Source organism: Rodentibacter trehalosifermentans (assembly GCF_002000545.1).
GTDB classification, from domain to species: domain Bacteria; phylum Pseudomonadota; class Gammaproteobacteria; order Enterobacterales; family Pasteurellaceae; genus Rodentibacter; species Rodentibacter trehalosifermentans.
This window is the reverse complement of record NZ_MLHL01000040.1, coordinates 1-48,779: the sequence shown is the minus strand read 5'-3', so window position 1 is coordinate 48,779 and position 48,779 is coordinate 1. Positions and strand designations below refer to the sequence as shown.

Genomic DNA, 48,779 nt, shown 5'->3' with positions numbered 1-48,779 from the left:
GGTTGGAGTAAAACCTATCTACAATATTTGGCGGGGACAGGCGATGAATAAAATCTACCTTGCCTTTTACAAAGGATGTGCGCAAAACCGCTTTAAACAGCTACAGGATGGGATTATCCGCTTTCTTACTAAAGGGCAATATTCCCATTGTGAAATCGCCATTGAACGTTTGGAACAGTGGGGGCAGTACGATTATCGCCCCACTTATGATTGCTACACTTCAAGCCCCCGCGATGGCGGTGTGCGTTGCAAGCAGATTGATGTGGGCGATAGTACCAAATGGGATTTAATCCTCCTTGATAACGTCACCGAAGAACAAATTAAAGCCTATTTCCACCGCACTTGCGGCAAGGCTTATGACTGGTGGGGAGCGATTGGGATTGTGTTGGGAATCAAACAAAAACACTCTAAATATTTTTGTAGTGAGTGGTGTTTTAATGCCATTAAAAATAGCGATAAAGGATGGAGGTTTAGCCCGAATCAGTTGGCGGTGATGTATCAAGTGGATCGGTGAGATTAGGAAAAGTGCGGTAGTTTTGCCGTGCTTTTTTCATTATTTAAGGGGGAAGAGTGAATTGGTAGTTTGACGAGAGTGTTGGACTGTAGGTTATATGGCTGTGTCAATTTTGTGACAGTAATAAATGATAACTGACTGTAATAGGCTGTTTTAGACTTTACACAAAAATTGAACAAGAGATGTAAGGCTTTGATTTAAATATTGTTTTTTTATTGCTTGCGATAATCACTATCGAACTTGAGCTTTAACTATTTGATTTTATTGACAGTCAATTTCTTAATAGCCAAATCTTGTTCCCATTCCTGTTACCATTTTCAAAAGTCATCTAAAAAAATGTTGTTTTTTGTACTGTAAAATTGCCCTTAAAGCCCCTTTAAAATTTGCTTAAAAAATTGGGTTTGGGTGGTTTTGTTTTTTTGGTGTGTTTTGGTGGTGGTAGTTTTACCGGTAATTTTTTCGGTGCTTTTGAGTTTGCATTAAAAAAACGCGTGTTTTTACGTTTTTTGTGGTGGGCGTATCTTTTTACGGCTTTTTAGTTTTCGTTCGTCTATGGCGTTGTTTTGGGGCTAATTTGGGAAAATATGGCAATGTTTCGGGCGGTGATGTTGTGGTTTGCGGTGGTGGAATAATTGCGGGTAAAAATTTGGGCTTTGTGCCGGCAAATTTGCCAGCCGTTTTTTATTAGTGGTTATTGCCTTGGTTTTATTGTTCCCAAAATGCGAAAAAACAACGGCGGAATTATCAAGCGGAAAATTTAGGCTATCCACCAGCAAAACGCCCCAATTTTTAACCGCACTTTTTGGGGCGGTTTTTTGTCGGTCAAATGAAAAAAACGGGAATTTTTGCCGGAAAGTGCGGGCGGATTTTCTGAATTTTTTTGTATATATAAGCAAAAAGGGCTAGGACACATAGGACAACAAGGACACGGCGAAAATTATTGTTTATTTTCAAAAGGTTAGATTTTGAAAAGTGTCCTATTTTGCCAGAAAAAAATAGGCCATTTGTCCTAAAAAGTAAGGACACAATGCTTAAAAAGACAAAAAACGCCTAAAATTTAGGCGTTTTCCTATTTTTCTATTCCTCTTCTTCGTCCTGTTCGGCGGGTAAAATGATGAAATAGGCGCGCTGTCTTTTCGGGTCGTATTTTTTGGGAATACGGTTTAAATATTTGTACTGCGCTTCTTTTCCTCGTTGTAATATGCCCGCATTGAGTAATATCTCGCAAGCCTGTGTTTTGGGGTGTCCGTTGGTTGCCTCGGTGAAAGCGTGCGGGTACAAATAAAAATGCTCGTCTGTTTTCTCATTGGCTAATATCCGAAAGCCCGCCACCTCTTGAATTGTGCGGTAAGGGTTATCGGGTATTTCAATAAATCGGCTTTCTGAATATTTCAAAATCCAGCCGGTGAATTGTTCGATAACTTGTTCGCTTTCCTTACTTTTCACGCCATACACGGAAAGCCAATCATTGAACGCGCAAATTAACGCCTCGCTATTTTCCCTTTCTTGCCAGCCGGTAAAAAGTTGTGCCAGTTGTAGCGCGCTTTCCATAATAGCGAACCTATCCGCCACGCGGTACACTTGCGGATCCGCTTCTTGCGGTACTCTTTCCGCCCATTTCGCTTTTAAAGTGCGGTAGGTTTTGCGGGCGTTTTCTTGGTGTTCGTTAAGATAGCCAATCCATTCCCGCCCAATCGCGCCATAGTGTAGGCGGGTTGCTTCGTTTAGTCCGTCTGCGTGGGCTTTAGCGTTGCCGTGTTGGTGGAATAAATGCGCCTTTCTGATAGGGATATTCAAAAGGCGGATTAATTGCCCCGCTTTCACATTTATCCCGCCCGCTTGTAAAAAGGTTTCTACGTCCTTTTCGCCGGTGGAAAAAGCCACCGTGCGCCAGCGCATTAAGTCACGGTTTCCACCATCTCTTGCCCCTTGGATTTTGCCCACGCCGTTAAATAGCGCGTAAGCGGTGGTGTTTACCTCTTTAATGCTTGAGCCTTGCCCTATTTCATCCAACGTTAAAAAGCCGTCGTTATGGGCTAGTGCTTCGTTTAAAATGCCGTAGGCGGTTGAATACCACGTTAAACGCGTGTGTTCCGGGTGTCCGTAGATACTGCTGGCTATGTTGGCGGTGGTGGTTTTGCCGGTGCTTGAACCACCAAAAAGGTGCACGCCAAAAGAATCCGCCTCAAGAATGCCAATTAATGGCGCGGAGAGTGCCACCGCGACCGCGGTCATCATTGATGAATTTCCCTTGATATTGTCGGCGATATTTTCCCGCCAGCTTTCCACCGTGCCGGCTTGTTGATAGCCCCGTCCACCAGCGGAACGCCCCACAAATAAAACGGGGGTTTCGGTTTTGCCTAGGGTTTCCCCATTGGGTAATAAATATGCTCCGCCTTGCCAGCCTGTGCGGTTGGTGAGTGTCCAATTCGGGCGCACGCCCCGCATTAAGTGGTCGGCTAAAATGGTGCGTGCTTTTGTTTCACTGGTGACTTTAAGCCCTTTTTGGCGTAACTGTCGCCAGCCCTCCCGCTCGCCCATATTTGCACTTGTAATCGCTTCAATAACCGGCGCACTTTTGTGTTGCGGGGTAAATTGTAAAATTAAATAGCTGTCCGTTTCCGTTGCGCCTTCGCCTATCACTTGCACGGGGTCGGAAAGCCATTTTAATGTTTCTCCGGTGCGCTCGCCCGTTTGTTTGTCTATTTTTGGGATAACGTAAAATAGCCCCTTTTCGCCCTGTTCTGTGCGCTCTTCAATGTAAGGCGTAGTTTTGTTCGCGTTGTCGCGGTTTTGCTCGTCTATGGCGTGTTTAGCGATAATTTCCGCGTTGGTTTCCCCTTTGCGTATGCGTTGAATGTAATTTGATAAATCCTCTTTCAAATTGCCCAGGCTGTCACATAGTCTTACAGTTTCCGCCTGTGTACTTTCGGCGATATTGTGACAAATTGCCGTGATTTGCGCTTCGGTAAGTTCGCCACATTGAAAAATACGAATATAGGCTTGTTCTTTGTGCGCAATTCGCAAGCCGTTCAGTTCTTTTAACTGGCTTTCGCCTAAAATAACGGGTTTTTCATTGGTGGGCGTTTTTAAGGCTTGCGCCAGCAAATGCCATTCTATTCCTTGCCCTTTTCCCCACGATTGCCAGGCGTGCGAACCGGCAAGAATAAATAACTCAACGTAAGGATCTTTGTTATCCCTCAAGTTTGGGGCTTTTTTTCGGTAGTTACTCATTTTCTTCCCCTTGCGGTACGCTTAAGCGGTCAAGTGAGATAGAAGTAAAATCCCTCCCATATTGCGCCAGCGTTAAATCATTAGCGAGGCTGTTTAGGGTTAGTCCTATGCCTATCACGGTTGGTGCATTAATTTTTGATAAATGGCAATCTTCATGAATGCCATAGTTATAAATTAAGTTGGCATACATTGAAATAGCTTCTGCCGTGCTTTCTTCTTGCTCTTTGAATGTTGTGTAAAGCGTGTTTAATTGCTCGCGGTCGTGGATGAATTGGGTTAAATGTTCGCTCAAGGCTTTATGTAGAATATTACGCATAAACCACCTCCGTACGGTTGGAAGTGAATGCAATAGATACAGTTTGGGCGGTGTTTCCGCTTAGGGTTTGAAAGGTTGTCATTTTGAATTGTCTCGTTTGTTTAGTAAGTAAAGAATTATCGCCCTTGAGTGGGTGCGATAAGGGTTCAACTGCTACAAACGAATAGCCCCCCTTATTCGTGCATAAAGCCTTATTTCGGGGTGTCGCCCTTACCGCAAATTCGATATTTTTAGGGCGTAGTAAGCCCTTGAAAGGAATTTGAGATAAAAAAATACCGCATAGATAAGGGTTGCGGTTGCCCTCGTTTGTAGTAGTGCCGCAGATACTACCCATCATCACCGAACTTTGCAAGCTGTGATTTTGTTCAGGGGAAAAAGTGCGGTCATTTTTAAGATTGATTTTGCCGGCAAGGATTAACACGAACTCTCGGGCTAATATGGCTCGGGCTTGTTGTTCGCTGTCGGCATTAATGCGGATTTTTTGGATATGATTGGTTAAATCGGTGCGACGTATAGCCGCAAAAATGAATTGGTACATTTGCGTAACTCCGTTGATGATAGATTTAAGAGTTACCGCTCGGAAGTTTCCAGGCTTTGGGCGGTAACGTGTAACGGGCTGGAAAACTGCGATCAACGGAACACAGCAAAGGGCGGAACCTTTCCCATTACACGCTACCATAGATAGACACTCTTGAAGTTCAAGACTTTCTCGGCGTTCTTTAGGTGTGTGTAAACTACGCATAAAAAAACACGCTTGAGGCGTGCTATGCGCCGTTGATTTATCGTTCGAGTTTCCAGGCTCGGCGGTCGTTTTTTGCGACTGCGTGGGAATAATGCCAAAATTGACCGCAGTTTGCAAATTATTTTGTAAACTATTTCGCACAAGCGTACAAAAAGACGGCGCAAGGCGTAAAAATGCGCTATAATGCGCGCGTTTGTTTGAGTGTTTGGTTTGTAACTTTTTCATAAAATCAACTCTATAAAAATGCCCCATTTTTGGGGCCTTTTTGTTTTCAAAATATAGCGTTTTAAGCACGTGTGCGTTTGGCTAGTGCGGATAAATGCCCTTTTCTTTCGTGATAACTTAAATCAAGATTAATTAGCGCGGTGTTGGTTGCTTGCAAGGTTTTTAAGGTGTTAAGTTGCGCCACATTAAACGACTGGCGCACATTGCCCATAAATCCCCGCGCGCTCTTCCATTGCCGCACATTCACGCCCAAAATTAGGCTATCAAGCATTTCATTTTCACGGCTGTAATAAAACGGCTTGGGCGTTTTGCCGGCGCGGGCTAATTGCGCTTTGATGGCGTCCGTCATTTCGCGGTTACGGTCGATACTTTCCAACCGTGCGCGGGTTTGTGCCAGAGTGTTCTTATAAATCTTTGGCGCAATCCGTTTAAGCTGTTTTTCTGCCTCGATGAAATGCTGGCGAATTGCCCGTCCTATTTCGTTTTTCTCCATTAAGCAAAGATGCTTAGCGGTGTCTAGGGTGATGATGTAATCAATGAGCTTTTGAGGCCGTGCCATTGGTGAAGATTGTTCATTATTTGCGCTCGCCAATTTGGGTGAGCTCAAATTTTTTACAATCTCAAAATCTTGATGTTCAATAAATCCCGCTTGTTTAATTCGTGCCTTAATCCAGTTTGAATAGTCACGCCCTACTTGTAAAAGTCTATGCACTTCGCGGGCGTTGATATAGTGTTCTCCCTCTTCCGCTTGTCCAGGTTGGAGTAGGTTTAAAATTTCGTTTTTCATTCTTCCCCCCAATTTTCGCGCTGTTTTCGCTCATACAAGGCGAACGTGTCGGCAATTCCCCACGCTTTAACGGCAAACTCCACCAGCCCCGCACTTGCCAAAAGGCGCATAGTTACACGCTTATCGCTTTCTATGCGGCGTTTTAATATGGCTTTAAGGTTCTTTTGCGTGATAGGGTTATTCAGTAAATCACTTGCTCGCGCTCGTAGGGTGTTTGCCGGTAATGTATCGGCGCAATCCACCACCGCACGAAAAGCCCGCGTTGCAAATCCCCCATTTCTGATAAATTCTTGTAGAAATTCTTTCCGGTAACTTTCGTATTGCATAAATTCCCCCGCTATCTCGCCATTTTTAAACAGGCTTTAAGGCTACTTTCAGGGTAAAGCGTTGTGCGCCCCATTTTGATTTTTGTCAATTTCCCCGCCTTTGCCATTCGGTCTAATTTACTGCGGGAAATGCCCAAAATATTTTTAATTTCCCGCACGGTGTAATGTTTTTCTATTCCGTCAAATTCTGATGTAACTAAGTCGCTCATTTCGCCTCCTTGGTGTGAATTGTTATTTAATACGCTACAACAAGGCGCAATATAACGCAATGCACCAATTTTTATTTAAGTGATTGATTTTATGCAAAATAAACCACTATTTTTATGCAAAATATTTTTCAACTCGCACGCAAAAAATAATAGTCCCTTATGAATATTTATGCGTTTTTAAAATTAAATATTCAATTTAAAGAAAAATGCGTAAATGTTTTTAAGTTTCGTTTAAAAATTTTAAAAACGCCTGTTTTGTTTAAATTTCGGCGAACGTCGGGGAAAATAAAGGCAAAAAAGAAGAATTTTTTGCATAAAAAATGAATTTTTATATCTTTAAGCGGTATTTCTCATTTTTTTGATTTTACTAAATCAAATTTACAGTGATTTACAGTATTTTAGTTGAAAGAAAAGGGACTATAAAAAACCTTTCGATTGATTAAAGCTTAACCAGTTAAACATAGCAACACGCCCCCGCTTGTGTGAAATCGCTTCAAAATGATGATTATTCCTAGCCTTTGCCCACCCTTAACCTTGCCCCAACTTCCCGTTAGACTGGCAAAAATTCGGCAAAAAAGGGGAAAAGTAAAGGTGTTAAAACTGGAAGATGTGCGGTGTTATTTACCGGAAATTATGCAAGAAATAGCAGAGATTATCGGTATGGAAAATCTAGAATTATTTCTAAAAAATTTTGGTGGGGTTTGCTTTCGTTTTTCAAATGGTAAAGTTTATTTTCCTGAATTAGAAAATGCGCTAGGGGCGGAATTAGCGGAAAAATTGCAACGCCATTTTAGCGGTGAGGATATTTATATTCCCCTTTGCCATATTGCCTTAAAAGTTTTGCGCAATTATCAAATTAAAGCGGAGTTTGACTATTACACGCAAGAAGAAGGACTAAGCGGAAGAAAAACAGTGCGGCTACTTTCCCCAAAATATCAGTTATCCGATAGAACAATTTGGCAAATTATGCGGGATTTACGCTAAAAAATGGCGATATTTGAAAGACGGTTTAGGGGTACTACTCATTTTTACAGTAGCGCAAGATAAATCAAGAAAGGGCGCAAGCCCTTTTTTGTTGTCTGTTCATCATTGCCTGCTTATCATTTTCATGACGGGGGAAAATGGTGTTTTGGGGTTGTTTTTTGTTCTTTATTTGGTAAGAAATGGGCGGTAAATAGGAAAAAAATAGGACATTTACCCCAAAAAATAGGACATTTTGATAAAAAAATAGGACACTTTTATGATTCAGTGTTTAAGTAATATTTAATAACTTATTGAAATAATTATATTTTTATTCTTTATCTTAAAAAAGTGTCCTTGTTGTCCTTAGTGTCCTATTAGTTTTTTGTTATATAGGAAAAATTTTCACAAGATACAAAAAAGGGCGGTCAAAATTGACTGCCCTTTTTCGCCCCATTGCCCGGCTAACTGTTTACTATTTTTAAATGGTTTTGCGGTAAACTGCCCGCACTGCATTGTTCTACAAAATCCGCCCATTGTTGCATAATCACTTTTCTTTGCGCTAAGTAGGAGGCGTGATTGTAGGCTTTAGCCACTGCGCTACCTATCCTATGGGATAAGCACGCTTCACCAATTTCAAAATTAACGCCATTTTCGGCTAACCACGTACGCGCAAGCCCTCGGAATCCGTGCGCGGTTTGTCGCCCACCGTAGCCAAAGCGTTTTATCGCCATATTCACGCTTGAAGGGTTCATTGGTGCGCTATTATCCCCGCGCTTCAAAAACACATAATCAAAACGCCCATTAATGGCGTGCAAGCGTTTTAATAAAACAACGGCTTGGATTGAAAGCGGGACGGCGTGCGGTTCCCGCGCTTTCATTCTTTCCGCCGGTATAATCCAAATCTTATTTTTAAAATCAATTTCCGCCCATTTAGCCCCGCTTGCTTCGCTTGCCCGGGTCATTGTTAAAAGTTGAAATTGAACAAGCCAGCGCGTTTGCGTTTCTATGTTAGCATTTGCCAAATCTTTCATAAATTGCGGTAATTCATCAATTTCAATATGCGGATTATTCCGCTTTTTCGGCTTCTTCAGTGCTTGCCCTATCTTCGCGCAAGGGTTGAAAGGAATAAGCCCGCCATTCACGGCAAAATTTAGAATTTCATTAATATAGCCCGCCAAACGGTTTGCCATATCAATATTATTGCGCTGTTCTACGCGTTGCAAAGGAGAAAGCGCAAGCGTGGGGACAATATCCGCCACCGGATAACGCCCAATAAAAGGAAAAATATGTAAATTCAGACTTCCCCAATATTTGGCTAGTGTCTTTTCGGTTATTTCCCCGCGTTTTTTATCCCGCCACTTTTCCGCCACCGCCTGAAAGGTGTTAGCCTCGGCAAGTTCTTGTTCCCGTTTTACTTTCTCTTTGTGGGTTTGCGGATCTATTCCTTGAGCAATTAAGGCGCGGTATTCTTCCCGCCATTGTCGCGCTTGTGCTATGGATATTTCGGGATAACTTCCGATAGTGATATTTTTGCGCTTCTTAGTTGTGGGGTGGTAATAGTTAAAAAGCCATGTTTTGGCGGTAGTGGGCTTAACGCGTAACATAAGCCCTTGCCCGTCCATTAGGTTGTATTCTTTCTCCCTTGGCTTGGCTTTTTCTACTTCGGTATTTGTCAAAGGCTTAGTAATGATTGCCATAAAATCGCCCTTTTGGTAACAAGATTTTGCGTTAGTCTATCATCTTGTTCCCTTATTTGTTACTAAAATTCTCGGTCATTATGCGCTATTATGCGTTAAATAGCGCGATTAAGTGCGCTAAATTGCTGAATTTTAAGCATAAAAAAAGCAAGGTGATTTACCTTGCTTTATTAATTTGGTGGAGATAATCGGGATCGAACCGACGACCTCTTGAATGCCATTCAAGCGCTCTCCCAACTGAGCTATATCCCCGAAAGATGGCGGTATCTTAAATTTTACCGCCGCAGCTGTCAATATGAAATTATCATGAAAAAATCAGACGATTAAATATTAAGCATTTTGAGACTTAATAAAATCAATCGCACGCTGAATACGGGCAAGTACCCGTTCACGTCCAATTCCTACTAACGTCACATCCATTGACGGAGATTGTCCTGAGCCTGTCACCGCTACACGTAACGGCATACCGACTTTTCCCATACCTACTTGAAGTTCCGCTGCTGTTTGCTCAATGGCTTCGTGGGTTGAGTGGAGATCCCAATTGGAAAGTGCGGTTAATTTTTCTTTTACTTTTTCAAGTGCTTCCAACGCATTGCCTTTAAAATGTTTTTTTACTGCCGCTTCATCAAAGGTTTCAAATTCCTCAAAAAAATAGCGGCTTGAGGTTGCCATTTCTTTTAAGGTTTTACAACGTTCAGCAAGCATTGTCACAATTTCACTTAATGCGGGGCCGTTTGAGGTATCAATCCCCTGATCTTGATAATGCCATTGCAAGTGTTTTGCCACATATTCCGGCGGTAATTCACGGATATAATGATGGTTTAACCATAAAAGTTTATCGGTATTAAATGCACTGGCAGATTTGCTGACGTGATCCAATTCAAAGTACTTGATCATTTCTTCACGGCTGAAAATCTCTTGGTCGCCGTGTCCCCAACCTAAACGCACGAGATAATTGACTAAGGCTTCCGGTAAATACCCTTCGTCACGGTATTGCATAACACTCACTGCGCCGTGGCGTTTGGAGAGTTTTTGCCCATCATCGCCATTGATCATAGAAACGTGGGCATACACCGGAATTGGTGCGCCAAGCGCTTTTAAGATATTAATTTGACGGGGGGTATTATTAATATGGTCTTCCCCACGAACAACATGGGTAATACCCATATCCCAGTCATCTACCACCACACAGAAGTTATAGGTTGGCGAGCCATCTGTTCTGCGAATAATTAAATCATCTAATTCACTATTGCTGATTTCGATACGGCCACGCACCGCATCATCAAAGACTACCGAGCCTTCCGTTGGGTTTTTAAAACGCACTACATGAGGTTCATTGGGTGAATGGCTATGATCATTTAAACAATGTCGATCATAACGTGGTTTTTCTTTATTTTGTTCTTGTTTATGGCGTAATTCTTCCAAGCGTTCTTTCGTGCAGTAACAACGATAAGCCAAACCCTGCTCAAGCATTTCATCAATCACTTGGTTATAACGATCAAAACGTTTGGTTTGATAATAAGGGCCATGTTCCCAAGCCAAATTAAGCCATTCCATTCCCTCTAAAATCGCAGCCGTTGCTTCCGGTGTTGAACGTTCCAAATCCGTATCTTCAATGCGTAGCACAAATTCGCCCTGATTGTGTTTGGCAAATAACCAAGAATAGAGCGCTGTGCGAGCCCCTCCCACATGCAAATAGCCCGTTGGACTCGGCGCAAATCTTGTACGCACTTTGATATTTGGATCAAAAGGAAAAAGCGTTTCAATTTTCATTTTACTGTCACCTACAAATTTGAGATAAAACTTTGCTATTTTAGCGATGCTTCAAGCCGAATAATAGTAAAAACTGAAAATTAAGATGAAAAATTTAACGAATAAGCATAAAACGATAAAATTTGTTTGACGAAAGGTTTCACCATTCTATAATTTACCTCTAATCTAGAGTGGATAAAGATTGTACATTTTAATTAAGGTTTTAGAAAAGGTCATTGTGCTATCTACTCAAGATTTCTCATTAGTTATCCAATTAATTTAAATATTTTAAGCGAATCTATGATTCATAATTATATTCAATTAATATCTATTAACCTTATTGTTAATTTTTTTCTTCTATCTTTTTTATTATTCTATATTTGATGGTGAATAATTTTATTCCAATGGAAATTAGTGGAAATAGTAAATACGCTTCCTCATTTAAACGCCTCTATTTTTTTTGGGGGATTACGTTTTGATCTAAAAATTATTGCTGTTATTCTCTCACCTTTTTTCTATTAGGCTTAATAACGGTTTTTATCAACACTCATTTATTGTTATATAGTTTGTTATCATACATTGCTTTAATGTCTTTATTATTATCCGGTATTTTAATTGGAAATTTCTATTATAAAACCTATAATAACCATTATGATCTTTTCATTTTTGGATTGGTAGAGGATGATACAGAAGCGATTGTTAAAAATAGTTATGATGATTACCCTATTATTTCTTTATTTGTTATTATTTCTAGGTGTTAATTTTGAATAATGGCTATATTTTTGAATGGAATCCTTCTGTCAATTATATAACTTTAATTATTATTTCATTGCTACTATTTTTATTTTCCCGTGGTACTTTGCGTTCAGAACCTTTGGGAAGAAATCATGCACAGGTTAGTGATAATACAATTATTAATAAAATGGTGCCGAATGGAATAATTGCTATGCAATGGGCTTTTTCCGATAAGAAACAACAAATTAGCTTCGAGTATGTAGAAAAAGAGGATGGTGTTAAACTAATAAAATCTGTTTTTAATTCAGAAATGCTAATAAAAAAGACAGATAAAAATGATTATTTAGAAAATAATAAACCTCATGTTGTATTTGCATTAATGGAAAGTTTTGGCTTTAATTTTCTAGAATATGACAACATTAATAATAATGATCTCTTAGGTAAGTTACGCCCTTATTTTCATCAAGGATTTGTATTTAAGCGGTTTCTTGCGGAATATGTCGGCACTGCATCAACGGTATCTAACTTATTCTTTAATAGTCCGATATGAAAATATATCACAATCTATCGCGCAAAAAATATCATTACCTTTCAGCACTTATTTAACCTATAAAAAACAGGGGTACCGGACTATTTTTATTACATCCGGTAATATGATGTGGCGAAATTTTGGAAATTATTTTCTTAGACAGGGCGTTGATGAGGTCTATGATCAAAATAGTATTATTGATGCGTTTCCCGAAGCGAAGGAAACCCTATCCTATTGGGGGATTGCGGATGAATATGCCTTTAAGTTAGCAGAGAAATTATTAATTGAAAGTGATTCCCCGCTTTTTATTAGTATATTATCAATGACAAATTATCCGCCTTACCAAATTCCTCAAACCTATATACCTAAAAATTTGACGCCTTCACTATTAAAGGAAAAATACGGTAATAATGATAAAGAACGCTACAATACTTTGGCTACATATCAATATACCTGTAATGCTCTAGGTGAATTTTTTGATAATCTCACTAAGGGATCTTTACAAGATCGTATTATTCTTGCTGCAACAGGCGATCATCATGTCCGTTCACTAAGGGAAGATATGCCAAAAGAAATCTTTTCATCAAATTCTGTTCCTTTTCTAATCTATTTACCTGAAAGCTTAAAAAAACATCTGCCAATTTGTTTTGAGGAAAATCGAATCGGATCTCATAAAGATATTATGCCGACACTTTTTTCTGCGAGTTTATCCGAAGCGGAATATTGGACTGTCGGTGGAAGAAATATGTTGGCTTTACAAGATGAACCGCAATATGCTTTTGCGGTTACACCTTGGGCATGGGCGGATAATTCGGGTGTGATTGATTTGGCAGGAGAAAATGATATCAAGTATTTGTGGAAAGATGAACGATATGTATCAATGGAAAATATCGTATATGCTACAGCCGAAGAAAAGCAAAAAATTAAAGATTATCAAAAATTATTACATTGGCAGATTAATTATCTTGTTCAATCCGGAAAAAATACTTGATTTTACTTTCGTTTAAGCAATTTTTAATTTGGTTGTTAAATACCCATAATCTTATTGAAAAATTAAGTATCAAGATTAAAAAAACATCAGTTAAATCAAGTTTTGAAAAAAAAGTTTGACGAAAATTCGAAAATCTCTATAATGCCCTCCCACAACAGAGGGCGATTAGCTCAGTTGGGAGAGCACCTCCCTTACAAGGAGGGGGTCACTGGTTCGAGACCGGTATCGCCCACCACTTATTTTTAGGTACTCTGTTGTCACCCCAAAATTCTAAGCGATTCTAAGTGGGCGATTAGCTCAGTTGGGAGAGCACCTCCCTTACAAGGAGGGGGTCACTGGTTCGAGACCGGTATCGCCCACCACTTAGTCACTTAGAATTATCCGATAGCCTTAAGGCTTTTCATCGGGCGATTAGCTCAGTTGGGAGAGCACCTCCCTTACAAGGAGGGGGTCACTGGTTCGAGACCGGTATCGCCCACCACTTTATCTTTCAGTTCTATAAAAATATTTTCTTCTTTAGGATCTAATCTGGCAAATTTCTAAAAAACTTTAAAGAATCAATTGTGCTTTGCTTAGCCGTTTATTGCGGTGCTCTTCTTTACTTATGACAATAAAAAACCGCACATAAAAGTGCGGTTTTTTTTAAGCTGTTTTATTACGCTAATTTTTTGATTTGTGCAGCTAATTTCGATTTGTGATTTGCTGCTTTGTTAGCGTGGATTAAGCCTTTTGAAGCCATACGGTCAACCACTTTTTGCATTTCAACGAATGCGGCTTCAGCTGCTGCTTTCTCACCTGCTGCTACTTGAGCATAAACTTTTTTGATATAAGTACGCATCATAGAGCGTTGGCTTGCGTTGTGTTGGCGGCGTTTTTCAGATTGTACCGCACGTTTTTTTGCTGACTTGATATTAGCCAAGGTCAAACTCCTAAATTTCTGTTAATTAGTGTGACAAAATAAAGGGCGTCAATATGACGATATTTTATACGTTTGTCAATGGAAAATTTGTGTTGATTTCGGTGAGACACAACCGAAAGTAAGCATCGTTATTTTACAACCGCTTTCAATAGGGGCTCACACAAACGATGTGCGGCGAATTTTATCAGTTTTTTTACTTGGAATATAGCGTAAAAACAAAATTTCTATACAATTAAGCAAAAATTTTAGCCAAGAGAAGCACATTTTGAGTAAACGACTTTTAAAATCAGGTGTTATTGTCAGTGGTATGACCTTACTATCGCGCGTGTTAGGTTTGGTGCGTGATGTCGTTATCGCCCATCTGATTGGCGCAGGCGCCGCCGCAGATATCTTTTTATTTGCCAACCGTATTCCTAATTTTCTCCGTCGTTTATTTGCCGAAGGGGCGTTTTCCCAAGCTTTTGTTCCCGTATTGGCAGAATACCGTAAAAATGGTGATTTAAATAAAACCCGTGAATTTATTGGCAAAGTCTCCGGCACATTAGGTGGATTAGTGAGTATCGTCACCTTGTTAGCAATGGTGGGATCACCGGTTGTTGCCGCATTATTTGGGGTAGGCTGGTTTACCGACTGGCTAAACAATGGCCCTGATGCCCATAAATTTGAACAAGCCTCTTTGCTGTTAAAAATTACCTTCCCCTATTTATGGTTTGTCACCTTTGTTGCCCTTTCCGGTGCGGTGTTGAATACGCTGGGCAAATTTGGTGTGATGTCTTTTTCACCGGTATTGTTGAATATTGCGATGATTGCCACCGCACTTTTCTTAGCCCCCCAAATGGACAACCCGGATCTCGCCCTTGCTATTGGGATTTTTCTTGGCGGTTTATTACAATTTTTATTCCAAATTCCTTTTATGAAAAAAGCCGGACTTTTGGTGAAACCCCAATGGGCATGGCACGATGAAGGGGTGGCAAAAATTCGTAAACTGATGATTCCGGCACTCTTTGGTGTATCGGTTAGCCAGATCAATTTATTGCTGGATACCGTTATTGCCAGTTTTTTAATGACCGGCTCTATTAGTTGGCTTTATTATTCCGACCGTCTGTTAGAGTTCCCTCTAGGGTTATTTGGCATCGCCATTTCCACGGTGATTTTACCCACGCTTGCCCGCCATCACGTCAATCGAGAAGAGGATGTTGAACAAAGTGCGCTCAATTTTCGCCACACCATGGATTGGGGAGTACGGATGATTTTACTACTTGGCGTACCGGCGGCGATAGGCATTGCCGTACTGGCACAGCCCATGCTACTCACCCTTTTTATGCGGGGAAATTTTACCTTTAGCGATGTGCACGCTGCCGCCTATTCCTTATGGGCTTTTAATGCCGGCCTGTTAAGTTTTATGCTGATTAAAATTCTCGCAAACGGCTATTACGCACGGCAAGATACCAAAACCCCTGTCAAAATCGGCATTATCGCGATGGTAAGCAATATGGGCTTTAATGTGCTCGCTATACCCTTTAGCTATGTGGGATTGGCCATGGCTTCTGCCATGTCCGCAACCTTGAATGCCTATCTGCTTTATCGTGGCTTGGCAAAATCCGATGTGTACCGTTTTTCACGCCAAAGTGCGGTCTTTTTTGTAAAAGTTTTATTGGCTGCCTGTGTAATGGGGGCTGCGGTGTGGCATTACACACCTGCGATTAATGAATGGGCTATAATGAGTTTTATAAAACGGGTTCATTGGCTGGCTTGGTTAATCACATTTGCGGCGATCGTTTATGGCGGTATGTTGGTTTTGTTAGGGATTCGCCCCCACCATTTGCTGACAAAAAACTAACTAACCGCTATAATGCCGAAATTCTAAAATTTTCGTGGGTAAGGTGATGCAATTAATTCGTGGGCTACATCATGCAAGTCGGGTTTTACAAGGTTGTGCGCTCACAATCGGTAACTTTGACGGTGTACATTTAGGACATCAAGCTGTGTTGCGCCACCTTCGCCAAAAAGCCGACGAATTACATTTACCCGTGGCGGTATTGTTATTCGAACCCCAACCCCGAGAATATTTTATGGGGGCAAATGCGCCGGCCCGTTTAATGCGTTTGCGTGATAAGCTTTATTACTTACAACAAGCCAAGGTGGATATCGTCATTGTGGCGAAATTTGACCGCACTTTAGCAGCGCAATCGGCACAACAATTTATTGAACAAACCTTAGTCAATCAGCTCCACGTTAAATTTTTAAGCATTGGCGATGATTTTCAATTTGGTGCTAACCGCCAAGGCAATTTTGCTATGCTCAAACAATCGGGTGAGCGTTTTGGTTTCACTGTGGAAGACAACCACAGCTTTTGTTTGGATGAACAACGCATTAGCAGTACTACCATTCGGGAAGCCTTAGCAAAAGATGAGTTAGCCCTGGCAGAAAGTTGGTTAGGTAAACCTTATCGTATTTTCGGGCGGGTAATTCATGGCAATAAATTAGGCCGAACATTGGGATTTCCTACCGCCAATATCCGTTTACATCGCCAAGTTAACCCCATTAAAGGGGTCTATGCGGTCAAAGTGCGGTTAAAATCAGGCCAAATTTTTAACGGCGTTGCCAACATGGGAAAACGCCCAACCATTAACGGCGTTATGCAATTGTTGGAAGTACATTTATTTGATTTTGCCAAAACCATTTATGGCGAACTGGTTGAAGTGGAATTTTGCCATAAGATCAGAGAAGAAATGAAATTCCCTTCGTTTGATGATTTAAAAGCACAAATTAAACGAGATGCTGAAACGGCAAAAGCGTTTTTTAGGAGAAAACCATGCCGGTAATTTTACGTTTTAAAGGCTATGTTTTTTTCTTTTATTCAAACGAAGGCAACCCTTTAGAACCGCCACATATTCACGTTCGTCATGCAGAATCAGAGGCGAAGTTTTGGTTGGAGCCGGAAATTTCTCTAGGAAGAAACGATGGATTCAACGCAAAAGAATTGAGAGAAATTTTTATTATTATCGAAAACAATAAAACACAATTTACGGAGGCATGGTATGGCTATTTCAGCTAAAACAATTCGCTTTGATGAAAACACAATGTGGGTTGAATTGGATGATGCGCGTATTTTAGGTGTACCTTTAGCATGGTTCCCCAAATTATTACATGCAAGTAAAAGTGAGTTAGAAAGTTATGAATTAAGCCGTCGAGGAATCCATTGGGATTGTTTAGATGAAGATATTTCGGTGGATGGATTGCTTGCCGGACGTGGTGATGTCACACATCACCCTTTAAAAGTTGCTTAAATTTACTCTAAAAATTGGAAGATAAAATGACAGTCGATTACAAAAACACCCTTAACTTACCGGAAACCGGTTTTCCAATGCGTGGTGATTTAGCCAAACGCGAGCCTGTAATGTTAAAAAACTGGTATGAGAAAAATCTTTACCAAAAAATTCGTGAAGCCTCAAAAGGCAAAAAATCCTTTATTTTGCACGATGGCCCTCCTTATGCAAACGGGAGTATTCATATCGGTCATGCGGTAAATAAAATCTTAAAAGATATAATTATTAAATCCAAAACCGCATTGGGTTTTGACTCACCTTATATTCCGGGCTGGGACTGTCACGGTTTACCGATTGAGCTGAAAGTAGAAGGCTTAGTGGGCAAACCGAACGAAAAAATTTCAGCTGCAGAATTTCGCCAAAAATGTCGTGAATATGCGGCAGAACAAGTGGAAGGACAAAAGAAAGATTTTATCCGTTTAGGGGTGTTAGGTGATTGGGATAATCCGTATCTCACTATGAATTTTGATACAGAAGCCAATATTATCCGAACCCTAGGCAAAGTGATTGAAAACGGTCATCTTTATAAGGGTTCAAAACCGGTACATTGGTGTTTGGACTGTGCCTCTTCCTTAGCGGAAGCCGAAGTGGAATATGAAGACAAAGTGTCACCTTCTATTTATGTGCGTTTTCCGGCAGAAAGTGCGGACGAAATTGAAGCCAAATTTAATGCCAAAGGTAAAGGAAATGGTCCACTTTCTGCCGTGATCTGGACAACAACTCCTTGGACCCTGCCTTCTAACCGTGCCATTGCAGTAAACGCTGAGTTGGAATATCAACTGGTGCAATTAGGCGATGAGCGTGTCATTTTGGCAGCAGATCTTGTGGAATCTGTAGCAAAAGCAGCCGGCATTGAGAAGGTCGAAATTTTAGGTTCGGTGAAAGGTCAGGCCCTTGAATTAGTTCAATTCCGTCACCCTTTTAATGATTACTGCGTACCGGTGATTTTAGGCGATCATGTCACCACCGATGGCGGTACGGGTTTGGTTCATACGGCACCGGATCACGGTTTAGATGACTTTATTGTCGGTCAAAAATATAATTTGCCGATGGCTTGTCTTGTGGCAAATGATGGTAAATTTATTTCCACTACACCATTTTTTGCCGGCAAAGGTGTCTTTGAGGCAAATCCCCTTGTCGTAGAAAAATTGCAAGAAACCGGTAACTTATTAAAAGTAGAAAAAATCACCCACAGCTATCCGCATTGTTGGCGTCATAAAACCCCGATTATTTTCCGTGCGACACCACAATGGTTTATCGGTATGGAAGTGAAAGGACTACGCCCGCAAGCCTTAGGTGAAATTAAATCGGTGCGTTGGATTCCAAGTTGGGGACAAGCACGCATTGAAAAAATGGTGGAAAATAGACCTGATTGGTGTATTTCCCGTCAACGTACTTGGGGCGTGCCGATGACGATGTTCGTCCATAAAGAAACGGAAGAATTACACCCTCGTACCTTGGAATTACTTGAGGAAGTGGCAAAACGTGTGGAAAAAGCCGGTATTCAAGCTTGGTGGGATTTAGACGAAAAAGAATTACTCGGTGCCGATGCAGAGCATTATCGCAAAGTGCCGGATACCTTAGATGTGTGGTTTGATTCCGGCTCGACCTATTCTTCTGTAGTGGCTAATCGCCCGGAATTTGCAGGACACAGTGCGGATATGTATTTGGAAGGTTCAGACCAACACCGTGGTTGGTTTATGTCCTCTTTAATGCTTTCCACTGCAACGGATAATAAAGCGCCTTATAAACAAGTGCTCACTCATGGGTTTACGGTGGACGGTCAAGGACGAAAAATGTCAAAATCCATCGGTAATATAGTCACCCCACAAGAAGTGATGGATAAATTCGGTGGCGATATTTTACGCTTATGGGTCGCATCAACGGATTACACCGGTGAAATAACCGTATCCGATGAAATTTTAAAACGTGCTGCCGACAGTTATCGCCGCATCCGCAACACCGCCCGCTTCTTGTTAGCGAATCTTAACGGATTTGACCCAAAACGTGATTTAGTCAAACCGGAAGAGATGATTAGCTTAGATCGTTGGGCTGTAGCTTGTGCCTTAGAAGCACAAAAAGAAATTATTGAAGCCTATGATAACTATCAATTTCATACGGTGGTACAACGCTTAATGCGTTTCTGTTCGGTGGAAATGGGCTCATTTTATTTAGATATTATCAAAGATCGTCAATACACCACCAAAGCAGATAGTCTTGCCCGTCGTAGCTGTCAAACTGCCTTGTGGCACATTTCTGAAGCCTTAGTGCGTTGGATGGCACCGATTTTATCTTTCACCGCGGATGAAATTTGGCAATATTTACCAAAAACCGAAAATGAGCGTGCGGAATTTGTCTTCACTGAAGAATTTTACACCGGCTTATTCGGATTAGGTGAAAACGAAAAATTAGACGATACCTATTGGCAAAAACTCATCACTGTGCGTTCTGAAGTGAACCGAGTGCTAGAAATCGCCCGTAATGAGAAAGTCATTGGTGGCGGATTAGAAGCGGAAGTGACCCTTTATGCCAATGACGAATACCGTGCCTTACTCGATCAACTCGGGGATGAATTGCGTTTTGTGTTAATCACCTCAAAAGCCATAGTCAAACCACTTGCGGAAAAACCGGCTGAGGTCGCAGAAGGAGAACTTGAGGGCATTGCGGTAAGCGTGGTGCGTTCAAGCGGTGAAAAATGTCCACGTTGCTGGCATTATTCCGACAAAATCGGCATCAACCCTCAACATCCGGCATTATGCCCACGTTGTGTGGAAAATGTAGTAGGAAGTGGTGAAATTCGCCATTTCGCATAATGTGATTTGTCATCTTCAAAGTGCGGTTGATTTTGACCGCACTTTTCATTTATTTAGGAATTTTTATGGCTAAAACAAAATCCGGACTTTCCTTTCTTTGGCTCAGCGTGCTGGCTTTCGCCCTTGATCTATTCACCAAATATCTTGTGGTTCAAAAATTTGCCCTCTACGAGAGCGTGAATATTTTGCCGATATTTAATCTCACTTATGTGCGTAATTACGGTGCGGCATTCAGCTTTTTAGCGGATCACGATGGCTGGCAAAAATACTTTTTTATTGTATTAGCTATCGGTATTTCTTTGATGTTGATGTATTTTTTAAAGAAAAATACCGCTGATCAAAAGCTCCAAAATAGTGCCTATGCCCTCATCATTGGTGGCGCATTAGCCAATATGGTGGATCGCACCTATCACGGTTTTGTGGTGGATTTTTTAGATTTTTACTGGGATATTTATCATTACCCTGTATTTAATATCGCCGATGTGGCAATTTGTATTGGGGCGGGTTTACTAATGATCGATGCCTTTAAAACCGAAAAGAAAAAAATTCAAGATAAACAAGCATAAAAGAGCGGTCAAAAATGAAGATAATTTTAGCCAATCCACGGGGATTTTGTGCCGGTGTTGACCGTGCCATCAGCATTGTAGAACTTGCCCTCGAAATTCACGGTGCGCCGATTTATGTGCGTCATGAAGTGGTGCATAATCGTTTTGTCGTCAATGGCTTGCGTGAACGTGGTGCGATTTTTGTAGAAGAATTGAGCGAAGTGCCGGACGGTGCTATTGTGATTTTCTCTGCACACGGTGTCTCTCAAGCGGTACGTCAGGAAGCCAAAGATCGTCAATTAAAAGTGTTCGATGCCACCTGTCCGTTGGTGACCAAAGTGCATATGCAAGTGGCAAGAGCAAGTCGTAAAGGGACAAAAGCCATTCTTATCGGGCATAAGGGCCACCCGGAAGTGGAAGGCACAATGGGTCAATATAGCAATGAAGAGGGCGGGATTTATCTCATTGAAAGTGTGGAAGACATTGCCCGTTTGCCGGTAAAAGAAAGTGATGAACTAACCTTTATGACACAAACCACCCTTTCTTTGGACGACACCGCGGAAACCATTTCAGCATTAAAAGAAAAATATCCCTCAATCCAAGGCCCACACAAAAATGATATTTGCTATGCCACCACAAACCGTCAAGAAGCCGTGCGTGAATTGGCAAAATTGTCGGATCTGGTTTTAGTGGTGGGGTCAAAAAACTCTTCTAATTCTAACCGTTTAGCGGAATTGGCCTCCCGTATGGGGGTGCTCTCACAACTCCTTGATGACCCGGCGGATATTCAACCCCACTGGTTTGATCAAGTCAAAACTATTGGCATTACCGCAGGGGCCTCTGCACCGGAAGAGTTAGTCCAATCCATTATTGCCCGTTTAAAAGAATTAGGGGCAACGGAATTGGAAGAGCTACAAGGGCTTGAAGAAAATATGTTCTTTGAAGTACCGAAAGAATTGCGGATTAAGGAAGTTAATTAAAGAAAAACGGTATTCTAAATTATGTGTAAAAAGCCGTTTGCAGAAAGTGTCGGATAGCAATAATGGCGGATATAAATAAGACCAATTCTATCCGGCAAAATAATATCTAAACTATTAACGGCGGTAAAATTTCTTTGTTTTTGAGGGTAAAATTTCAATTAATAAGCATTTATTTTATATTGGGAACGGTTTCCTATAAGACTTCAGTAACCTTATATTGCTTATTATTAACTCAACTGCGGTTATTTTTGATAACGAATTAACCCTTCTTGCTGCGTGGTGGCAATCAGTTTTCCCTCTTGTGAAAAAATTTGTCCCCGTGCCAGCCCACGTCCGGCAAAAGCATTATTACTTTCGATAGCATGGAGATGCCATTGATTCAAATCAAATGGGCGGTGAAACCAAATGCTATGGTCAATGGTGGCGACTTTCATTCCTTGCTGCAAAAAGCCTTTTTCATGGGGGTGAAGTGCGGTCAAAATACAGTGAAAATCAGAAAAATAGGCAAGTAAACATTGCTGAATACCCAAATCAAGCGGCGCCTTTCCCTGTGTTTTAAACCAGGCATATTGTTCAGCGGGTAACCTTATGCCACTAAAGGGATTATTAAGATATTTTGTTCGTATCTCAAAAGGGCGCTCTACCACAAATTTTTCTTTTAAAGGCGAAGGCAAATGAAGTGCCATTTTTTGTATCATGGCATTTTCATCAATGAAATTCTCAGGCAGCCCAACATCGGGCATCCCACTTTGGTGATCAAAGCCCGTTTCATCGGTTTGGAAGGAGACGGTGATATGGCAAATCGGCTCGTTATGCTGAATTGCTTTCACACGCAATGCGGAGAAATTTCTGCCTTCACGCAAGGTTTCCACATCGTAAATAATTGGATATTGGCTGTCTCCCGGGGCAAGAAAATAAGCGTGACAGGAATGTAAAAGGCGATCTTGAGGGGCCACTTGCATTGCAGCTGAAAGGGCCTGCGCCACCACTTGCCCACCAAAAACCTGACGAAGCCCCAAATCCTGACTTTCCCCACGAAAGAGTAAATCATCAATTTTTTCGAATTTTAAGAGGTTGAGTAAATGTTCAAGACTGCTTTGCATAATGACGTCCTTTACAAAAAATGGCGCATTGAAAGTGAGCCATTTTAGCATAAGAATAATTTTTTCAATTAAAGATGTTTCACCCGGCGTTTCACTTCTTCTTGTTTCCCAGCGTTAAATGGTCGGGCATCGGGGCTGCCTAGGTAGCCACACACACGTCGGGTAACAGAGACTTTACTACTGTCGTGATTGCCGCATTTCGGGCAGACAAAGCCTTTGCTTGTGCAGTGAAATTCGCCGGTAAAGCCACAGTCGTAACATTCATCAATCGGTGTATTGGTGCCGTAATAAGGCACACGGTCATAGCTGTAATCCCATACATCTTCCAACGCTTTTAAATTGTGTTGGATATTCGGATATTCGCCGTAGCAAATAAACCCACCACTGGCTAAAGGCGGATAGGGCATTTCAAAATCCAATTTATCGTAAGGATTGACTTTCTTTTCTACATCTAGGTGATAGCTGTTGGTGTAGTAGCCTTTGTCGGTCACCCCTTCAATCATGCCAAACTGTTTGGTATCTAAACGGCAGAAGCGGTCGCATAAGTTTTCACTTGGGGTGGAATAAAGGCTGAATGCATAGCCGGTTTCTTGTTGCCATTGTTTCACGGCATTGTTTAAGTGACGAACAATCTCAATGCCTTTTTCACGCAGTTGTTCATCGTCAAAAATATGACCTTTTTTATAAAGGGCATTGACGGTTTCGTGAATACCAATATAGCCGAGTGAAATAGAAGCCCGCCCATTTTTGAAAATTTGTGCCACATTATCGTCGGCATTTAAACGTACCCCACAGGCGCCTTCCATATAAAGAATTGGCGCAACACGGGCCTTGGTGTTTTCAAGGCGGGCAATTCTTGTCATTAAGGCTTTTTTGGCAATAGCGAGACGTGCATCTAAAGTGCGGTAGAATTCTGCCTCGTTTTTGGATTCTAAGGCGATACGCGGTAAATTGAGGCTGACTACGCCTAAATTGTTACGCCCATCGTGAATTTCCTCGCCTTGTTCCTCATACGCCCCCAAGAAACTGCGGCAACCCATCGGTGCTTTGAAAGAGCCGGTGACTTTCACTACTTGATCGTAATTCAAAATATCCGGATACATTCGTTTAGCGGCGCATTCAAGGGCTAACTGTTTAATATCATAATTCGGATCGCCCTTGGCTTGATTCAATCCTTTTTTAATAGTGAAGACGAGTTTAGGGAAAACTGGCGTTTTATGGTTTTTGCCCAAACCACGGATACGGTTTTTCAAAATCGCTTGTTGGATTAAACGGGCTTGCCAACTTGTCCCTAAACCAAACCCAAAGGTGACAAAAGGCGTTTGCCCGTTTGAGGTATGCAAGGTGTTCACTTCATATTCGAGGGATTGAAAGGCATCAAAGCATTCTTTTTCAATCAACGCTTTTGCATAACCTTCTCCATTCGGAATTTGCCATTCTTGTGCATTTTTTAAATGTTTTTCATAACTGAGTTGTACATAAGGTGCCAGCACCTCATCGATACGATTAATCGTCGTACCGCCGTAAATATGGCTGGCAACTTGGGCGATGATCTGTGCGGTTACAGCGGTTGCCGTACCAATGGATTTTGGCGGTTCAATTTCCGCATTGCCCATTTTAAACCCTTGAGAGAGCATGCCTTTTAAATCCACTAACATACAGTTGAACATAGGGAAAAAAGGCGCATAGTCTAAATCGTGATAATGAATTTCCCCTTTTTCATGGGCTTCAACCACATCACGTGGCAGGATGTGGTGTTTGGCATAATGTTTTGCCACAATGCCGGCGAGTAAATCCCGTTGGGTTGGGATGACTTTCGCATCTTTATTGGCATTTTCATTTAACAATTCCACATTGCTTTGTTCAATTAACCCCTCAATCTCTTTTGTCAGTTTACTGCGTTTTTCACGGGCTAAATCACGATCATGGCGATATTCAATGTAGGCTCGTGCAATTTGAGGATAGCGACTTGCCATTAATTTGTCTTCGACAATTTTTTGGATTTGATTAATGTCGATTTCTTGTTGGTGGTGGGTAAAAATCGCATTGCTGATATCATGGCCAATTTGATGGCAATAAAATTCATCGTGAATATTCACCGCACTTGCCGCTTTTTTGATAGCTTGGATAATACGTTGAATTTCAAAATCCACGCGTGAACCATCACGTTTAATGACACTAAAGCCGTTCATTGTATGCTCCAAAATATAGTATTTCTAAAATTTCCGCATACTATATATAGATAAAAAGATATAATCAACACACAATATGTAGTGTTTTTGTTCAATTTTATAGATGGAAAATGGAGTAGAGCCTTGACTTCAAAGGGGAGAATAAAAATCTTATGTATGAGAATTAATCTCAAATAAATATTATTTTCGTGATCTTGATCAAGATTTTATTGATAAGGGGTGAAACAAAAAACGGCCGAAAAATCGACCGCACTTTTATATGATATTTTAAGCATTATGATGCGACCATCACCATTGCCGGGCGAATAACACGACCATTTAACGTATAACCTTTTTGTAAAACGGTGGTGATTTGATTGGCTTCAAAGCCTTCAGCCGGTTGCATTGAAATGGCTTGATGTAAATCTGGGTTGAATATTTCACCCACTGCACCGACTGCTTCCACACCATAGCGACCCACAGTAGAAATCAGCTCTTTTAACGTCAGTTCTACCCCATCAAATAACGCTTTTATACTTTCATCTTCCGTATTGGCAGGACTAGCCAGCGCACGTTCTAAATTATCAATGGTATTTAACAGGTCTTTTGAGAATTTTTCTAAAGCGAATTTATGGGCTTTTTCCACATCTTGTTCGGTACGGCGGCGGATATTATCAATTTCGGCACGGGTACGAAGTAACAAATCCTGTTCTTTTTTCGCGGTTTCTTCAACCTGAGCCTTGAGTTGTTCTTCTAATTCTTGAACACGGGCAATCGCCTCTTCTAAAGGATCTTCGGTTTCAACTGCTTCAACCGCTTCCTGTTGAATTTCTTCAACTTTTTCTTCATCTACATTCGGCTTTTGTGCTTGTTCAGACATTTTGTTCTCCATTCATTCAAAAATTGGTAGTATTTTAGCAAAATTAAAGTGCCATGTAATATAATGACGAAAATTTTGAATTCAAGTGCGGTCAATATTCGCCTAAATTGAGTACAAATGAACGATTTACACAATTCTTTTAAAATTATCGGCTTAGCAGGAAAACCGCGTAATGATGTGAACCTGCAAATGCACAAAAATGTTTACCACTGGCTAACTGAGCGTGGCTATCAGGTGTTGGTGGAAAAAGAGGTGGCAGAAAAACTGTCGCTCCCTGAACAAGCCTTGGCAACGTTAGAACAAATCGGGCAAGCGGCACAGCTTGTGATTGTTATTGGGGGAGACGGCAATATGCTTGGCCGTGCCCGTATTTTGGCAAAATATAATATTCCGCTTATTGGAATTAACCGGGGAAATTTGGGATTTTTAACCGATATCGACCCTAAAAATGCCTATGCTCAATTAGAAGCCTGCTTGGAGCGGGGCGAATTTTTTGTCGAAGAACGTTTCCTTTTAGAAGCGCAAATTGAGCGAAATGGTGAAATTATTGCTAAAGGAAATGCAATTAATGAGGCGGTGATCCACCCTGCAAAAATTGCCCATATGATTGATTTTCATGTCTATATTAATGATAAACTGGCTTTTTCCCAGCGTTCTGACGGATTAATTGTCTCCACCCCGACAGGTTCGACGGCTTATTCACTGTCAGCCGGTGGGCCGATTTTAACGTCGAATCTCAATGCTATTGCACTGGTGCCAATGTTCCCTCACACCCTCTCATCACGCCCACTGGTGATTGATGGCGACAGTAAAATTTCTATCCGTTTTGCAGAACATAACACCTCACAGTTAGAAGTGGGATGTGATAGCCAGATTGCCTTGGGCTTTTCACCGGATGATATTGTTCATATTGCGAAAAGTGAACACAAATTACGTCTGCTCCACCTAAAAAATTATAATTATTACAATGTATTAAGTACAAAATTAGGCTGGTTAAAAAATTTCTAAGTCACATCGTAAAAAAACCTTTACTGTATATTAAATCAGTATTAATATGATAAATATACAGTAACCAAGGATTTTTATTATGCTTACCCAACTTACTATTAATAATTTTGCCATTGTTCGTCAGCTAGATATTGAATTAGCCAAAGGTATGTCTGTGATTACCGGTGAAACCGGGGCGGGGAAATCCATCGCGATTGATGCCTTGGGTTTATGCTTAGGGCAACGTGTCGAAAGTGCTATGGTAAGAGAAGGGCAGGAACGCGCAGAAATTTGTGCAAGCTTTCATCTCCAATCAACCAATCTTGCTTATCATTGGTTACAAGCACAGGAATTGCAAGATGCGGAAAATCCTTCCGAATGTATTTTACGCCGAGTCATCAATGCCGATGGTCGCTCTAAAGCCTTTATCAATAGCACACCGGTTTCTGCGGCTCAACTTAAAGAAATCGGACAATATTTAATTCATATTAACGGTCAGCACGCTTCCCAACTTTTACTCAAAAATGACTACCAACTTCAATTAGTCGATGGTTTTGCACAACATACGGATTTGCTCAGCCAAATGCGTGATGATTATCGGGCATGGAAAAATTTACAAACGCAAGTGAAGCAATTTCAGCAAAAAGTCGCAGAAAATGAAGCCAGAAAACAACTCTTACAGTATCAAGTGGAAGAGTTAGACGAATTTAACCTTCGCCCGAATGAATACCTTGAATTAGAGGAAGAGCAGCGCCGTTTATCAAGCAGTGAGCAGCTCACCCAACTTTCTCAATCCGCTTTACAGCTTTTAAGTGAAAATGAAACGGTGAGTATCGATACCATGCTCTATCGTGCAACACAATATATTGATGAACTTGTTGGGCTTGATCCCCGTTATAGCGATGTACAAAATTTATTAAATGAAGCCCTCATTCAAGTGCAAGAGGCCACTAATGAAGTGCAACATCTATCATCAAACATTGAGCAGGATCCCATGCTATTACAGGAAATTGAACAGCGTATGGGGCAAGCATTGCAGTTGGCAAGAAAGCATCATGTAAAACCTGAAGAATTAGTGGAATGGCATCAAAAATTAAAAGCAGAATTGACCGCACTTTTAGATTTTTCGGAAAGTGAAGAAGCGCTTTTGGCACAAGAAAAAGCGGCCTTTAGACAAATGCAGGCAAGTGCAAGTGCATTAACGGCAAGCCGTCAACAATCCGCCGAGCGTTTAGCAAAACAAGTCACGGATTCTATTAAACAGCTTGCAATGGAAAATGCACAATTTTATATCGAAGTTAAAACCGATAATGAGAAAATCACAGCAGATGGGGCAGATCAGGTTATTTTTACTTTACGCAGTAATCTCGGGCAGCAGCCTCAGCCGCTTTCTAAAGTTGCCTCCGGTGGGGAGCTTTCTCGCATTTCATTGGCGATTCAAGTATTAACCTCTGATCAATCGGCGATTCCTACCCTCATTTTTGATGAAGTCGATGTGGGAATTAGTGGTTCAACTGCCAGTGTGGTAGGAAAATTGTTACGTCAATTAGGACATCAATGCCAAGTGCTGTGTGTAACGCATTTACCCCAAGTTGCCAGCTGTGGGCATCATCAATTTAATGTTGAAAAATTCACCGTAGAGGGAAAAACGGAAACCAAAATGACCGCACTTTCGCAAGATGAACGCATTCCCGCATTAGCCCGTTTGCTCGGCGGAAGCCAAGTTACAGAGCTTGCCTTAGCCAATGCAAAAGAAATGCTGGAGTCTGTGGGCGCGTGAAATGAGGGGAAAATAAAAAACACAGAAAATAAAGAAATTGCTATAATCCGACCGGTTTATTTTCCCGACAGGGTTATTGCAATTTTAGGTAGAGTATGTCATTACAATTGAATATGATAGCGTTGTTGTTGGTTATTTTAATCGTTCTCGGTTTGGTCAGCCATAACAGTGCTATCACCATTTCTGCGGCGGTGCTGTTAATTATGCAGCAAACTTTTTTATCTCAATATATTCCATTTGTTGAAAAATACGGTTTAAAAATCGGCATTGTCATTCTTACTGCGGGGGTATTAAGCCCGCTCGTATCAGGGAAAATCAAACTCCCGAACTGGGCTGATTTCCTCAGTTGGAAAATGGCCCTTTCTGTTGTCGTTGGTGTGTTTGTGGCATGGCTTGCCGGAAAAGGGGTTTCCTTAATGGGAGAACAACCAGTGTTGGTAACCGGGCTATTAATTGGCACGGTGGCAGGTGTCGCCTTTCTTGGTGGGATTCCCGTTGGGCCGCTTATCGCAGCCGGTATGTTGGCATTACTGTTGGGAAAATGATGATGAAAAATAAAGGGATATTGATTGCCGCTTTGAGCGGTTTTTTTAGTGTCGGCTTGGGGGCTTTGGCGGCACATGGTTTAAGCCATATGTTAGATGCTAAAGCACTGGCATGGATTGACACCGGTCTGAAATATCAACTCTTTCACACTTTAGCGATTTTAGCCCTCGGTTTGTCAGGCGGGCGAGATAACAAATTTGCCAATTTAGCGACACTGGCTTGGACATTAGGCATCGTCTTTTTTAGTGGCAGTTTGTATGCTCTTGCTTTTGGTGTGGGCAAATCGGTTGTTTGGATCACACCAATTGGCGGTATATTATTTTTAATCGGTTGGCTAAGCCTTGCTTGCGGTAGTATAAAAAGTAAATCAGAATGAAGAAAAGCACAATAAAATCCGAGTTTACGCCCTTACAACATTCTCTTTTCACCCAACTCGATAACCTGATGCTTGTAGAAAAGCGTCGGTTGTTCTCGCGTATTCAGGGTATTGCTAAAATTAAAAATCCACAGGCTCAACAAGCAGTCGCATCGGAAATCGAACAACAAATTCAACAGGCAAAATGGCGTGTGGAACAGCGCCAAAGTGCGGTTAAAAATCCGATAGTTTTTCCTGAAGATCTCCCCGTTAGCCAACGCAGAACGGAAATTGAAAAATTACTGTCGGCGCATCAAGTGATTGTGGTAGCCGGGGAAACCGGCTCGGGGAAAACCACGCAATTACCGAAAATGTGTTTGGAATTGGGGCTTGGGCGTTTAGGTATGATAGGACATACCCAGCCCCGTCGAATTGCCGCCCGCTCCGTTGCCACCCGAATTGCAGAAGAGTTACAAACCGAATTGGGCGATCTAGTGGGATATAAAGTCCGCTTTAATGACCAAGTCGGCGAGAATACTCAAATTAAACTCATGACCGACGGAATTTTGCTGGCAGAAATTCAAACGGATCGTTTTCTTAATCAATATACTTGTTTGATTATTGACGAAGCCCACGAGCGTAGCTTGAATAATGATTTTATTCTTGGTTATCTAAAGCAGCTTTTACCCCGTCGTCCGGATTTAAAAATTATCATTACTTCCGCCACCATTGATGTAGAACGTTTTTCCAAGCATTTCAACAATGCCCCGATAATTGAAGTCTCCGGCAGAACCTATCCTGTGGAAGTGCGCTATCGTCCTATTGTGGATGAAGAAGAGCAAGATCAACTACAAGGCATTTTAAATGCGGTAGATGAGCTTCAAGCAGAAGGCAAAGGCGATATTTTAATTTTTATGAATGGCGAACGGGAAATTCGTGATACGGCAGAGGCTTTACAAAAACAAAATTTAAAGCATACGGAAATTCTCCCGCTCTTTGCCCGCCTTTCTGCACAGGAACAAAATAAAATTTTTCATCCTAGCGGATTAAATCGTATTGTTTTAGCGACGAATGTGGCGGAAACCTCGCTTACCGTACCGGGCATTAAATATGTGATTGACCCGGGTACGGCTCGAATTTCCCGCTATAGTTATCGAACCAAAGTACAACGCTTACCGATTGAGCCGATTTCACAGGCGTCTGCCAATCAGCGCAAAGGCCGTTGTGGTCGGGTGAGCGAAGGGATCTGTATTCGTCTTTATTCTGAAGAAGATTTCAATTCCCGCCCGGCATTTACCGATCCGGAAATTTTACGCACCAATTTAGCTTCCGTGATTTTACAAATGATGGCATTAGGCTTAGATGATATTGAGGCCTTTCCCTTTGTTGATGCCCCGGATAGACGACATATCCAAGATGGTGTGAAATTGTTGGAAGAGTTGGGGGCGTTGGCGTGGAAGAGGATTAGAAAATCGCCCCCTCCATTTACGAGGGATACTGTCCGTAGCGCTGAGGAGGGAGAGCGTTCCTCAACATCAAAAGAAAAACGTGTTCTTACAAACCTTGGTCGTCAACTGGCCCAACTTCCCGTTGATCCCCGATTGGCAAAAATGTTGCTAAGTGCGGTCAATTTGGGCTGTGTTTATGAAGTGATGGTGATCGTTTCTGCCCTATCTATTCAAGACCCTCGTGAGCGTCCAACGGAAAAACAGCAGGCTGCAGATGAAAAACATCGCCGTTTTGCCGATAAAAAATCCGATTTCTTGGCCTTCTTAAATCTTTGGCATTATCTCCAAGAACAACAAAAAATCTTGAGCAAAAATCAATTTCGCCGCCAGTGTCAAAAAGATTTTTTAAATTATTTACGCCTTCGAGAATGGCAAGATATTTATCATCAGATTCGCCTTTCTGTGCGTGAAATGGGGTTGCCGATTAATTCCGAAAAAGCAGAGTATCCGCAAATTCATAGCGCACTTTTAAGTGGTTTACTATCCCATATCGGGTTAAAAGAAGTGGAAAAACAACAATATCTTGGTGCGCGTAATGCCCATTTTTCGATTTTCCCTAATTCCGCACTTTTCAAAAAACAACCGAAATGGATCATGGCGGCAGAATTGGTGGAAACCTCAAAACTTTGGGGGCGAATGGTGGCAGAGATTGAACCGGAATGGATAGAACCCCTTGCTGAGCATTTGGTGAAAAAATCTTATGCAGAACCTCGTTGGTCAAAATCCCGTGGTGCGGTGATAGCCGATGAAAAAGTAAGTTTATATGGTGTGCCGATTGTGCAGGCAAGAGTGGTCAATTATGGAGCAATTGACCCGGTTGTGAGCCGAGAGATTTTTATTCAATCGGCTTTGGTTGAGGGGAATTGGCATACCAAACACCCCTTCTTCAAACAAAATCAAAAGTTGATTAATGAAATAGAAGAGCTGGAGCACAAAAGCCGTCGTCGGGATATTTTGGTTGATGAGCGAACCCTGTTTGAATTTTACGATCAACGTATCGGTACAGAGGTCGTTTCACAAAAACATTTTGATACTTGGTGGAAGAAAGCCTCAAAACAGCATTCGGAATTACTGAATTTTGAGCGGGCTTTCCTGATTAATGATAAGGCAGAACAAGTCAGTAAACTGGATTTTCCCAACTTTTGGTATCAGGGTAACCTTAAACTCAAACTCACCTATCAATTTGAACCGGGCACAGAGGCGGACGGTGTGACGGTGCATATTCCTTTGCCATTGCTTAATCAGGTAGAAATGACAGGCTTTGATTGGCAAATTCCGGGTTTGCGTGAGGAATTAGTCATTGCATTGATTAAATCGTTACCGAAGGCGTATCGACGTAATTTTGTTCCGGCACCGAATTATGCTCAAGCCTTTTTAGGCCGTGCCATCCCTTTAGAAAAACCATTATTGGACACCCTCATCTACGAATTACGCCGTATGACGGGGGTGACGGTGGAGGCGGAACATTGGAACTGGGCACAAATTCCAAGCCATCTAAAAATGACGTTTCGAGTGGTGGATGAAAAAGGCAAGAAAATTGCCGAATCGATGGATTTGGATGCCCTGAAGTTTGCGTTGAAAGAGCGTGTACAAGAGAGCATTTCTGCGGTAGCGGATGACGGCATTGAACAAACCGGTGTACATGTTTGGAATTTCGCCGATTTACCGCAATTTTATGAGCAGAAAAAGCAAGGGTTTAGTGTGAAAGCCTTTCCGGCAATTGTGGATGAAAAAGATGCCGTCGGGATCAAACTCTTTGAAACGGAATTTGAGCAAAAGGTGGCAATGCAGCAGGGATTACGCCGCTTATTGTTACTGAATGTGCCATCCCCTATTAAGTATCTTCATGAAAAATTGCCGAATAAAGCGAAACTGGGGTTATATTTCACACCATTTGGGCGGGTGTTGGATTTAATTGACGATTGCATTGCTTGTGCGGTAGATAAACTGATTACGGATTTTGGCGGTTTTGTATGGAATGAAGAGGGTTTTGAAAAATTACGGGATTTTGTGCGTGAAAATCTCAATGAAGTTACGGTCGATATCGCCCAAAAAGTGGAACAAATTTTAACCTTTAACCACGCCTTAAACCAACGTTTAAAAGGTAAAATGGATTTTACGATGGCATTTGCCCTTTCGGATATTAAATCGCAACTGAGTGGGTTGGTGTATCAGGGCTTTGTGCAAAAAAGTGGCTACTCTCGATTGCCGGATTTATTGCGTTATTTACAAGCCATTGATAAGCGTATCGACAAGCTGGCTCAAGATGTGAACCGTGATCGTGCGGCAATGTTACGCGTAGATCAAGTCCAACAGGCCTATCAACAACTTTTAGCAAAATTACCCAAATCTAAGCCGATTTCTGATGAGGTGGCTGAAATTCGCTATATGATTGAAGAATTACGGGTGAGCTTGTTCGCCCAGCAATTAGGCACGAAATATCAGGTGTCGGATAAACGGATTTTGAATTTGATTTCAGAGTACTAGGGATAAAAAATGAAATTACAGCTACTTTCGGATACACATGGAACACCGTATTTTGTCGATCAAAATGCAGATTTAATCGTCCATCTTGGTGATTTTGGGAATGGATTGAGCGGTGCGATTGAATTTCATGAAAATTGTAAAAAATTTGGCAAGCCTTATGTTTTTGTGCTGGGTAATCATGATTTTTATCATGAAAATATGACGGAAGTTTATCGCAAGATTCTGGATTTAAAATTGAATTGTTTATTTGAGCATCAAGTCTTTGAGTTTGATGGATGGCGTTTTGTTGGGGGGACATTATTTACTAATTTTAGGCAAAATACGGTAGCTTTTCGAGAACACGAAAAGTTTAAATTGATATCTGAAAGATGTATTGCCGATTTCGGGTATATTTTTGATTATCAAGCAAATGAAAAATCTGAAAGGCGAATTACAGCTAATGATTATGTTCGCTTTTTTAATCACCAATTAAATTGGATTAATCGGTTTCGAGGAAAAGATAAAACTGTTGTTCTTACACATTTTCCGCCTTCTTTAATTTGCCAAGACCCTCAATTTGATAATTCTCCATTAAATCCATATTTTATCAATGATATTAGTTTGGACGGTTTTAACTTTTGGTTTTCTGGGCATACCCACTCTGCGGTAGATACTGTTTTCCAAGGATGTCGTGTAGTGATTAATCCATTGGGCTATCCAAATGAACACGGAAAAAACGGTTTTATTTCGGAGCTATTAATTGAACTGTAGTAAGTAATGAGTAATGAGAAAGCCTGTGATTATAAATCAATCACAGGTTTTATTTTTTGTGAGCCATGTCAAAGTTTCAACAAAAAGTATGAACCTTTTATTTGTTTTATCGTTTTTTGAGCGTATGATTTTCACCGCAGTATTTGGAGAAAAAGATGTCTGAAATTCAACAGTTTAATCAGCGTGATATTGAAATTCTTAATGAGGAAGTCGTGTATGACGGGTTTTTCACGCTCAAGAAAATTCAATTTAAACACAAACTTTTTGCCGATGGTGAAAGTGGCGTGGTCACTCGTGAATTGCTTATCAAAGGGGCGGCTGCCGCAGTAATCGCTTATGATCCGAAAAAAGATTCTGTGGTTTTGGTGGAGCAGGTTCGTATTGGGGCTGCCTATCATCCCGAGCCGAATCGTTCCCCTTGGTTGTTAGAGTTAATTGCAGGGATGGTAGAAAAAGGAGAACAGCCGGAAGAGGTGGCATTGCGTGAAAGCGAAGAAGAAGCCGGTGTGAGTGTGAAGAATCTCACGCATTGTTTAAGTGTGTGGGATAGCCCCGGTGGCGTAGTTGAACGGATTCATTTATTTGTAGGGGAAGTGGATAGCTCAAAGGCGAAAGGGATTCACGGTTTGGCTTGCGAAAATGAAGACATTCGAGTGCACGTTGTGAAACGTGAACAGGCGTATCAATGGATGTGCGAAGGGAAAATTGATAATGGCATTGCAGTGATGGGATTGCAATGGCTTCAATTGAATTATGCTCAGTTGCAACAACGTTGGCAACGAAGTTAGGAATCATCTATGAAAAATACGTTTGTTTATCGGGCAGAAAAACCGATTATAAAATTATTACAAATTACCGATCCCCACTTATTTAAGGATGAAAAAAGCGAGCTGTTGGGGGTGAACACGCAATCAAGCTTTTCGCAGGTTTTAACGGAAATTAAACAGGAAAATAGCGAATTTGATGTGATACTGGCAACCGGCGATTTGGTGCAGGATAGCAGCGATGAGGGGTATCAGCGTTTTGTCGAGATGATAAAACCTTTTGCTTTGCCGGTATTTTGGATTCCGGGGAATCATGATTTTCAACCTAAAATGGTGGAAAACTTAAATCAGCCGCCAATGGAAAAAGCAAAACATATTTTGTTGGGCGATCACTGGCAAATTTTATTGTTGGATAGTCAGGTTTACGGCGTACCTCATGGCGAATTAAGTCGCTATCAACTTGATTTATTAAAAACGACATTAGAAGCCTATCCGCAACGCCACACTTTAATTGTGTTTCACCATCATGTATTACCGACAAATTCTGCTTGGCTTGATCAGCATAATTTGCGAAATTCCCATGAATTACTTGATGTGCTTGCGCCGTTTAAAAATGTAAAAGCTATTTTATACGGTCATATTCATCAGCAAGTGGATAGTCAATGGCAGGGATACCAAGTGATGGCAACCCCTTCAACCTGTATTCAATTTAAAGCGGACAGTCAGCATTTTGCTTTAGATGACGTGCAACCCGGTTGGCGGGAAATTGAATTGCACCCTGATGGTCTGATTGTGACGGAAGTAAAACGGATTAAACAGGCAAAATTTTTACCGAATATGCAGGAAGAAGGGTATTAAATTGAGAACAAAGTGCAACTAAAAAACGTTCTGCATCCCAAAAGTTGGACTAAACTTCAACTGACTAAGATGCAGATTTTTATGGTTAAGTAAAACCAACTTTCACACGGTGAATTATCGAATTTTATTTTCAAAAAATAAAAACTGCTTGCTGTCACACCAATATTTTCAACTTAGAGATACAAGATATTTTTTACGCAATGAAACTTCTCCACCGTTAAAGGTGCGTAGTGTATTTTCACATTGCACTTGCAAATATCCCCGCTCGTCAATACCTTGTTCAATGCCGGAAATCACCTCCTGTTCGGTGAATACATTGACTTCATTATGAGAAAATGCATTATGTGCCCGCCATGCCTGCTGAAATTCCCCATCAATTCCCACATGTTCAAAGTGTGCTAACCGTGTATAAAGATGTTGAATCAACTTAGGTAATAAAATTTGGCGGTCCGCATTCGGCTCAATTTCACACAATTGAGCATAGGGTTGGTTAATACCTGTTTTTTTCGGTAACGACATATTAATTCCCACACCAATAACAAGATTTAAACAATCATTTTTTATATTCGCAATCTCAACTAAAATCCCGCCCAGTTTTCGTCCATCAAATAAAACATCATTCGGCCATTTCACTTGCACGCCAAAGGTTTCTGCAATCGCCAATCCCACCACCAAACTGAGCCCTTCAATGGATTTTCTCGGATCAACCGTCCAATAAAAGCTAAATATCATTTGACCTGCAAAAGGTGACAGCCACTGGCGCCCCCGCCGTCCCCGCCCACCGGTTTGATATTCCGCAATGCAAAGATCGCCTTTTTGAAGATGGGCAATATTCTGCAAAACCCACTCATTTGTGGAAGTGATGACCGGATAATAATGCACATGGTAGGGTGAAAGTTCGGTTGATATTTGGTGAGAATTTAATAAAGGTAATTGCGGTATGAGTTGATAATATGTGGTATTTTCTTCAATATTTAGCCCCAATGCCCGCAATTGCTGTACATCAAAAGCAATATTTTGTGAAAATTCCGCCAATTCTGACCGCACTTTGGGCATACAATCAGACAAACAGCTTAACAATGCCAAATTCATACTTTTTCCTATCACGAAAACGTTTGCCGATCATAGCATAAAACCTAAAAATTTCATTTTCAAAATGGTGCAAAATCTGTATAATCCCGCCGCAATATTTTTTGACATTCACTTTTAAACTACGGAAATATTGCTATGCTTAGAATAAAAAAAGAAGCCCTCACCTTTGATGATGTTCTTCTTGTTCCTGCACATTCTACCGTGCTTCCCAATACTGCAAATCTTTCAACCCAACTCACAAAAAACATTCGCCTAAATATCCCAATGCTCTCTGCGGCGATGGATACCGTAACTGAAACCAAATTAGCGATTTCTCTCGCACAAGAAGGCGGCATTGGTTTTATCCACAAGAATATGTCCATTGAACGCCAAGCGGATCGTGTGCGTAAAGTGAAAAAATTTGAGAGCGGTATTGTTTCCGAACCGGTTACCGTTTCACCAAATCTCACACTTGCAGAACTTGCCGAACTGGTAAAGAAAAATGGCTTTGCGGGTTATCCGGTAGTTGATGGGGAGAAAAATTTAGTCGGTATTATCACAGGACGTGACACCCGTTTTATTTCGGATCTCACCAAAACCGTTGCGGACTTTATGACGCCAAAAGATCGACTTGTAACCGTCAAAGAGGGCGCAACCCGTGATGAAATTTTCCGCTTGATGCACGAAAATCGTGTGGAAAAAGTCTTAGTGGTGAATGATGATTTCAAATTAAAAGGCATGATCACCCTAAAAGACTATCAAAAAGCCGAAAGCAAACCCAATGCCTGTAAAGATGAATTTGGGCGTTTGCGTGTGGGGGCGGCTGTGGGGGCTGGCCCGGGTAACGAAGAACGTATTGATGCCTTAGTCAAAGCTGGCGTGGATGTGTTGTTAATCGACTCTTCACACGGCCATTCCGAAGGGGTGTTACAACGTGTGCGTGAAACCCGTGCCAAATACCCTGATCTACCGATCATTGCGGGAAACATCGCCACGGCTGAAGGTGCAATCGCCTTGGCTGATGCAGGGGCGAGTGCAGTGAAAGTGGGAATTGGGCCGGGATCAATCTGTACCACCCGTATCGTCACCGGTGTCGGTGTTCCACAAATTACCGCCATTGCCGATGCGGCAGAAGCGTTGAAAGATCGTGATATTCCTGTGATCGCAGACGGTGGTATCCGTTTCTCAGGCGACATTGCCAAAGCCCTCGCTGCCGGTGCAAGTTGTGTGATGGTCGGTTCAATGTTCGCCGGCACGGAAGAAGCACCGGGCGAAATTGAGCTTTACCAAGGGCGTGCATTCAAATCCTATCGTGGCATGGGTTCATTGGGGGCGATGGCTAAAGGGTCATCAGATCGCTATTTCCAATCAGACAATGCCGCCGACAAACTTGTACCGGAAGGTATTGAAGGGCGTATTCCATACAAGGGCTACTTAAAAGAAATCATCCACCAACAAATGGGCGGCTTGCGTTCTTGCATGGGATTAACCGGTTGTGCCACCATTGACGAACTTCGCACCAAAGCAGAATTTGTGCGTATCAGCGGTGCGGGCATTAAAGAAAGTCATGTTCACGATGTGACAATTACTAAAGAAGCACCAAATTATCGGATGGGGTAGCGGTTGATAGAAGAGAGGTTAAAAAGTTAGCCACTCTTTTTATGTTATGAATGCATACAAAAAAGGAAATATATGCAAAAAAATAAAATTGCACTACTCATTGATGCGGAAAATGCCAACAGCTCAGCAATCGAACAAATCTTAGCTGAAGTTGGAAAATCTGGCACGATCACAGTAAAACGAATTTATGCTGATTGGACGGAAGAACGGAACAAAAGATGGAAAGAACAATTAAATATATATGCCATTAGCCCTATTCAAAAATTTGCCTATACTAAAGGAAAAAGCTCTAGCGATACTGCATTAATTATTGATGCAATGGATCTCCTTCATTTTAAGACTGTCGATGCATTTTGCATTGTATCAAGTGATAGCGATTATACGAGACTTGCACATAGAATCCGTGAAGAAGGTTTAGATATTATTGGAGTAGGTAAAAGCCATACCCCAGAAGCATTCAAAAAGGCTTGTACTCAGTTTATTAGAGAGGAAAATCTCATTAAAACCGCAAAATCCTTGGATGATCAAAAAAATACAAAATTTATTGATTACTCATTGATAAAAAGTGCTTTTGAAATGGTTGAAGATACAGATAATGGTATGGCTCTGCTATCTAAGTTCTCTGAGGCGCTAAGAAAAATTGATTCCGAATTCGATCATCGCTCTTACGGCTATACAACCTTTAGAACATTTTGCAAAAACTTGGATGGCTATGAACTTTATCTACATCCAGATAAAACAACAATCTCGTTGAAACAACAAGACAGTGAAAAAAAATGATGATATAGAATCTAATATTAATTATGACGAAATAAAAAAAGCATTTGAGAAAGTTGAAAAAAATGGGACTGCTCTATTATCAACATTTGCTGAATCATTAAATAGAATTGGGTTTCAATATAAATCTCATGGCTATAAACGTTTTTTTGACTTCTGTAATGATCTAGAAGGATACGAGATTATTTCTCATGACGATGACCAAACATTTTCTATTAAACCCCAAAATTAACGGATTTGATATGCTCCAAGCAATTATCTTCGATATGGACGGTGTGATTGTCGATACGGAATTTTTAGAATACGATTTGCAAGCACAATTTATCGAATCTATCAAAGAACACGACCATACTTTAACGCCCCTTGAGCGTTCTGAAGTGGTGGGAAAAGGGCTGTCGGAAATTCCTGAAATCGTGAAAAAATTAAGTGGTTCCTCCTTGCCTTTGGAAGAAATCAAACAACGTTATTTCGATTTTTTCAATCAACTCTTTGCGACCGTGGATTACCCTTCCATTTTTCGTACGGATATTCAACGTATCATTAATTTTGCTAAACAAAACCATATCAAATTGGCGGTTGCCTCCTCTTCCCGCCTTGAACATATCCAAAATATTTTGACAAAATGTGGTATTATTCAACACTTTGATTTTATCGTCAGTGGCGAGCAATTTGAACGGAGCAAACCTGACCCGACTATTTATCGTTACACCCTCGAAAAATTGGGCGTTCAAGCCCAAAATGCGGTGGCGATTGAGGATTCATTTTTCGGCATTCAAGCAGCGAAATCTGCCGCTATTCCCGTGATTGCCTACGAAGAAAAACGAATGTATATTGACCAATCCCAAGCTGATTATTGCGGCAAAGATATGAACGAAATTTTAGCGATTATTCAAAAATTACATTATTAACCATTTTATTAAGGTAAAAAATGAGCAACATCCACCACCATAAAATTCTCATCCTCGACTTTGGTTCACAATATACCCAACTCATTGCCCGCCGTGTGCGTGAAATTGGGGTTTATTGTGAGCTTTGGGCGTGGGATGTCACGGAAGAACAAATCCGTGAATTTAACCCAACGGGAATTATTCTTTCCGGCGGGCCTGAAAGCACCACAGAAGCAAACAGTCCTCGTGCACCGGAATATGTATTTAATGCCGGCGTGCCTGTGCTAGGTATTTGCTACGGTATGCAAACCATGGCAATGCAATTAGGCGGTTTAACGGAAACTTCCGATCACCGTGAATTTGGTTACGCCTCCGTTTCGTTGGAAAATTCGACCGCACTTTTTGCCAATCTCAACGATGGCGATAATAAATTAGATGTTTGGATGAGCCACGGCGATAAAGTGACCCGTTTACCCAATCACTTTTCTGTGACAGGCACAACACCAACTTGCCCGATTGCCGCCATGTCTGATGAAAATCGTCATTTCTATGGGGTTCAATTCCACCCGGAAGTTACCCATACGAAAAGCGGTTTGGAATTGTTGAAAAACTTTGTGGTGAACATTTGTGGTTGCGAAACCAAATGGACCGCTGAAAATATTATCGAAGATGCAGTAGCCCGTATTAAGGAACAAGTGGGCGATGATGAAGTGATTTTAGGTTTATCAGGTGGCGTGGATTCATCGGTTGTTGCCTTATTATTGCACCGTGCCATCGGCAAGAATTTGCACTGTGTCTTCGTGGATAACGGCTTGTTACGCTTAAACGAAGGCGATCAAGTGATGGAAATGTTCGGCAATAAATTCGGCTTAAATATCACCCGAGTGAATGCTGAAGATCGTTTCTTAAGTGAATTAGCCGGTGTGGATGAACCGGAAGCAAAACGCAAAATTATCGGTAAAGTTTTCGTGGATGTGTTCGATGATGAAGCCAAAAAATTACCGAATGTGAAATGGTTGGCGCAAGGCACCATTTATCCTGATGTGATCGAATCCGCCGCCAGCAAAACCGGCAAAGCCCACGTGATCAAATCCCATCACAACGTAGGCGGCTTGCCAGATTATATGAAACTCGGCTTGGTCGAGCCATTGCGTGAACTGTTTAAAGATGAAGTGCGTAAAATCGGTTTAGCGCTTGGTTTACCCGCTGAAATGCTCAACCGCCACCCTTTCCCGGGCCCAGGGTTAGGGGTGCGTGTATTAGGGGAAGTGAAAAAAGCATACTGCGATCTCCTCCGTCGTGCCGATGCGATCTTCATTGAAGAATTACATAAAGCGGATTGGTATTACAAAGTCAGCCAAGCCTTCACCGTGTTCCTCCCGGTTAAGTCCGTAGGGGTAATGGGGGATGGTCGTAAATATGACTGGGTGGTTTCCCTTCGTGCCGTTGAAACCATTGATTTTATGACCGCACATTGGGCGCATTTGCCGTATGATTTATTAGGTAAGATCTCCAACCGAATAATCAATGAAGTGGATGGCATTTCCCGCGTGGTCTATGATGTCAGCGGAAAACCCCCAGCAACCATTGAGTGGGAATAAAAACTGCCCTTCATATTATTTCAAAAATAACGAAAAGCCTTGCAATCGCAAGGCTTTTCTATTTACGACATACTTGTGAAAATTTTTGCGATTTTTAACCGCACTTTCATTTAGATCACCCGCTGGATAAGAGCAGAAATATCCTCTGCAAATTGTTCTTTTTCCGCCATTTCAGCGATTTGGGCGTGAGTATAACGTTTGGCGTTATATACCGCCACAATGCTGGTATCACCAATTTGCAAGAAATTGCGTTCGCCAAAATCGGTGTAACGTGTGGCTCCAATGCTGATGATGGCTTGTTTTGGATAATTTGCTGATTTGAGCAGGGACGCAATATGATTCATCGGCCCTTCATCAGGCTGATTATTCATTCGGTCGATAATCCAATCCAACAATTTTTGGTGAAAGTAGCTATAACCCATCGCTGGGCTATCAATGCCGTATTCATTCATCACACTATTACGTTTGTGAAAACAAGCGATATGAAAATCGTCCAATACACCACCTCGGTTGAAATGATCTAGGGGCAGCCAATTTGCCGAAATGCCTTTAGATTTCTCACCCCAGTTTTTCTTTTCGCAAATTTTGCGTGCATTAGGTCGGCGAATAGAACAATCGTTATAAGCAGCAAAATAGGTAGGCAAAAGTGCGGTCACTTTTCCATCAGAATATTGAATCTCACAAATCAACGCAATTTCAGGCTCAATTTGCAAATTATCCGCATCATTGGGAAAGCGAATTTCAGAAGGGGAAAGAGGGTAGGTGGTAAGAAATTGATATTCCTCTAAATTTTCACTCGGCACATAAAAGGGAAAAATCGCTTTAGGTTGCACCGCTTCCACGGTTTTTACCTGTAAAAAATCCGCCGCCTCACCCGCCTGCTCCAAATGCCCCGCAAAATTACCCGCCACGCCTAAGCCGATAAAGGTGTTGTTCATTGTGATCTCCTTTTTCAAAAAACGGTCGGAATTTTAACCTTTGATTAGTAAAAAATCATCAAAAACCTTTCGGTGCCCTTGCTTGATAAAGCAAAAATAACGCTTTAAAATATCGTAATTTTTTATTTGACAATCAGAGGAGGGCTCTATAATGCTTAACGCACAACGCACAACGCACAACAACTAGCCTAAACTTTCCTTTCTTTTCGTTAGCTTGCAAGGGGCTTTCCTATGCAAGTTAAGTCTCAGCAAGTTAAATCCAAACAACGTGTTGCCGATTTTGGCGAAGTCTATACCAACGAGCGTGAAGTCAACGCAATGTTGGATTTGGTTAAAGATCAAACGACCGATCCTGATAAAACCTTTCTTGAACCGGCTTGTGGCTCGGGCAATTTTTTAGTTGCTATTCTCCGCCGTAAACTGGATGCCATCGCTCAAAAGCACAAAAAAATTCAAAGTGAGTACGAACGCTATGCTGTGATTGCCGTGGGGAGTTTATACGGCATTGAGCTTCTGCCCGACAACGTGGCGGAGTGCCGCAAACGATTATCCACTCTATTTATCGAACATTATCAAAGCCATTTCCCCAAAACCTACAAAAATGAAGCAATCCGCAGCGTTGAGTTTATTTTGCAGCACAATATTTTGTGCGGCGATGCTCTCACGCTTAAAACTGAAAGCGGTAAAGAGATTATTTTTAGCGAATGGAAAATGCCATTTGGCAACCAAATCAAACGCCGAGCCTTTATTTACCGTGATCTTGTAAACAATTTCAGCGATCTACCGCTCTTTTCCGATGAAAACGGCGAACCCGTTTTTATCCCTGAACCCATTGAAGAATTTCCTCCTATCAACTTTTTGGAGCTAGGCAATGAACAATCTCACTAATATCAATTACAACCCTGATGTGTTGGACTGCTTGGCGAATTTATCCAATGATGAAGTTTTCACACCACCTGAACTGGTGAACCAAATGCTCGACCGTTTGCCGGCAAGTCTTTGGCAAAATCCCAATGCGAAATTTCTCGATCCAGTGTGCAAATCGGGCGTGTTTTTGCGGGAAATCGCCAAGCGGTTAATTTCAGGGCTGGCATTGCACATTCCCGATTTAGACGAACGGCTCAACCATATTTTCACCCGGCAACTTTACGGCATCGCCATCACGGAACTCACCGCTTTAATTTCTCGCCGAAGTCTTTATTGCTCCAAAAAAGCCAACGGCGAACACTCCATTTGTTCCGCCTTTGAAACGGAAGAAGGGCAGATTTTTTATCAGCGTGTGGAGCATAGCTGGGAGGGCGGAAAATGTTCGGAATGTGGGGCAAGCCAAGCGGTTTATGATCGCATCACAATGGAAAACCACGCCTATGGTTTTATTCACCAACAAGCAAGGACAAAATTAGAGTTAGAAAAAATGAAATTTGATGTGATTATTGGTAATCCACCGTATCAGTTAAGCGATGGCGGTGCACAAGCCAGTGCCGCCCCGATTTATCATGAATTTATCCAACAGGCGAAAAAGCTCGACCCTGAATATTTAGTAATGATTGTGCCGTCTCGTTGGTTCGCCGGTGGGAAAGGCTTAGATGATTTCCGTGATGAAATGTTAAACGATAAACAATTAAAAGAAATTCACGATTTCCCTAATGCAGCTGATTGTTTTCCTGGTGTATCTATTGAGGGAGGGGTTAATTATTTTATATGGGAAAAAGAATATCAAGGCGATTGTTTGGTTACGACCTATGAAAATAAAAAAATGGTTTCCCAAATGAAAAGACCTTTAAAGGAAAAAGGTTTGGATATTTTTATTCGCTATAACGAAAGTATTTCAATTTTAAGAAAAGTATTAGCCTTTAAGGATAAAAGTTTTAGTGAGTTGGTGAGCTCAAGAAAACCTTTTGGACTAACAACGAGCGTAAAAGGAAATAAAGATCCTTATGTTGGAGTTAAAGATAATATTATTTTATATATTCAAAATAAGAAGAGAGCATACATCAGAAAAGAAAGTGTTTTAATAAATAAAAAATGGATAGATGAGCATAAAATATATATTTCTTATGCTTATGGTATGGGAAATAAAGAACCTTTTCAGGTTATAAATACCTCATTTTATGGTTCTCCTGGCACTTGCTGTACTGAAACTTATTTAGTTATTGGAGGATTTGAAAGTAAATCTATATGTCAAAATGTGATGAGTTATATGGCAAGTAAATTATTTCGATTGTTGATATTACTAATAAAGAATACACAGCACGGTACAAGAAAAGTTTACGAATTAGTGCCACAACAAGATTTTTCAAAATCTTGGACAGATCAAGAGCTTTATGAAAAATATGGCTTAGATGAAAAAGAAATTGCTTTTATTGAAAAAATGATTAGACCGATGGAGGTGGAAGATGAGTGAAAAAATTGAAAATGTGGCTCATTTAGCTCAACGATTAAAAGAACTAGGAGAACCTAAAAAGGGCTATACTCGTTTTTTTCGTGGGCATTCTGATGAACGCTATGAATTAGTGCCGAGTATTTACCGTAAAGATGATAAAGCAAGTGATCCAAACTACCTAATAAATAATGAAGATAAAATTATTAAAGATGCTTTTACATATTGCTCAGATTATTTTTTACCTCACGAAACTCTTTTTGAAAAGTTAGTAAAATTACAACATTATGATTATAAAACAAGATTATTAGATATAAGTAGTAATTCTCTAGTTGGCTTATATTTTGCTGTGGGTAAGTCCGATAAACAAGAAGTCGCTAATGAGAATGAAGATGGAGAGGTTGTTGTATTAGATATTCCTAACGAATACATTAAATATGATGATAGTGATGTGGTTTCTATTTTATCAGCTGTTTCTTTGAGAAATAAAAGTTTTAATATTACCTCTTATATCGAACAAGGAGATCTTCTATCAGCTTTAGAGATAACTCCTTATATTATAGAGGAGCGAGAAAACTATGAAGAAATGAAAGATAGTGATTTTATTAAAATTTTTAATAAAGAACTAAAAGAATATGGAGCAAGTTTTGATGAGGGATTGAAATTAAGTATTATGCAGAAAAGAAGAGAGGCATTTAGGAAAATATTTAATGATTTGCCAGAGATAGCTAGATTATTACATGATATTAGAAAGGATAAACCAAGTTTTAATCCAATCATTGAAGCAAATGATTTTAATCGAGTTGTTTGTGTAAAGGCAAAACAAAATAATCCTAGAATAGCAAAGCAACAAGGAGCATTTTTGCTTTTTGGTATTGATGGTCAAAAAATAAAGCAAGCGGAAGTAGAGCCTAGCTGGATCGTATTAAAAGATCATCGGCTGATTATTGATAAAGATTCAAAAGAAAATATTTTAAATGAATTGAAATCTTTTGGTATTAGTCATCAATCACTATTTCCAGAATTAGACTCACAAGCACAAGATATTATGAATAAATATAAAAGCTAATTAATAAGCGGTAACCTTTTCACAAAAATTTGCAAAGAGAAAAAATTATGATACTTAATGAACTCAACCCTCCCAAAATCTACGCCTATTCCGACCGTTCTTTTCCCCATTGTTTGAAAGTGGGATATACCACACGCCAAAAAGCGGAGCAGCGGGTTCGGGAGCAATACCCAGTGAAAACCCCGGAACAGACGTGGAAAATCGAGCTGGAAGAATTGGCGGTGCGGGATAATGGCACGCTTTTTACCGATAAAGATGTACATCGGGCACTGAAAAAGGCAGGTGTTCGCCAAGTGAACGGGGAGTGGTTTGAATGCGATGTGCAAGCAGTTCAGGTAGCATTGATTTCGGTGAAAAAGGGTATTTGCAATCGGAAAAAACGCACGCTGGCGTTTGGAATGCGTCCTGAACAAGCTGCAGCGGTAGAGAGAACTCAACGTTATTTTGAGAGCTTTAAGCAAGATGAGGCAAACCGTGGCAAGGCTCCTCGCTTTTTGTGGAATGCGAAAATGCGTTTTGGCAAAACCTTTGCCACCTATCAACTAGCCAAGAAAATGGGTTGGCAGAAAATTTTAATTTTAACCTTTAAGCCTGCGGTGCAAGATGCGTGGCAGGAGGATTTAGCTAACCATACGGATTTTGAAGGCTGGCAATTTTTCGCCAAAGATGACAGTTTGCAAAATGTTGACCCAAATCGACCGCTCGTTTGCTTTGGTTCGTTCCAAGATTATTTGGGTAAAACTAAAGCGGGTGGTATTAAGCCAAAAAATGAGTGGGTACATAGTACCAATTGGGATTGCGTGGTGTTTGATGAATATCACTACGGGGCGTGGCGAGAAAATGCCAAGGATTTGTTTGAAGGTGAGGATGATAAACGGGAGCAGAATTTTGCCGAAAGTGATGAGCTCAAATCTTTTGACGAGGATTTATTGCCGATCACAACTCACCATTATCTCTACCTTTCAGGCACACCATTTCGGGCGATAGCCTCAGGTGAATTTATTGAGGAGCAAATTTTCAATTGGACCTATTCGGACGAGCAAAAGGCGAAAGAAACGTGGCAAACCGAACAGGGCAAAAATCCGTATTTGGCGTTGCCTCAAATGATAATGATGACCTATCAATTGCCTGATTCCATTCAAGATATTGCCCGCAAAGGCGAGTTTAACGAATTTGATTTAAACCGCTTTTTTGAAGCGAAGGGAAGCGGTGAAAATGCCTCATTTATTTACAAAAGTGAGGTGCAAAGCTGGCTGAATTTTATTCAAAATAAATTGCCGGAATTAGCAGTGGATACATTAAAAATGGGGGCGAGAAAGCCACCAATGCCATTTTCCGATGCGAATTTGTTAGGCAACTTATTGCACACCTTTTGGTTTTTACCAAATGTGGCGAGTTGCTATGCGATGCGGAATTTATTGGCGGAAAAGCAAAATCAGTTTTTTCATCAATATCAAATTATCGTTGCTGCAGGGGCGAGTGCAGGCATTGGGCTAGAGGCGTTACCGCCTGTGCAAAATGCGATGACAAAAAATCCGCTTGCTGCCAAAACTATCACGCTTTCCTGTGGGAAACTCACGACAGGGGTTTCTGTGCCAGCGTGGACGGGGATTTTAATGTTACGCAATGCTTCCAGCCCTGAAACCTATTTCCAAGCGGCATTTCGCGTGCAAACCCCTTGGGTGTTGAGAGGTTATGATGAGAGCGATCCGAATAATGAGGAAATTTTGAAACAGCAATGCTATGTGTTTGATTTCGCCCCAAACCGTGCATTACGCCAAATTGCTGAATATAGTTGCCGTTTAGATACGGAAAATACTAATCCGGAACAAAAAGTGGCGGAGTTTATCCATTTTTTGCCTGTGTTGGCATATGACGGCAGTTCAATGAAGCAAATTGACGCAAAAGGCGTGCTAGACATCGCAATGAGTGGCACAACAGCAACATTGCTGGCACGCCGTTGGGAAAGTGCTTTATTAGTGAATGTAGATAATGATACCTTAAAACGCCTAATGGACAGTGAAGATGCGATGAAAGCGTTAAAAAATATTGAGGGTTTCCGTTCTTTAAACCAAGATATTGAAACTATCATCAATAAATCGGAAGCGGTTAAAAAAACGAAAAAAGAGAAAGGCGATGATCTCACCCCTACAGAGAAGAGGGTATTGACTGCGGAAGAGAAAGAATATAAATCTCTTAGAAAGCAAATTCAGGATAAATTGATTAAATTTGCCACCCGCATTCCCGTGTTTATGTATTTAACTGATTATCGTGAACACTGCCTACGCGATGTAATTACCCAACTAGAACCACGACTTTTCCATAAAGTAACAGGATTGACCCAAAAGGATTTTGAGCTGTTAGTGCGGTTAAACGTGTTTAATGAAAGTTTGATGAATGATGCGGTCTATAAGTTCAAACGCTATGAAGATTCAAGTTTGGAGTATGCGAAGGCAAATCAGAAAGATAATAGAGTTGGGTTGTTTAGTACGGTAATTTCCCGTGAAGATTATGAAAACTATAAAAATTAGGCTTAAAATAGAGCGAAATGTTTTAAATTTCATCAAACGATAAAAAATTTAATTTTTTTTTGAAAAAACCACTTGCGTGGTGTTAAAAAATCCCTATAATACGCCGCACA

42 protein-coding genes and 4 tRNA genes are annotated in these 48,779 nt (G+C 41.1%); 31 read left to right on the top strand and 15 right to left on the bottom strand.

Annotated features, from left to right (window positions below):
• Nucleotides 1-43: 43 nt before the first annotated feature.
• Nucleotides 44-514 (top strand): enoyl-CoA hydratase, encoded by a 471-nt coding sequence (locus BKK52_RS07685; RefSeq protein WP_077478437.1) that lies wholly within the window; start codon nt 44-46, stop codon nt 512-514.
• A gap of 1,077 nt (nt 515-1,591) precedes the next feature.
• Here the strand turns inward: BKK52_RS07685 and BKK52_RS07675 are convergent.
• The 6 genes from BKK52_RS07675 to BKK52_RS07650 form a co-directional block, all read right to left on the bottom strand.
• Nucleotides 1,592-3,748: a DUF927 domain-containing protein gene (locus BKK52_RS07675; protein ID WP_077478435.1), complete on the bottom strand. Its 2,157-nt coding sequence runs from the start codon at nt 3,746-3,748 to the stop codon at nt 1,592-1,594.
• On the bottom strand, nt 3,741-4,064 hold the full coding sequence (locus BKK52_RS07670) for a hypothetical protein (RefSeq protein ID WP_077478434.1): 324 nt from the start codon (nt 4,062-4,064) through the stop codon (nt 3,741-3,743). Before BKK52_RS07670 ends, BKK52_RS07675 begins: the two co-directional genes overlap by 8 nt.
• Nucleotides 4,057-5,031: a host cell division inhibitor Icd-like protein gene (locus BKK52_RS07665; RefSeq protein WP_143531395.1), complete on the bottom strand. Its 975-nt coding sequence runs from the start codon at nt 5,029-5,031 to the stop codon at nt 4,057-4,059. Before BKK52_RS07665 ends, BKK52_RS07670 begins: the two co-directional genes overlap by 8 nt.
• Before the next feature lie 61 nt (nt 5,032-5,092).
• Nucleotides 5,093-5,818, bottom strand: a complete 726-nt coding sequence (locus tag BKK52_RS07660) for an antA/AntB antirepressor family protein (protein WP_077478433.1) — start codon at nt 5,816-5,818, stop codon at nt 5,093-5,095.
• Nucleotides 5,815-6,144: a hypothetical protein gene (locus BKK52_RS07655; RefSeq protein WP_077478432.1), complete on the bottom strand. Its 330-nt coding sequence runs from the start codon at nt 6,142-6,144 to the stop codon at nt 5,815-5,817. Before BKK52_RS07655 ends, BKK52_RS07660 begins: the two co-directional genes overlap by 4 nt.
• Nucleotides 6,145-6,155: 11 nt before the next feature.
• On the bottom strand, nt 6,156-6,353 hold the full coding sequence (locus tag BKK52_RS07650) for a helix-turn-helix domain-containing protein (RefSeq protein WP_077478431.1): 198 nt from the start codon (nt 6,351-6,353) through the stop codon (nt 6,156-6,158).
• 591 nt (nt 6,354-6,944) lie between these two features.
• On the opposite strand from BKK52_RS07650, the gene BKK52_RS07645 reads away from it, so the two are divergent.
• Nucleotides 6,945-7,337 carry a Mor transcription activator family protein gene (locus BKK52_RS07645; protein ID WP_244160226.1) on the top strand — a complete coding sequence of 131 codons (393 nt, stop codon included), beginning with the start codon at nt 6,945-6,947 and terminating at the stop codon, nt 7,335-7,337.
• 440 nt (nt 7,338-7,777) lie between these two features.
• Here the strand turns inward: BKK52_RS07645 and BKK52_RS07640 are convergent, their stop codons facing one another.
• From BKK52_RS07640 to gltX, 3 genes are all read right to left on the bottom strand, one after another.
• Nucleotides 7,778-9,013, bottom strand: coding sequence for a tyrosine-type recombinase/integrase (locus tag BKK52_RS07640; RefSeq protein WP_077478430.1), 1,236 nt, complete (start codon nt 9,011-9,013; stop codon nt 7,778-7,780).
• Nucleotides 9,014-9,189: 176 nt separating this feature from the next.
• Nucleotides 9,190-9,265: transfer RNA gene (locus tag BKK52_RS07635), tRNA-Ala, on the bottom strand.
• Between the two features lie 78 nt (nt 9,266-9,343).
• Nucleotides 9,344-10,786: a glutamate--tRNA ligase gene (gene gltX, locus BKK52_RS07630; protein WP_077478429.1), complete on the bottom strand. Its 1,443-nt coding sequence runs from the start codon at nt 10,784-10,786 to the stop codon at nt 9,344-9,346.
• A 742-nt stretch (nt 10,787-11,528) separates the two neighbouring features.
• Between gltX and BKK52_RS13860 the strand changes: the two genes are divergently transcribed.
• The 5 genes from BKK52_RS13860 to BKK52_RS07610 all read left to right on the top strand — a co-directional run bounded on the left by BKK52_RS13860 (nt 11,529) and on the right by BKK52_RS07610 (nt 13,501).
• Nucleotides 11,529-12,050 carry a hypothetical protein gene (locus BKK52_RS13860; protein WP_244160225.1) on the top strand — a complete coding sequence of 174 codons (522 nt, stop codon included), beginning with the start codon at nt 11,529-11,531 and terminating at the stop codon, nt 12,048-12,050.
• Nucleotides 11,998-13,020, top strand: a complete 1,023-nt coding sequence (locus BKK52_RS13855; protein ID WP_077421701.1) for an LTA synthase family protein — start codon at nt 11,998-12,000, stop codon at nt 13,018-13,020. Before BKK52_RS13860 ends, BKK52_RS13855 begins: the two co-directional genes overlap by 53 nt.
• Nucleotides 13,021-13,179: 159 nt before the next feature.
• A tRNA-Val gene (locus BKK52_RS07620) sits at nt 13,180-13,255 on the top strand.
• Nucleotides 13,256-13,306: 51 nt separating this feature from the next.
• Nucleotides 13,307-13,382, top strand: a tRNA-Val gene (locus BKK52_RS07615).
• Nucleotides 13,383-13,425: 43 nt separating this feature from the next.
• Nucleotides 13,426-13,501 (top strand) — tRNA-Val (locus BKK52_RS07610).
• A 174-nt stretch (nt 13,502-13,675) separates the two neighbouring features.
• On the opposite strand, the gene rpsT is transcribed toward BKK52_RS07610, so the two are convergent.
• A complete protein-coding gene (gene rpsT / locus BKK52_RS07605; protein ID WP_005548279.1) occupies nt 13,676-13,939 on the bottom strand; it encodes a 30S ribosomal protein S20 in 264 nt (87 codons plus the stop codon).
• 265 nt (nt 13,940-14,204) lie between these two features.
• Between rpsT and murJ the strand changes: the two genes are divergently transcribed.
• From murJ to ispH, 7 genes are all read left to right on the top strand, one after another.
• Entirely contained in the window at nt 14,205-15,779 is a 1,575-nt protein-coding gene (gene murJ, locus BKK52_RS07595) for a murein biosynthesis integral membrane protein MurJ (protein ID WP_077478428.1), read from the top strand.
• A 46-nt stretch (nt 15,780-15,825) separates the two neighbouring features.
• On the top strand, nt 15,826-16,764 hold the full coding sequence (ribF, locus tag BKK52_RS07590) for a bifunctional riboflavin kinase/FAD synthetase (RefSeq protein ID WP_077478427.1): 939 nt from the start codon (nt 15,826-15,828) through the stop codon (nt 16,762-16,764).
• A complete protein-coding gene (locus BKK52_RS07585) occupies nt 16,755-16,997 on the top strand; it encodes a DUF4160 domain-containing protein (RefSeq protein ID WP_077421704.1) in 243 nt (80 codons plus the stop codon). Before ribF ends, BKK52_RS07585 begins: the two co-directional genes overlap by 10 nt.
• Nucleotides 16,981-17,229, top strand: coding sequence for a DUF2442 domain-containing protein (locus tag BKK52_RS07580; RefSeq protein WP_077421705.1), 249 nt, complete (start codon nt 16,981-16,983; stop codon nt 17,227-17,229). Before BKK52_RS07585 ends, BKK52_RS07580 begins: the two co-directional genes overlap by 17 nt.
• Nucleotides 17,230-17,255: 26 nt before the next feature.
• On the top strand, nt 17,256-20,081 hold the full coding sequence (gene ileS, locus BKK52_RS07575; RefSeq protein ID WP_077478426.1) for an isoleucine--tRNA ligase: 2,826 nt from the start codon (nt 17,256-17,258) through the stop codon (nt 20,079-20,081).
• A gap of 65 nt (nt 20,082-20,146) precedes the next feature.
• On the top strand, nt 20,147-20,647 hold the full coding sequence (gene lspA, locus BKK52_RS07570) for a signal peptidase II (RefSeq protein WP_077478425.1): 501 nt from the start codon (nt 20,147-20,149) through the stop codon (nt 20,645-20,647).
• Between the two features lie 14 nt (nt 20,648-20,661).
• On the top strand, nt 20,662-21,606 hold the full coding sequence (ispH, locus tag BKK52_RS07565) for a 4-hydroxy-3-methylbut-2-enyl diphosphate reductase (protein ID WP_077478424.1): 945 nt from the start codon (nt 20,662-20,664) through the stop codon (nt 21,604-21,606).
• Nucleotides 21,607-21,848: 242 nt separating this feature from the next.
• Here ispH and tesB read toward each other — a convergent pair whose 3' ends face one another.
• The 3 genes from tesB to grpE form a co-directional block, all read right to left on the bottom strand.
• Nucleotides 21,849-22,709 (bottom strand): acyl-CoA thioesterase II, encoded by an 861-nt coding sequence (gene tesB / locus BKK52_RS07560; protein ID WP_077421466.1) that lies wholly within the window; start codon nt 22,707-22,709, stop codon nt 21,849-21,851.
• Between the two features lie 68 nt (nt 22,710-22,777).
• Nucleotides 22,778-24,901 (bottom strand): anaerobic ribonucleoside-triphosphate reductase, encoded by a 2,124-nt coding sequence (nrdD, locus tag BKK52_RS07555; protein WP_077421465.1) that lies wholly within the window; start codon nt 24,899-24,901, stop codon nt 22,778-22,780.
• A gap of 274 nt (nt 24,902-25,175) precedes the next feature.
• Nucleotides 25,176-25,760 (bottom strand): nucleotide exchange factor GrpE, encoded by a 585-nt coding sequence (grpE, locus tag BKK52_RS07550; RefSeq protein WP_077473554.1) that lies wholly within the window; start codon nt 25,758-25,760, stop codon nt 25,176-25,178.
• A 117-nt stretch (nt 25,761-25,877) separates the two neighbouring features.
• On the opposite strand from grpE, the gene BKK52_RS07545 reads away from it, so the two are divergent.
• The 8 genes from BKK52_RS07545 (at nt 25,878) to cpdA (ending at nt 35,795) form a co-directional block, all read left to right on the top strand.
• Nucleotides 25,878-26,768 (top strand): NAD(+) kinase, encoded by an 891-nt coding sequence (locus tag BKK52_RS07545; protein ID WP_077473553.1) that lies wholly within the window; start codon nt 25,878-25,880, stop codon nt 26,766-26,768.
• Between the two features lie 79 nt (nt 26,769-26,847).
• Entirely contained in the window at nt 26,848-28,527 is a 1,680-nt protein-coding gene (gene recN, locus BKK52_RS07540) for a DNA repair protein RecN (RefSeq protein ID WP_077478423.1), read from the top strand.
• A gap of 95 nt (nt 28,528-28,622) precedes the next feature.
• On the top strand, nt 28,623-29,072 hold the full coding sequence (locus tag BKK52_RS07535) for a DUF441 domain-containing protein (protein ID WP_077421462.1): 450 nt from the start codon (nt 28,623-28,625) through the stop codon (nt 29,070-29,072).
• A gap of 2 nt (nt 29,073-29,074) precedes the next feature.
• Nucleotides 29,075-29,449, top strand: coding sequence for a DUF423 domain-containing protein (locus BKK52_RS07530; RefSeq protein ID WP_077421461.1), 375 nt, complete (start codon nt 29,075-29,077; stop codon nt 29,447-29,449).
• Nucleotides 29,446-33,423 (top strand): ATP-dependent RNA helicase HrpA, encoded by a 3,978-nt coding sequence (hrpA, locus tag BKK52_RS07525; RefSeq protein ID WP_077478422.1) that lies wholly within the window; start codon nt 29,446-29,448, stop codon nt 33,421-33,423. Before BKK52_RS07530 ends, hrpA begins: the two co-directional genes overlap by 4 nt.
• A 9-nt stretch (nt 33,424-33,432) precedes the next feature.
• Nucleotides 33,433-34,173, top strand: a complete 741-nt coding sequence (locus BKK52_RS07520; RefSeq protein WP_077421459.1) for a metallophosphoesterase family protein — start codon at nt 33,433-33,435, stop codon at nt 34,171-34,173.
• 155 nt (nt 34,174-34,328) lie between these two features.
• The gene (nudF, locus tag BKK52_RS07515) at nt 34,329-34,961 is read left to right on the top strand and encodes an ADP-ribose diphosphatase (protein WP_077478421.1); all 633 of its coding nucleotides are present in this window, start codon (nt 34,329-34,331) and stop codon (nt 34,959-34,961) included.
• A gap of 9 nt (nt 34,962-34,970) precedes the next feature.
• The gene (gene cpdA, locus BKK52_RS07510; protein ID WP_077421457.1) at nt 34,971-35,795 is read left to right on the top strand and encodes a 3',5'-cyclic-AMP phosphodiesterase; all 825 of its coding nucleotides are present in this window, start codon (nt 34,971-34,973) and stop codon (nt 35,793-35,795) included.
• 168 nt (nt 35,796-35,963) lie between these two features.
• Here cpdA and birA read toward each other — a convergent pair whose 3' ends face one another.
• The gene (gene birA / locus BKK52_RS07505) at nt 35,964-36,887 is read right to left on the bottom strand and encodes a bifunctional biotin--[acetyl-CoA-carboxylase] ligase/biotin operon repressor BirA (RefSeq protein ID WP_077421456.1); all 924 of its coding nucleotides are present in this window, start codon (nt 36,885-36,887) and stop codon (nt 35,964-35,966) included.
• A gap of 135 nt (nt 36,888-37,022) precedes the next feature.
• Here birA and guaB point away from each other — a divergent pair, with 135 nt between their 5' ends.
• The 5 genes from guaB to guaA all read left to right on the top strand — a co-directional run bounded on the left by guaB (nt 37,023) and on the right by guaA (nt 41,751).
• Nucleotides 37,023-38,486, top strand: a complete 1,464-nt coding sequence (gene guaB, locus BKK52_RS07500; protein WP_077478420.1) for an IMP dehydrogenase — start codon at nt 37,023-37,025, stop codon at nt 38,484-38,486.
• A 72-nt stretch (nt 38,487-38,558) separates the two neighbouring features.
• Nucleotides 38,559-39,266: an NYN domain-containing protein gene (locus tag BKK52_RS07495; protein WP_077421454.1), complete on the top strand. Its 708-nt coding sequence runs from the start codon at nt 38,559-38,561 to the stop codon at nt 39,264-39,266.
• Nucleotides 39,253-39,495, top strand: coding sequence for a hypothetical protein (locus tag BKK52_RS07490; RefSeq protein WP_077473549.1), 243 nt, complete (start codon nt 39,253-39,255; stop codon nt 39,493-39,495). Before BKK52_RS07495 ends, BKK52_RS07490 begins: the two co-directional genes overlap by 14 nt.
• Nucleotides 39,496-39,505: 10 nt before the next feature.
• Complete coding sequence (locus BKK52_RS07485) at nt 39,506-40,171, top strand: HAD family hydrolase (protein WP_077421897.1); 666 nt, start codon at nt 39,506-39,508, stop codon at nt 40,169-40,171.
• A gap of 20 nt (nt 40,172-40,191) precedes the next feature.
• Nucleotides 40,192-41,751, top strand: a complete 1,560-nt coding sequence (guaA, locus tag BKK52_RS07480; protein ID WP_077421895.1) for a glutamine-hydrolyzing GMP synthase — start codon at nt 40,192-40,194, stop codon at nt 41,749-41,751.
• A gap of 110 nt (nt 41,752-41,861) precedes the next feature.
• On the opposite strand, the gene BKK52_RS07475 is transcribed toward guaA, so the two are convergent.
• Entirely contained in the window at nt 41,862-42,689 is an 828-nt protein-coding gene (locus tag BKK52_RS07475; RefSeq protein ID WP_077478419.1) for a DUF5718 family protein, read from the bottom strand.
• 231 nt (nt 42,690-42,920) lie between these two features.
• On the opposite strand from BKK52_RS07475, the gene BKK52_RS07470 reads away from it, so the two are divergent.
• From BKK52_RS07470 to BKK52_RS07455, 4 genes are read left to right on the top strand one after another with little or no spacing between them, the layout of a single operon-like run.
• Nucleotides 42,921-43,577, top strand: a complete 657-nt coding sequence (locus BKK52_RS07470) for a DNA methyltransferase (RefSeq protein WP_077478418.1) — start codon at nt 42,921-42,923, stop codon at nt 43,575-43,577.
• On the top strand, nt 43,561-45,093 hold the full coding sequence (locus BKK52_RS07465; RefSeq protein WP_077478417.1) for an Eco57I restriction-modification methylase domain-containing protein: 1,533 nt from the start codon (nt 43,561-43,563) through the stop codon (nt 45,091-45,093). The genes BKK52_RS07470 and BKK52_RS07465 overlap by 17 nt, the downstream gene beginning before the upstream one ends.
• Nucleotides 45,086-46,138: an FRG domain-containing protein gene (locus tag BKK52_RS07460; protein WP_077478416.1), complete on the top strand. Its 1,053-nt coding sequence runs from the start codon at nt 45,086-45,088 to the stop codon at nt 46,136-46,138. Before BKK52_RS07465 ends, BKK52_RS07460 begins: the two co-directional genes overlap by 8 nt.
• Before the next feature lie 47 nt (nt 46,139-46,185).
• Nucleotides 46,186-48,669 carry a GIY-YIG nuclease family protein gene (locus tag BKK52_RS07455; RefSeq protein WP_077478415.1) on the top strand — a complete coding sequence of 828 codons (2,484 nt, stop codon included), beginning with the start codon at nt 46,186-46,188 and terminating at the stop codon, nt 48,667-48,669.
• The last annotated feature ends 110 nt before the right edge of the window (nt 48,670-48,779 follow it).

Excerpts from the sequence above, each read along its gene's own strand:
- BKK52_RS07585 (WP_077421704.1), top strand. The coding sequence starts at position 16,755 with ATGCCGGTAATTTTACGTTTTAAAGGCTATGTTTTTTTCTTTTATTCA.
- tesB (WP_077421466.1), bottom strand. The coding sequence starts at position 22,709 with ATGCAAAGCAGTCTTGAACATTTACTCAACCTCTTAAAATTCGAAAAA.
- BKK52_RS07530 (WP_077421461.1), top strand. The coding sequence starts at position 29,075 with ATGAAAAATAAAGGGATATTGATTGCCGCTTTGAGCGGTTTTTTTAGT.
- BKK52_RS07475 (WP_077478419.1), bottom strand. The coding sequence starts at position 42,689 with ATGAACAACACCTTTATCGGCTTAGGCGTGGCGGGTAATTTTGCGGGG.
- cpdA (WP_077421457.1), top strand. The coding sequence starts at position 34,971 with ATGAAAAATACGTTTGTTTATCGGGCAGAAAAACCGATTATAAAATTA.
- BKK52_RS07535 (WP_077421462.1), top strand. The coding sequence starts at position 28,623 with ATGTCATTACAATTGAATATGATAGCGTTGTTGTTGGTTATTTTAATC.
- BKK52_RS07685 (WP_077478437.1), top strand. The coding sequence starts at position 44 with ATGAATAAAATCTACCTTGCCTTTTACAAAGGATGTGCGCAAAACCGC.
- BKK52_RS07545 (WP_077473553.1), top strand. The coding sequence starts at position 25,878 with ATGAACGATTTACACAATTCTTTTAAAATTATCGGCTTAGCAGGAAAA.
- BKK52_RS07655 (WP_077478432.1), bottom strand. The coding sequence starts at position 6,144 with ATGCAATACGAAAGTTACCGGAAAGAATTTCTACAAGAATTTATCAGA.
- BKK52_RS13855 (WP_077421701.1), top strand. The coding sequence starts at position 11,998 with ATGTCGGCACTGCATCAACGGTATCTAACTTATTCTTTAATAGTCCGA.
- ribF (WP_077478427.1), top strand. The coding sequence starts at position 15,826 with ATGCAATTAATTCGTGGGCTACATCATGCAAGTCGGGTTTTACAAGGT.
- ispH (WP_077478424.1), top strand. The coding sequence starts at position 20,662 with ATGAAGATAATTTTAGCCAATCCACGGGGATTTTGTGCCGGTGTTGAC.
- BKK52_RS07670 (WP_077478434.1), bottom strand. The coding sequence starts at position 4,064 with ATGCGTAATATTCTACATAAAGCCTTGAGCGAACATTTAACCCAATTC.
- BKK52_RS07470 (WP_077478418.1), top strand. The coding sequence starts at position 42,921 with ATGCAAGTTAAGTCTCAGCAAGTTAAATCCAAACAACGTGTTGCCGAT.
- nudF (WP_077478421.1), top strand. The coding sequence starts at position 34,329 with ATGTCTGAAATTCAACAGTTTAATCAGCGTGATATTGAAATTCTTAAT.
- nrdD (WP_077421465.1), bottom strand. The coding sequence starts at position 24,901 with ATGAACGGCTTTAGTGTCATTAAACGTGATGGTTCACGCGTGGATTTT.
- ileS (WP_077478426.1), top strand. The coding sequence starts at position 17,256 with ATGACAGTCGATTACAAAAACACCCTTAACTTACCGGAAACCGGTTTT.
- BKK52_RS07520 (WP_077421459.1), top strand. The coding sequence starts at position 33,433 with ATGAAATTACAGCTACTTTCGGATACACATGGAACACCGTATTTTGTC.
- guaA (WP_077421895.1), top strand. The coding sequence starts at position 40,192 with ATGAGCAACATCCACCACCATAAAATTCTCATCCTCGACTTTGGTTCA.
- recN (WP_077478423.1), top strand. The coding sequence starts at position 26,848 with ATGCTTACCCAACTTACTATTAATAATTTTGCCATTGTTCGTCAGCTA.
- BKK52_RS07455 (WP_077478415.1), top strand. The coding sequence starts at position 46,186 with ATGATACTTAATGAACTCAACCCTCCCAAAATCTACGCCTATTCCGAC.
- BKK52_RS07675 (WP_077478435.1), bottom strand. The coding sequence starts at position 3,748 with ATGAGTAACTACCGAAAAAAAGCCCCAAACTTGAGGGATAACAAAGAT.
- BKK52_RS07485 (WP_077421897.1), top strand. The coding sequence starts at position 39,506 with ATGCTCCAAGCAATTATCTTCGATATGGACGGTGTGATTGTCGATACG.
- guaB (WP_077478420.1), top strand. The coding sequence starts at position 37,023 with ATGCTTAGAATAAAAAAAGAAGCCCTCACCTTTGATGATGTTCTTCTT.
- BKK52_RS07580 (WP_077421705.1), top strand. The coding sequence starts at position 16,981 with ATGGCTATTTCAGCTAAAACAATTCGCTTTGATGAAAACACAATGTGG.
- gltX (WP_077478429.1), bottom strand. The coding sequence starts at position 10,786 with ATGAAAATTGAAACGCTTTTTCCTTTTGATCCAAATATCAAAGTGCGT.
- BKK52_RS07465 (WP_077478417.1), top strand. The coding sequence starts at position 43,561 with ATGAACAATCTCACTAATATCAATTACAACCCTGATGTGTTGGACTGC.
- hrpA (WP_077478422.1), top strand. The coding sequence starts at position 29,446 with ATGAAGAAAAGCACAATAAAATCCGAGTTTACGCCCTTACAACATTCT.
- BKK52_RS07665 (WP_143531395.1), bottom strand. The coding sequence starts at position 5,031 with ATGAAAAAGTTACAAACCAAACACTCAAACAAACGCGCGCATTATAGC.
- BKK52_RS07460 (WP_077478416.1), top strand. The coding sequence starts at position 45,086 with ATGAGTGAAAAAATTGAAAATGTGGCTCATTTAGCTCAACGATTAAAA.
- grpE (WP_077473554.1), bottom strand. The coding sequence starts at position 25,760 with ATGTCTGAACAAGCACAAAAGCCGAATGTAGATGAAGAAAAAGTTGAA.
- lspA (WP_077478425.1), top strand. The coding sequence starts at position 20,147 with ATGGCTAAAACAAAATCCGGACTTTCCTTTCTTTGGCTCAGCGTGCTG.
- BKK52_RS07650 (WP_077478431.1), bottom strand. The coding sequence starts at position 6,353 with ATGAGCGACTTAGTTACATCAGAATTTGACGGAATAGAAAAACATTAC.
- birA (WP_077421456.1), bottom strand. The coding sequence starts at position 36,887 with ATGAATTTGGCATTGTTAAGCTGTTTGTCTGATTGTATGCCCAAAGTG.
- BKK52_RS07660 (WP_077478433.1), bottom strand. The coding sequence starts at position 5,818 with ATGAAAAACGAAATTTTAAACCTACTCCAACCTGGACAAGCGGAAGAG.
- BKK52_RS07640 (WP_077478430.1), bottom strand. The coding sequence starts at position 9,013 with ATGGCAATCATTACTAAGCCTTTGACAAATACCGAAGTAGAAAAAGCC.
- BKK52_RS07495 (WP_077421454.1), top strand. The coding sequence starts at position 38,559 with ATGCAAAAAAATAAAATTGCACTACTCATTGATGCGGAAAATGCCAAC.